The following is a 42331-nucleotide window of genomic DNA, read 5'->3' on the forward strand; positions in this document are numbered from 1 at the left end:
GATCGCCAGGGCGCCGCCGGGGCCGGCGGGACCGGCGGGGACGGAGGCGCCGGGCGGCATCGGCCGGGACGGTGCGCCGGGCGTGCTCGGGCCGCTGGGCGGCGGGGTCGCGCACCGGGTCACCGTGGTCGCGAGCGGCGCGCCGTCGGGCCCGCGCTGCGCACCCGACGCCGACGCCGACGCCGGCCCGGAAGGCTTCGCGGAGGGCTTGGCGGGGGTCGTCGTCGCGGGTCCGGGCCTGGCGGAGGTCGCGGCCGCCGCGGGCTTCCCGGGCCCGGCGGACGGCACCATCGATCCGGACGGGCCCGGCGCCACCGATCCGGACGGCGCCGGCGCACCGTCGGGCGTCCCGCAGCCAACGATCACCACGGTGCCGGGCGGAAGCGGCTTGGGCAGCGTGGACGGCGGCGCGACGGGGGCCGCCATGTCGGGGATGCCGCCGACGGGGATCGCCCGGTCGCGGTAGGCCTTCGACCAGGCCACGACGTTGTCGACGTAGGAGTTCGACTGGTTGTAGGCGAACACCGCGATGCGCTGCGCGGCCTCGTCCTGAAGCCCCGTCGCGCTGGAGCAGAGGTAGCGGGCGGCGCCGTAGGCGGCGTCGCGGACGTTGTTGACGTCGGCGTTCCCGTCGCCGGAGTTGTCGCCGCCGAACAGCGCCCAGGTGGTGGTGAGGAACTGCATCGGGCCGAGCGCGCGGGCGAAGCCGGCGCCGTCGCGGATCACGGCGTTGCCCGCGAGCGAGCCGTCGAGCACGGGACCCTGGATCGGGGTGAGGGTGTTGCCCGCGGCGTCGACGTTGCCGCCGTCCGCATGCCCCGACTCGATGCGGCCGATCGCCGCGACCAGGTTCCACTCGATCCCGCAGCCGGGCGCCTCGAGGGCCATCCGGTCGGCGGCGCCGCGGTAGGCGGCGAAGGCGGCGCCGGGGATGCCGAGCGGCCCGGGTGCGACCTTGACGGCCTCGGGGCGCGGCGGGATCGGCACGTGCCGCGCCGCAGGCGCGGCCGGGGCATCCGACGGTGCCGGCGGGCGCAGCTCGGCGAGGCCGATCGCGGCCTGGGCGACCAGCTCGGGCCCGGGAGACCGGTGGACGGCCGGGGCCTGGGACGCGGTGGTGTCGGCTCCCGCGACGCCGAGCAGCAGCGCGGCGGCGCCTGCCGCGGCGGTGGCCCCGAGGATGCGCACGGTCGTCCCTCCCGGTTACTGACGAGTCAGTTTCGTGGCGCACGTTACTGCGCCACAGCACCGTTGCGGGTGGGACTTCAGTGAATAACAGACCTGTTCTTCAGGAAAGGGCCGCGATCGCGTCGGCCAGCAGCTCCGGGGCGTCGTCCACGGAGTGCACGCGCCACGGCGACACCCAGTCCGCCGCCGCCAGCTCGGTGTAGACCGCGCCGGTGCGGGCCTGCAGGTCGCCGTCCCGCTCGTAGGCGTCGCGCTCGCGGGCGGCGTCGCTCGCCTCGCGCGACCGTGCGCGCTCGGCCGCGACGGTCACCGGCACGTCGAGGTACACCTGCAGGTCCGGCACCGGCAGCCCGAACCGGCCGAACTCGAGCTCGCGCACCCAGCCGGCCACGGCACCGTCGGCGCCCTCGCCCAGGCGGGCCGCGCTGTACGCGGCCGAGGAGGCGGCGTACCGGTCCAGCAGCACCACGTCGTGCGCGGCGAGGGCGGCCCGGATGTCGGGCGCCGCGGCCTGCCGGTCGAAGGCGAACAGCAGGCCCATGCCGTACACCGACTCGGCGACGTCGCCGTTGCCGCCGCGCAGCGCCTCGGCGGCGAGGTCCGCGAACTGCGTGCCGTAGCGGGGGAAGGCGAGCGCGGTCACCGTCCGGCCCGACGCCTGCAGCCGCGCCGTGACGGCCCGGGTGAGCGTGTTCTTGCCGGCCCCGTCGAGGCCTTCGATCGCGACGAGTCGTCCCATGGAGAGGATCGTAAGGTGTCGTAAGAGCAGGAACGCCGACAGCAGTGACAATATGGACAGCATGAAACCCCGGATCCTGGTGATCGACGACGATCCCGCCCTGGCGGAGATGCTCACCATCGTCCTGCGCAACGAGGGCTTCGACTCGACGGTGGTCGGCGACGGCACGCAGGCGCTGAGCGCGGCCCGCGAGTTCCGCCCCGACCTGGTGCTGCTCGACCTCATGCTCCCCGGCATGAACGGCATCGACGTGTGCCGCGTGCTGCGCGCCGATTCGTCGGTGCCGATCGTGATGCTCACGGCGAAGGCGGACACCGTCGACGTGGTGCTGGGCCTCGAGTCGGGCGCCGACGACTACGTGATCAAGCCCTTCAAGCCGAAGGAGCTCGTCGCGCGCGTGCGGGCCCGGCTGCGCCGCACCGACGACGAGCCCAGCGAGCTGCTCTCGATCGGCAACGTCATCATCGACGTCCCGGCGCACAAGGTGACCCGCGACGGCGCCGTTGTCTCGCTCACGCCCACCGAGTTCGACCTGCTGGTGACCATGGCCCGCAAGCCGCGCCAGGTGTTCACGCGCGACGTCCTGCTCGAGCAGGTGTGGGGCTACCGGCACCCGGCGGACACCCGGCTGGTGAACGTCCACATCCAGCGCCTGCGCGCGAAGATCGAGAAGGATCCGGAGAACCCGGAGATCGTGCTCACGCTGCGCGGCGTCGGCTACAAGGCGGGGCCGGCGTGAGCGGGCCGATCGGCTCGTGATCGACCGGGCCGGGGCGGCCCGGCAGGTGGACTGGGTGCGCGGCGCGGTGCGCACGTTCCTGGCCGACCCCACGATCGCCCTGCGCGACGGTGCGCGGTTCGCCGGCGCCGGCTTGTCGTACGCGGGCCGGGTGTGGCGCCGTTCGCTGCAGCTGCGGGTGGTCACGCAGACCCTCGTGCTCAGCCTCACCGTGCTGTTGCTGCTGGGTTTCGTGCTGACCTCCCAGATCGCGAACCAGCTGATCGACGCGAAGCTGACAGCGGGCAAGGAGGAGACCGCCCGGGTCAAGCAGAACGTGGAACTCTCGCTCAGTCGCGCGGAGACCCGCACCGAGGGCGTGGAGTCGGTGCTGCGCAGCGTCCGCGCGAGCCTGGTGAGCCAGGGCCTCGACGTGGGCCCGACGGCCGCGCGGTCGGGCAACTACGACCCCGTGCTGATCGTGCCGCACGGCGCGGGCCGCCCGCCGATCGTGATCGGCAGCGAGAGCGAGGTACCGCAGTCGCTGCAGACCTTCGTCCGCGGCGGCCAGACCGCGTTCCAGCACGCGACCGTCACCGACAGCACCGGCCGGTACGGGAAGGTGCTGGTGATCGGCACCCCCGTGCAGTCGACGATCGCGGGTCTCGAGCTGTACCTGGTGTTCCCGCTCACCCAGGAGGAGAACACCCTCAACCTGATGCAGGGCACGCTGTACACGGGCGGCGCGGTGCTGCTCATCCTGCTCGCGGCGGTCAGCCTGCTCGTCGCGCGACAGGTCGTGCTGCCCGTGCGGTCCGCGGCGCGGATCGCGGTGCGCTTCGCCGAGGGCCGGCTCAAGGAGCGGATGCCGGTGCGCGGCGAGGACGACATCGCGCGCCTCGCGATGAGCTTCAACGACATGGCCGAGTCGCTGTCCAAACAGATCGGGCAGCTCGAGGAGTTCGGCAACCTCCAGCGCCAGTTCACCTCCGACGTCTCCCACGAGCTGCGCACCCCGCTCACCACCGTGCGGATGGCGGCCGACATGATCGCCGACTCCGTCGACGACCTCGACCCCGGAATGCGCCGCACCACCGAGCTGATGCAGAAGGAGCTGGACCGCTTCGAGACCCTGCTCGCCGAGCTGCTGGAGATCTCCCGGCACGACGCCGGCGTCGCGGAGCTGCACTCCGAGCAGATCGACATCGAGGTGCCGATCGCCTCCGCGATGGCCACCGTCCGGCACCTGGCCGAGCAGTCCGAGACCGAGTTGATCCTCGACATGCCCGACGACCCCGTCATCGTCGAGGCCGACACCCGGCGGGTCGAGCGGGTGCTGCGCAACCTGCTCGCCAACGCCATCGACCACAGCGAGGGCAAGCCCGTGATCCTCACCATGCGCGCCGACGACGACGCCGTGGCGGTCACCGTCCGCGACTACGGTGTGGGCCTGCGGCCCGGCGAGGAGAAGCTGGTCTTCAACCGCTTCTGGCGCTCTGACCCCTCGCGGGTTCGGCGCTCCGGCGGCACGGGGCTGGGCCTGGCGATCAGCATCGAGGACGCCCGGCTGCATAGCGGCCGGCTCGAGGCCTGGGGCGAGCCCGGCAGCGGCTCCTGCTTCCGGCTCACCCTGCCCCGCACGCGCGGGGGCCGGGTCACCGTCAGCCCCCTGCCCCTGAAGTCGATGACGCGGCGCGGCCCGGACGGGGGCTCCGACGATGTCTAGGACACTGCGCACGCCCGCCGGGAAGGCCCTGGTGATCCTGCTGGCCGCGTTGGTCGCGCTCACCGGGTGCGCCAACATCCCCGAGTCGACGAATCCGCGCGTCGTCGGCGACCTGGGCGGCGAGACCGCGGCGCCCGACCGGGGCCTGGCGCCGCGCCGCGACTCGCAGCCCGAGGTCATCGTCCGCGACTTCCTCAAGGCGAACGCGGTGGCCGACGGGAACTACGCCGCCTCCCGCAAGTTCCTCACGCCCAACGCGAGCTGGGACGTGCCGCAGCAGGCCGTCGTGGTGAAGGACATCGACGTGCTGCCGACGGAGCGCAGCACGAACTTCATGAAGGCGACGATCCGCGCGCAGGCCACGGGCTTCCTCGGCGCCGACGGCACGTTCGAGCCGGCATCGCAGTCGATCACGCAGAACGTCCAGCTCCTCCAGGTCGACGGCCAGTGGCGGCTGCAGGGGATCAGTTCGGTGGGCAACACCCCGATGCTGTTGATCGACACCGAGCAGTTCCGCGTCGTCTACCGCCGCTACCTGCTGTACTTCCCGGATCCGACGGGGCGCACCCTGGTGCCGGACGCCCGATGGCTGGCCGGGCCGCGCTCCAAGCTCGCCTCGGACCTGCTGTTGCTCCTGGTCCGCGGCCCGCGGGCGGCCCTCAAGGACGCCGTCTACAACCCGTTCGGGGCGAACGCCGGCATCCGCGGCGCCGTGACCGACGCGCAGGGCAACCAGCGCGACCCGGGCGTCGGCTTCGCGGGCGTGCGGGTGGACCTGACGGGCCTGCCGCGCGTCGAGCCCGACGTGGCCCGGCTCGTCGCCGGGCAGATCGTGTGGAGTCTCGCCGGCGCCGACGTGCAGGGCCCGTACGTGATCACCGTCGACGGCTCCCCGCTCGACGACAAGCACCAGTCCGGCTGGAACCCCAACGACGTCGCGTCGATCAGCCCGAACGCCTCCTCGGATCTCGCGGTCGGCCTGCACGGGGTGCTCGACGGCCGGTTCGTCAAGATCACCGGCGGCCAGGGCGCGGGCGGTCAGGTCACCCCCGTCGCGGGGCCGCTCGGGGCATCGACGTCGATCCGCTCGGTCGGGCTCTCGGGCACGGGGCGGCAGGTGGCGGCGGTGCTCGACGCCGGCGGCCGGGGCGGCCCCGGGACCGCGCTCACCCTCGCGCCCTACGGTGGCGTGCCCACGCAGGTGCTCACCGCCGGCTCCATGACCCGGCCCTCGTGGACGCCCGACGACGCCGCGGTCTGGACGGTGCTCGACGGGACGCGGGTGGTCCGGGTCCGGCAGGACCAGACCACGGGGGAGGTCTCGACCACCGACATCGACGCGAGCGAGGTGGCGGCGGCCGCGCCGGGCCCGATCACCGAGCTGCGCCTCTCGCGCGACGGTGTGCGGGCGGCCCTCGTCGTGGGCGGGAAGGTGCTGGTGGGTGTCGTGCAGGCGGCGCCCAACGGGCAGACCAAGCTCGCCCGTCTCACGTCGGTGGTCACCGACCGGGAGCTGGTCGCCTCGTCGGTCGACTGGCAGACCGGCGACGTGATCTTCATCGGCCGCAACACCTCCGATTCGCCGGTGCTGTCCGTGCGGTACGACTCGGGCGAGGTCACCGCGGTGCCGAGCCGCAACCTCTCGCCGCCCGTCTACAACGTCGCGGTGTCGACGTCCGCGGTGTACGCGACGGACTCGTCGGGGGTGTGGGAGATCGGCATCGGTCCGGACAGCGACGAGCAATACTGGAGCCAGGTGGATCGCCTGGCGGGGGGCCGGGCGAACCCGGTGCTGCCCGGGTAGAGCGCACCTGGAACGGGGGAGCCGTGCGCATCGTGCGGGGCGTCGTCTGCGGGGTGGCCGGCGGCGTCGACGACCTGGTCGAGCTGGCGGTGCCCCGTACCTGCGGCGGCTGCGGGTTTCCGAGGGTGCGCTGGTGCGGCCGCTGCGAGGCGGCCCTGCACGACGTCCCGGCGCTGATCCGCACCACAGTCGATCCGGGGGTGCCCGTCTGGACGCTGGGCCGGTACGACGGTGCGCGGCGCCGCGCCGTCCTGCAGCTCAAGGAGCGCGGTCGCGGCGATCTCGCCGTCCCGCTGGGCCGCGCCCTCGCGCACGCGCTGCTGCGCCTGCGGGCCTGGGGCGAGTTGGGCGATGACCCGGTCCTGGTGCCCGCGCCCACGACGGCGTGGGCCGCTCGACGCCGCGGCGGCGACGTGGTGACCGCGGTGTGCCGCGCCGGCGCCCGCACCGCGGCTCCCGTGTACGCGGTGACGGTCTCGCCGGTCCTGCGCACGGTGGGCGCCGCGGAGTCGGTGGGGCTGGGCGCTTCCGCGCGGGTCGCCAACGTGCGCGGCACCGTCCGTGTCCGGGCGCTACCCGAGGACGGCACCGTCGTGCTGGTGGACGACGTGGTGACCACGGGGGCCACCCTGGCGGAGTCCGTCGCCGCCCTGGCTCGACGGGGCGTGCCCGTCGCCGCCGCGATCACCCTCGCCGCGGCGTGACGCGTCGGTGAACTCGCGGTGACCAAATCCTGGCGGGATCCGGAAAGCCGGGCTATCTTCGGGGGTACCTTTCCCGGTTCGAGAAAGAGGAGGTGATGGCACACCTTCCCAGGCGTCGGGCAGTCCGCCCGCCGTTCGAATCTGAGCCTGCTCCCACGCGCGCTGACCGAAGTGACGGACTGGTGATCCGTACGAGCGCAAGGGATTCGGGCCTGCATGAAAGGTTCCACATGACCCTTCTGTCCCCGCGCGACACGAATCGCGCCCACGCGACCCCCAACGTCGAGGTCGACCCCTTCCGCGAACCCGGCCACGTGGCCGACGAGCGCGACAAGGAGTACCTCACTCCCAACGCCCCCGTGGCCATCGACGGCCGCAACGTGGAGGTGCCCGAGCACTTCCGCGTCTACCTGGGAGACAAGCTGGCGCGGCTCGAGAAGTTCCGCTCCACCATCACCCTGTTCGAGGTCAGCCTCTTCCACGAACCCAATCCACGCCAGTCCAAGGCCTGCCAGCGCCTGGAGCTGACGGTCCGCGGCAAGGGCGGCGTCGCCCGTGCCGAGGCGGCCTCGGAGAACTTCTACGCCGCCTTCGAGACGGCCCTCTCCCGCCTGCAGAGTCGCCTGCGGAAGGCCTCGGACCGCAAGAAGGTGCACTACGGGAACCGCACCCCGGTCTCCGTGGCGGAGGCGACGGCACCGTCGGCCCTGCCCGACGCGCCGTCCGCGAGCGAGGCGGACGACGATCCGTACGCCGCCCTCGTCGAGGACCACCTGCCCGGCCAGGTGGTCCGGATCAAGGACCATCCGGGCACGCCGATGACGGTGGACGACGCCCTGTCGCAGATGGAACTGGTCGGCCACGACTTCTTCCTGTTCTTCGACAAGGAGGCCGAGAAGCCCTCCGTCGTGTACCGGCGGAAGGCGTTCGACTACGGCCTTCTCCGCCTGACCTGACGTTTCGCCTACCATGGATCCCGGTCGCGGACGACGCGGCCGGGATTCGTGTGTGCGCGCGCTCACTTGACTCGTTAACGGATTGAGGTTGCTCAGTGGTTCTCTCCAAGGTGCTGCGGTTCGGCGAAGGCCGGATGGTCAAGCGGCTCGACGGCCTGGCCTCCTACGTGGAGAGCCTGAACGACGAGTACGAGGCGCTCTCCGACGAGAAGCTCCAGGCCAAGACCGAGCTCTTCAAGAAGCGCCTGGAGAAGGGCGAGTCCCTCGACGAGATCCTCCCCGAGGCGTTCGCCACCGCCCGCGAGGCGGCGTGGCGCGTGCTCGGGCAGAAGCCGTACCACGTGCAGATCATGGGCGCGGGCGCCCTGCACGAAGGCGACATCGCCGAGATGAAGACCGGTGAGGGCAAGACCCTGACCTCGGTCATGGCGGCCTACGCCAATGCGCTCACCGGCAAGGGCGTGCACCTGGTCACCACCAACGACTACCTCGCCAAGCGCGACGCGGACTGGATGGGCCGCGTGCACCGCTTCCTCGGGCTCGAGGTGGACTGCATCCTCTCCGGGCAGGACCCGGACCGCCGCCGCACGGCCTACAGCGCCGACATCACGTACGGCACCAACAACGAGTTCGGCTTCGACTACCTGCGCGACAACATGGCGCACAGCGAAGACGAGCTGGTGCAGCGCGGCCACAACTACGCCATCGTCGACGAGGTGGACTCGATCCTCATCGACGAGGCCCGCACGCCGCTCATCATCTCCGGCCCCGCCGACGCCTCCTCGAAGTGGTACACCGAGTTCGCGCGCATCGTCCCGCTGATGGAGAAGGACGTCCACTACGAGGTGGACATCCGCAAGAAGACCATCGGCGTCAACGAGGCCGGCGTCGAGCTGGTCGAGGATCAACTGGGCATCGAGAACCTCTACGACGCGACCAACTCGCTGCTCGTCAGCTACCTGAACAACGCGATCAAGGCCAAGGAGCTCTACGAGCGCGACAAGGACTACATCGTCCGCTCGGGCGAGGTCCTCATCGTCGACGAGTTCACCGGCCGCGTGCTCGCGGGGCGCCGCTTCAACGAGGGCATGCACCAGGCCCTGGAGGCGAAGGAGAACGTCGAGATCCAGGCCGAGAACCAGACCCTCGCGACGATCACGCTGCAGAACTACTTCCGCCTCTACGACAAGCTCTCCGGCATGACCGGTACGGCCGAGACCGAGGCCGCCGAGCTGCACCAGATCTACAAGCTGGGCGTCATCCCGATCCCGACGAACCGGCCGATGATCCGCAAGGACCAGACGGACCTCATCTACAAGACGGAGGAGGCGAAGTTCGCCGCCATCGTCGAGGACATCGAGGAGCGCCACGAGGCCGGCCAGCCGGTCCTCATCGGCACCACCTCGGTCGAGCGGTCCGAGTACCTCTCGCGCCAGCTCGAGCGCAAGAAGATCCCGCACACCGTGCTCAACGCCAAGTTCCACGAGCAGGAGGCGGCGATCATCGCCAAGGCGGGCACGCCGGGCGCCGTCACCGTCGCCACCAACATGGCCGGCCGCGGCACCGACGTCGTGCTCGGCGGCAACCCCGACATCATCGCCGACCTGAAGCTGCGCGAGCGCGGCCTCGATCCGGTGACCACGCCGGAGGAGTACGAGGCGGCGTGGGACGAGACCATCGAGCAGGTCAAGAAGGAGTCGAAGGAGGCCGGCGACGACGTGCGCGACGCCGGCGGCCTCTACGTGCTCGGCACCGAGCGGCACGAGTCGCGGCGCATCGACAACCAGCTGCGCGGCCGCTCCGGCCGCCAGGGCGACCCGGGCGAGTCCCGCTTCTACCTCTCGCTGGGCGACGAGCTGATGCGGCGCTTCAACGGCGCGCAGATCGAGGCGTGGATGAACCGCGTCAACCTGCCCGACGACGTGCCGATCGACAACAAGTTCGTCTCCCGCGCCATCCGCAGCGCGCAGACCCAGGTCGAGCAGCAGAATTTCGAGATCCGCAAGAACGTCCTCAAGTACGACGACGTGCAGAACGAGCAGCGCAAGGTCATCTACGACGAGCGCCGCAAGATCCTGCGCGGCGAGGACCTCTTCGACCAGGTCAACCACATGACCGACGACGTGGTCTCGGCGTACGTCGACGCCGCCACGTCCACGGGCTACGTGGAGGACTGGGACCTCGACGAGCTGTGGACCGCCATGCGGACGCTGTACCCGATCGACCTCGACTGGAAGCAGGTCGTCGGCGAGGACGAGAACGGCGACCGCGACGAGATCACCAGCGGCGAGCTCAAGAACGTCCTGCTCAAGGACATCCACGCGGCGTACGACAAGCACCAGGAGTCGATCGAGAAGGCCGCGGGCGAGGGCACGATGCGCCAGGTCGAGCGGTCCGTGCTGCTGTCGGTCCTGGACCAGAAGTGGCGCGAGCACCTCTACGAGATGGACTACCTCAAGGAGGGCATCGGCCTGCGTCAGATCGCCCAGCGCGACCCCGTTGTCGAGTACCAGCGCGAGGGCTACGACATGTTCAACGGCATGCTCGAGGGCCTCAAGGAGGAGTCGGTCTCCACGCTGTTCAAGGTCCAGGTGCAGGAGCCCGAGGAGGGCGCCGCGCCCGCTGACAGCGCCGCGCCGGCGCAGGTGAGCAGCCCCGTCGCCGACGTGGACCCGGAGAAGATCACCCTCTCCGGCCCGTCCGAGCAGGGCGAGCTCACCGAGATCTCGCAGAACGCCGACGAGCCGCAGGGCTCCCGGTCGGAGCGTCGCGCCGCCAAGCGCGAGGCCGACAAGGCCGCCCAGAAGGCCGCGGCCGCGCGGGGCAAGCACCGCCGGTAAGCCACCGAACGACGAAGGAGGGCGGCACTGCCGCCCTCCTTCGTCGTCGAGTTCGTCGTCGAGCGGCTACTTGCCGCCCTTCTTCGCGTACTCGGGGACGCGGTCCTGGCCGGTGTGCTCGCCGATGACCTCCATCAGGCGGTCGGTGGCGCGGCGGATCGACTCCTGATCGTCGAGACTCGCGTCGCTCAGGTCCAGCGGCGGCAGTACGTCGACGGTGACGCGGCTCTTCCAGAAGTTCTTCCGGGTCCGGTTGTCGGTGCGGCCCAGCGCGATCGGGATGAGCGGCGTGCCGGTGGCGAGAGCCACCCGCACCGCTCCGGTCTTGCCCTTGTACAGCCGGCCGTCGGGGGATCGGGTGCCCTCCGGGTGGATGCCCCAGGCGCCGCCGTCCTCGACGATCTTCGTCGCCGCCTCGAGCGCGGGCGCCGAGACCGAGCCGCCGCGCCGGTCCACGGGGATCTGCCCCATGCCGGAGAAGAAGATCTTCTTGAACCGGCCCTTGATCCCGGGCTCGGTGAAGTAGTCCGCCTTCGCGAGGAAGCTGACGGGCCGCCGCGCGCTCTGCACCACGTAGAACGAGTCCGAGATCGCGAGGTGATTCGCGGCCAGGATCACCGGACCGGTGCGGGGAATGTTCTCCAGCCCCGTGTATTCGGGGCGTCCCCAGGCCCACAGCGCGGGGCCGATCAGGAAGTGGCGGGCCACCCGGTAACGGAACGCGGCACGCAGCGAGCTCAGCGACATGTCCCTTGTGTACCGCCCCGCCGCGCCGGGCGGTCGTGATTCGCGCAAACACAGGAGTAACCCGCGTCACGCCGCCGTGGTGAACGCGACCCACCGCCACCGTCCGGCCGCGGCCTCGACCCGGCCCGCCGCGGCGAGCACCCGCTCCCCGCGGGTGTAGGTCAGGAAGATCTCGGACCCCACCTCGGGCCCGCGCGGGCGGCGGGCGCGCTGTGCCAGCGCGCGCGGGGTGCCCACGTGCACGTCGCCCCACCCGGAGACCGTGCCGGCCGGCCCCGTCTCCGCGAGCGTCCGCAGCACGTCGACCACGGTGCCCGAGGCGATCGCAGCGAGGTGCTTCGCCGGGCGCCGCCGGTCCAGTACCTCGAAGACGGGCCGGAGCGTGGAGAGCACGAAGCGGTGCGCGTCGGGGTGCACTGCGGCCACGGGCCCGGGCAGGGCGATCGGCTCCGGCGGGGCGGGATCCGACGGTGCCGGCAGCGGCGGCGCGGCCCGCGCGGCCTTCACGCGCACGAGCGGCCGCGCGGGAGGTTCGGCGTCCGGCGCGCGCAGCACGACGAAGCCGGGTTCCGGTGTGCGCGGCGTGCGGGACCGTGCCCCGTCGGCCGCGAGAATGATCGCCCCCATACTGATTAGACGCATCAGGAAGCCGTTCGGATCCCGTGTACTCGAACCGGCGGCGAGCGGTCGATCCCGTATGCTGACGCCGAAGATCGGTCACCGGGGGAGGTGCAGTGAAGGGCAGGCTCGGCCAGTCCGACGCGGAGTTCTACGCGTTGGAGAATTCCACCACTCCCACGCACGTGGGGTCGCTCGTCATCGTGCGCCGACCCGAGGAGCGGCTGGAGTACGAGCGCTTTCTCGACACCTTCGAGGAGCGCCTCGCGGAGGTGCCCCGGTACCGGCAGAAGGTCCGCGCGGTGCCGCTCGGCATCGCCCGCCCGGTGTGGGTCGAGGACCGCGACTTCGACATCACGTACCACGTGCGGGTCTCCGCGCTGCCCCAGCCGGGCAGCGACGATCAGCTGCACGACCTGGTCGCGCGCCTCAACTCCCGGCCGCTGGACCGTGAGCGCCCGCTGTGGGAGGTCTACCTCATCGAGGGGCTGGCGGACGACCGGCTCGCGGTGTTCACGAAGACCCACCTCGCGCTCGTCGACGGCCGCGCCAACGTCGACCTGATGCAGCTGCTGCTCACCGACACCCCGCACACGCCGGAGCCGCCCGAGGACCTGTGGATGGGCCAGCACGAGCCCAGCGACGGCGAGCTCGTGATGGGCGCCGTCATCGACATGCTTTCGCGTCCCGCGCGGACCGCGTCAATGATCCAGGGCCTGGTCGGCGAGGTCGCCGAGTCGATCACCGGCCTGCAGGAGGACGCCGCCAACGTCATCGAGCGCGCCTCCAGCCTGGTGCGCGCCCGCACCGCCGTCACCCCGGTGCGCTCGCTCAACGTGCCGATCTCGCGGAGCCGCCGGTTCGCCGTCGCGCGGATGGACCTCGACGAGTTCCGCCGGCTGCGGGCGGCCTACGGCTGCACCGTCAACGACCTGCTGCTGTCGGTGATCGCGGGCGGCCTGCGCACCTGGCTGATCTCGCGCGGCGAGCCGATCAGCGCCGGCACCGAGGTGCGGGTGCTCGAGCCGATCGCCGTCGACGACGTGGGTCTCGGCGTCGGCGAACAGGTGCGCGCGTACATCGTGCGGCTCCCCGTCGCGGAGAGCAACGCGGTGGTCCGGCTGCGCCAGATCGCGCACGGCGCCGCGGCCCAGGTGGACCGGAACCGCCAGGTCGCGGCGCGGGCCCTGGCCGCCAGCGGCGGCTTCACGCCGCCCACGCTGCACGCGCTGGGCGCGCGGACCGCGATGAGCGTCTCGCCGAGGTCCTTCAACACCCTGGTCACCAACGCGCCGGGCCCGCAGGCCCCGGTGTACCTGTCCGGCATCGAGGTCCAGGAGGTGTTCCCGGTGCCGCCGCTCATCGCCAACCAGGTCGTGTCCATCGGCATCACGTCGTACAACGGCACGGTGTACATCGGGCTCAACGCCGACCGCGACGGCATGTGGGACGTGATCTCGATGACGGAGTTCCTGTACGAGGCCTTGGACGAGCTCGCCGCGTCCGCGAAGGGGGAGTAGATGACGGTCCGCGTGTACGTGCCCAGCACCTTGGCGGGGCTGCAGGTCCTGCAGCGCGACGGGGAGCTGTTCCCGTTGGGCGGCACCGTCTTCGGGGTGACGCCCGCGCTGCGCGAGGCCTACACCTCGGGCGATGACGAGGAGCTCGCCGAGGCCGCCATGCGCCAGGCGGCGCGCGCCTCGCTGCGGCTGCTCGCCGTCGATGAGCCGGAGCCGGCCGACGGTGCCGAGGCCGAGGCCGAGGGCGACGGCGCCGCGCCGGATCCCGTTCGGCGCGTGGTGATCACGGCCGACGTCCCGGCCGCGAAGGAGCGCCCCGACCTCGACGACGCCGTCCTCAAGGTGACCGAGCCCATCCGGCTGAAGAACGTTCTGGCGGTGCACGTCGACGTCTCCGAGGCGGAGGCGGCCGTGACCCGCGCCGCGCAGGTGGTCGACGCCGCGGACCTCGGCGACGAGGACGCGGAGCTCGCCGTCGGCGACGCGGAGGACCACGATCTGGCCTGGTACGCCACGCAGGAACTGCCCTTCCTGCTCGAACTGCTCTGAGCCCGCTGGCGGGCGGGGTTACGGTGGTGGCATGACGGTGCGCGGTACCCGGTTGGCGGCGGCCCTCCTCGTGGGGGCGGGCGTCGCGGCGTCCGCGCCCGTGGCGTCGGCGGCTCCGGTGCCCCTGACGGGCACGCAGTGGAACTTCGCGTCGAGCGGCTTCGCGCGGACCGCGCCGGTGAAGTACACCGGATCGCCCGCGCACTTCAGCATCGATGGCAAGCGGGCCGGCGGGAACGACGGCTGCAACGTCTTCGGCATGACCGCCGAGGTGAAGGGCGATCGGGCCACCTTCAGCGGCCTCTTCTCCACCTTGCGGATGTGCTACGTCGCCGGCGCGGGCGAGCAGTTCCGGCAGGCCTTCGACGGCCCGCGCACCGTGAAGGTCACGGGGAACCGGCTCACGATCTCCGACGGTCCGCGGGGCTACTGGAACTTCGTCGCCGCGGGCCCCGCGAAGCGGTAGCCGCGCCGCACCCGCATAGGACAACCTCACAGAAATTGTCCCAACAAGCTACGGCACCGTAGGCTCACCCCCATGAGCAACTCCTTCCGCGCTTTCCGTGATTGGCTCGAGGCCCCGGCCAAGAACGTCTCCGCCGAGCATCCCCGCACCAACCTGGTGCGCGGCGCGGTCGCGAGGCTCACCACGCCGCTGCTGCCGGACGACTACCTGCACCTGATCAACCCGCTGTGGTCGGCGCGCGAGCTGCGCGGCAAGATCGTCAAGGTCGAGCAGGAGACCGACGAGTCGGTCACGCTCACCATCGAGACCGGCTGGGGCTTCAACACCAAGTACGAGGCCGGCCAGTACGTGGGCATCGGCGTCCTCGTCGGCGGCAAGTGGACGTGGCGCTCCTACTCGCTCACCTCCGTCCCGGATATGGGCCACGGCCGCGCCCCGCGCGAGGTGTCGATCACCGTCAAGGCGATGAACGAGGGCTTCCTCTCGAACCACCTCGTCACCGGCGTGCAGGAGGGCACCATCGTGCGCCTGCAGGCACCGTCGGGCGACTTCACGCTCCCGAACCCCCTGCCGCCCAAGGTCCTGTTCCTCACCGCGGGCAGCGGCATCACGCCCGTCATGGCGATGCTCCGCACGCTGGAGCGGCGCGGCATCCCCGCGTCCACCGACATCGTGGCCGTGCACTCCTCGCCGAACGCCGACTCCGCCCTGTTCCGCGACGAGCTCGAGGCCTTCGACGCCGACCACGACAACGTCAGCGTGCAGCTGCGCTATACCCGCGACGCCGGCCGCCTGACGCCGGCGAACCTCGGCGAGGCCGTCCCGGACTGGCAGGAGCGCCAGACGTGGATCTGCGGGCCGGGCGTCTTCCTCAACGACATGGAGAAGGCATGGAAGGACCGCGGCATCGAGTCGCGCCTGCATCAGGAGCGGTTCACCGTCGAGCGCGCGGACGTCTCCGCGAGCGGCGGCGAGGTCACCTTCCTCAAGGCCGGCAAGACCACCGACGTCGACGGTGCCACCACCCTCCTCGAGGCGGGTGAGGCCGCCGGCGTGCAGATGCCCTTCGGCTGCCGCATGGGCATCTGCCAGACCTGCGTGGTGCAGCTCGCCGACGGCCAGGTCCGCGACCTGCGCAGCGGCGACCTGCACACCGAGGGCGAGCGCATTCAGACGTGCATCTCCGTCGCGGTAGGGGACTGCACGCTCGACGTGTGATCACGCGATCTTGTGTGGATCTATTGACACAAGATCGAACAAGGGGCAGTCTTGTGTCGATTGATCGACACAAGGGGGTTTGTGGTGGTGGAGGAATGGGCGGTGCGCGCCGGTGTGACCGCGGTGGGCGCGGTCGTGATGTATCTGCTGACGTGGTTGCCCCGGTCGCTCTGGCGTCCCGCTGAGCCTGACCCGACGCGCGCCGCGGATCGTTTCATGCGGCGCGCGGCGACGCTGGTCGCGGCCGCGGTTCTGGTCTGCGGCCTGATCGCCGTGATCGGCGCCGCGCTCGCGGTGCCGTCTGCGGCGGTTGTGCTGATCGCGGTCTGTGTCCTCCTCCCGGTCGCCCTGGTGGTCGCGGAGGTCTTCTCGTTCAGCTCCGGCGTCGTGCGCGGTTCCGTGCTCCGGCCCCGCCGGATCCGCGAACTGGTGCCGCTGCCGCTCCTCGTGGCGGCCTGCTTCGCGGTCCTCGCGGTGCTCGTGCTCTCGGCGATCGTCTGGTATCTCGCGGTTCAGGAGCCGGGGAGCCCTCGGGCGAACCATTGGGGCCTGGCGTGCCGGACGCCGGCCGGGGAGAACTGGCCGCAGGGCTTCTCGACGACGCCCCTTTTGCGTAGCGGTGGCTGGTCCGCGGCGATGGCGACCGCGATCCTCCCCGGCCTGTTCGGGTCGGTCGTGGTGATGGCCCATTGTCATCGTCGACCGTCGCTGGTAGCGGACCCGGCGGCCGACGCCGGCCTGCGCAGATGCATCGCCACTCGATCCGTGTCGATCACCGCGGCCATCGCAGCGTTCGCGCTCGTAGGCGTGGCGGACCTGCTCCACGGCGCGGCGTCGCGCTTCGGCCGCGGCGGGCAGCAGGCGGCCGTCGAAGGCGCGATGCGCGCGCCGCAACCGCCGCCGGGCATCGCCGGCTGCGTCGTCTCGGAACAGGTGACGCAGGCCTGGTCGATGGCGCGTGGTGTCGGCGGCGTACTGAGCGGCGTCGCGTTGGTGATCCTCGTGATGTCGATCGCCTGCTACGCCTACCCTGGCCAGGCATCCGGCCGGATCCGCGCCGCGCAGCCGGCGGTGGTCGGTTGATGGGCACGCTCTTCCTCATGCCGCTCATCGTGCTCGCGGTGCTGGTGCCGGCGATCGTCGTCGCCATGCGGGATCGCGCGCTGTCCGCCGGCGATCCGTTCTCGCGTGCGTCCGCTGCGGTCCAGTGGAGTGATCGGGCGCCGCTGCTCGCCGCGATCGTCCTCGTCGTCGTCTTCTGGCTGAGTCCCACGACGGACGGGCCGGGTCTGACGGCCGGCTCGGTTCTGGTGCTTCTGGCCGTCGACGTGATCGGCCAACGGGTTCGAGCGCGCGGAGTGCACGCCCGCACCGCGCTCGCGGGTCCGCGCCGGATCCCGGATATGGTTCCGCGGGCGTTGCTGGCGGTATCCGGGCTCGTGCTGGTTCTGGCAGTGGCCGCGTTGATCGTCGTCGCCGGATCGGTCACGCCCGGCCCGACTCCGTGCGATCGGCTCAGGGACGAGGCCTTCCCGGGGATGACGGCGCAGGCGCGGTCGGGCGACGGGAATCCGATGTCGCCCACTGTCGCGTGGGCGTGGCTGGTGGTCATCGTCGGTGCCGCCGTGCTCGTGGCGCTCGCGATCGCGGCGGCCGACCGGCGGCCGCCCGCTGCGCCGGATCCGGCCGTCGACCACGAACTGCGGATCAGGGCGATGACGCGGGCCGTGGCTGTGCTGGGATTCGCTGCGGCGAGTGCGCTGGCGAGCGCCACGGCTGCGCTCGTGCGTCTGTATCCCGCTCGATTCGAGAAGTGTTCCGCGTCCGACGGATTCCGATGGGACCCGTCGGTCTGGCCGGGCCTGGCCGCTACGGCGTCGGCCGCTGTCGTCGTCGGCGTGCTCGTCTTCTCTGCCTACCGGTTCGTGGCGCCCTCCCGGCGGTGGCGCCCGTGACCGCAGGGATCACCGTCGATCCGGACAGCCCTGTTCCCGCGTTCGAGCAGATCCGGCAGCAGGTCACAGCTCTCGTGGCCGCGGGGGAACTGCAACCCGGTGATCGGCTTCCGACGGTGCGCCAGCTGGCATCCGACCTGCGGCTCACGCCCGGCACCGTCTCGCGCGCCTATCAGGAACTGGAACGGGGTGGGTGGGTGGTCACTGGCCGCGGTGCCGGCACGCGCATCGCCGACCCCACCCCGCTCGGTCCGGATCCCGCCGGAATCGAAGCTGCGCGGCAGGCGATCGACCGGCTCTCGGCGGGGCTCCTCCGTGCGGGACTGCCGGGTGAGACGGTCCGCGAACTGCTGCTCGAGGCTGCGGACCGGCTCGGTCCCCGGTGAACGTCCGGTCGGGCGTCCGTCTCCGATTGACACCTACGCGGCCGTAACTTACGGTTGCGTAGGTTAGAGATTCGAGACCGACCACGAAGGGCGGCCGCATGGCGATCACCGACATCCCCGAGTACGCGCACCTCACGGAGGCCGACGTCGAGACGCTCGGCGCCGAGCTGGACGCGATCCGGCGCGACATCGAGGCGGTCCGCGGCGAGACGGACGTGCAGTACCTGCAGCGCACCATCGCCGCCCAGCGCGGGCTCGAGGTGGCCGGCCGGCTGATGCTGCTCGGCGCGCACAAGCGCGGCTTCTGGTGGGGTTCAGCGGTGTCGCTGGGTCTGGCGAAGATCATCGAGAACATGGAGCTCGGGCACAACATCATGCACGGGCAGTGGGATTGGATGAACGATCCCGAGGTCCACTCCACGACGTGGGAGTGGGACAACGCCGGCACGTCGCGCCTGTGGAAGCACACCCACAACTACGTGCACCACAAGTACACCAACGTCCTCGACATGGACGACGACGTGGGCTACAAGACGCTGCGCGTCACGCGGGACCAGCCGTGGACCCCGTTCAACTCGGGGAACCTGGTCTACAACACGATCCTCATGCTGCTCTTCGAGTACGGCGTGGCGATTCAGCACCTCGAGCTGGGCCGCGCGGCCACCAAGTGGAAGAAGTCCTGGTTCGACCGCGAGGGCTTCAAGGCCGACGCCTCCGACGTGGGCCGCAAGATCGGCCGCCAGGTGCTCAAGGACTACGTCGCGGCTCCGCTGGTCGGCGTGCCCTTCGGCGGCGCGCGCGGCTGGCGCAAGGCGCTCACCGCCACGATCACCGCCAACGTGATCCGCAACGTGTGGACCAACGCGGTCATCTTCTGCGGGCACTTCCCCGACGGTGCCGAGAAGTTCACCAAGCAGGACGTCGACAACGAGACCCAGGCCGAGTGGTACCTCCGCCAGATGCTGGGCAGCGCCAACCTCTCCGGCGGCCCCGTCATCGATTTCCTCTCCGGCAACCTGAGCTACCAGATCGAGCACCACCTGTTCCCCGACCTGCCGTCGAACCGGCTGTCGGAGATCGGCGTTCGTGTGCGCGCGCTGTGCGAGAAGTACGACCTGCCGTACACGATCGGCCCGCTGCACGTGCAGTACTACAAGTCATGGCGGACCATCGCCAAGCTCTCGCTCCCGGACAAGTACCTCCGCGACACCGCGGACGACGCCCCGGAGACGGCCTCGGAGGCGATGTTCGCCGGCACCGAGTTCGCCGAGCCGCGCATCGACGAGCGCACCGGCCGCCGGTTCGGGCTCAAGGCCGCCCGCGCCGCCGTCCACGCCCGACGGGGCCGTCGGCGCCCCTGACTCCTCGGCTGACGATGCGCCGTGGCTGCGCGGAGCGTGACAGTCTGTTCGGGTGACCGACGAGACGCCGTGCCTGAGCCTGCTCACCTGGAACGCGTGGTGGGCGCACCGCGGCACCGCTCGTGGGCGGCGGGTGGCGAGCGTGATCGCAGACGGCGACGCGGACGTCGTCGTCCTCACTGAGGCCGAGGCGGATGTCCTTCCGGCGGGCGGGCATCTGGTCACCTCCTCGCTCGACTGGGGCTACCGAGTGGCGCGTCCCGGCCGCCGGAAAGTGTTGTTGTGGTCGCGGAATCCGTGGTCGGACGTCGGTGATGCAGGCTCGCCGGCGCTTCCTCCGGGGCGATGGGTGGCGGCGACGACCGACTCGCCGCTGGGGCCGATCCGCATCGCCGGTGTCTGTATCCCCTGGTCCGGTGCCCACGTGAGTACGGGCCGGAAGGATCGCGCAACCTGGGAGGATCACGCTGGGTACCTGGCTGCTTTGCCGCCGGTCCTCGATCGGCAGCCTCGGCCGCTCGTGATCGCAGGTGACTTCAACCAGCGAATTCCCCGCGGACGCCAGCCGAAGGCTGTCGCCGCTTCCCTGACGGCCGCGTTCGAGGGGCTGAGGATCCCCACCGCCGGGGTCGATACGCATCTGATCGACCACGTCGCGCACTCCGCTGGACTCGCCGTCGCCGAGCTCTCGCTGATTCCGTCCAGCGATGCAGAGGGGAATCTGAGCGATCACCTGGGGGTTCGAGTCACCCTCACCGAGGACGCCGGCTGAGGCTACTGACGGAGACGTCGCCCGCCCGGCGTGGTCGGGCGCGCCGTCGAACCCGCGACTGTGTGACATGCGCCCCAGGTGGAACAAGATCGATGACTTTGTTCCATCTCGCTGCTATAGTGGAATCGTTCTGTTCTAGGCCGCTGCATGCGGTCCGACCGATTGGGGATCGCCTCGTGGCTATCACTGACATCGCGGAGTACGCGCACCTGACCGACGCCGACATCGAGGCGCTCGGTGCTGAGCTGGATGCGCTGCGCCGCGAGATCGAGGAGAGCCGCGGCGAGGAGGATGCCAAGTACATCCGCCGCGTGATCAAGAGCCAGCGCATCGCGGAGACCGCGGGCCGCGTCTTCGGCCTCGGCGCCGGCATGAAGGGCTGGAAGGGCAAGGCCGCCTGGGCCGCCTCCGCCGCGTGCCTGTCGTACGCCAAGGTCATCGAGAACAACGAGCTCGGCCACAACATCATGCACGGCCAGTGGGACTGGATGAACGATCCGGAGATCCACTCCACCAACTGGGAGTGGGACAGCGCCTCGGACGGCAAGTTCTGGCGCCACACCCACAACTACATGCACCACAAGTACACCAACGTCACCGACATGGACGACGACATCGGCTACGGCATCCTGCGCGTCACGCGCGATCAGCCGTGGGAGCCGTACATGCTCTTCAACCCGATCTACAACTTCACGCTGATGATCGGCTTCCAGTACGGCAAGGCCGTGCAGCACCTCGAGCTGATGAACGCCATGAAGGCGGCGCTCAACGGCGGCGAGCAGTACGAGAACTACGACTGGGAGGAGTTCCGCAGCCGGCTCAAGGTGGTCCTCACCAAGATCACCAAGCAGACCGCGAAGGACTACGTCCTCTTCCCCGCGATGGCCGTGCCCTTCACCGGCGCCCGCGGCTACAAGAAGGCCGCCTCGGCCAACTACGTGGCCAACACCGTGCGCGACGTGTGGGACCACATGACCATCTTCTGCGGCCACTTCCCGGACGACGCCGAGAAGTTCACCATCGAGGACATCGACAACGAGACGCTCCCCGAGTGGTACCTGCGCCAGATGCTGGGCACCGCGAACTTCGAGGGCAGCGACGCGCTGCACTTCATCACCGGTCACCTGGGCCGCCAGATCGAGCACCACCTGTACCCGGATCTGCCCTCGAACCGCTACAACTACATCAACTCGCGGCTCGTCGAGATCTGCGAGAAGTACGACCTGCCCTACAACACGGGCCCGATGTGGAAGCAGTACGCGGAGTCCTGGCGCACCATCATCAAACTCTCGCTGCCGGACCGGTTCCTCAAGGACACCGTCGACGACGCGCCCGAGACCCACTCGAACAAGCGCTTCTACGACGAGAACGGCAAGACCACCGTGGTCAAGGGCGAGATCGATGCAGACGGCAACCGTCGCGGCCTGGTCTCGCACGTCGAGGAGCTGGCGGCCGCGAAGTGACGCGGACCCCCGGACTGCGCGTAGCCTGAACACGTGGCAATCACTGATGTCGGCGAATACGCCCATCTCGACGACGCCGACATCGAGCGGCTCGCGCAGGAACTGGACGCGATCCGCGCCGAGGTCGAGTCGTCGCGCGGCGATCGGGACGCGCGGTACATCCGTGGCGTGATCCGCGCCCAGCGCGTTCTCGAGGCGGCGGGCAGGCTCACGATCCTCGGCTCCAAGAGTCGCTGGTTCTGGGCCGCCGGCGCGGGCATGCTCGGGGTCGCGAAGATCATCGAGAACATGGAGCTCGGGCACAACGTCATGCACGGGCAGTGGGATTGGATGAACGATCCCGAGATCCACTCCACCACGTGGGAGTGGGACATGGCCTGCGTGGGGTCTCACTGGAAGCACTCGCACAACTTCCTGCACCACAAGTACACCAACGTCGTGGGCAAGGACCTCGACGTGGGCTACGGCGTGCTGCGCGTGACCCGGGACGAGCAGTGGGAGGCCAAGCGCTCCGCGCAGTTCCTCAACAACCTGTTCCTCGGGCTCACCTTCGAGTGGGGCATCGCCCTGCACGACATCGAGCTGGCGGAGGCGATCGCCGGCAACAAGCCGTGGCCGCAGACCCGCAAGCAGCTCCGCGAGCTGGGGATCAAGGCCTCGCGGCAGCTGGGCAAGGACTTCCTGCTCTACCCGGCGATCAGCAAGGCCGTCGGCGGCTCCTTCGGCCGCACGCTGTCGGCGAACCTCACCGCCAACGTGGTCCGCAACATCTGGACCTACGTGGTCATCTTCTGCGGGCACTTCCCCGACGGAGCGGAGAAGTTCACCACCGAGTCGATCGTCGACGAGACGCCCGGCGAGTGGTACCTGCGGCAGATGCTGGGCAGCGCGAACATCTCCGGCGGCCCCGCCATGGATTTCATGACGGGCAACCTGAGCTACCAGATCGAGCACCACATGTTCCCGGACCTGCCGTCGAACCGGCTGTCCGAGATCGCTGTGAAGGTGCGCGCGATCTGCGAGAAGTACGACATCCCGTACACCGAGGGGCCGCTGCTGCGGCAGTACTACCTCTCGCAGCGCACCATCGCCAAGCTCTCGCTGCCGGACCGGTGGCTGCGCGCCACCGCCGACGATGCCCCCGAAACCGCCTCCGAGCTGCGCTTCGCCGCGGTCCGGGAGCGCCTCGCGCAGGCTCAGGAGAGCGCCCACGAGCGGTTCGTGCACGCGCAGGAGAACGCGCAGGAGCGCCTGGCGCACGCGCAGGAGAACGCCCACGAGCGGCTCGTCCACGCCCGCGAGGCCGCGCACGCGGCCCAGGAGGAGGTCGAGCGCGTGGGCCTGCGGTCCGCGATCGCCGAGGCCGCGCGGCACAAGGTCGAGCAGAAGCGGCTCGAGGTCGAGGCGAAGCGGGCGCGTCGCGCGCGTCGTCGCCGCTCGGGTGTGGCGTAGACTTCCTACTTTGGGCAGCCTAAGAAGGTTGCCGCGCCGTCCGTTTCGGGAGTGTTGTTGATGAAGCCCTTGCGCGTCGCGATCGTGGGTTCCGGCCCGTCGGGATTCTTCGCCGCCGGGAACCTGTTGGAGCAGGATGACGTCGAGGTGCAGGTCGACGTCTTCGACCGGCTCCCCACGCCCTTCGGCCTGGTCCGCTACGGCGTCGCGCCCGATCATCCCGCGATCAAGTCGGTCACCAAGATCTTCGACCGCACCGCGCAGCACGAGAACTTCCGCTACTTCGGCAACGTCGAGGTGGCCACCGACATCCAGGCCGCCGAGCTGGCGCAGTGGTACGACGCCGTGATCTACGCGATCGGCGCGTCGGGCGGCCGCCGCCTCGAGGTCGACGGTGCCTGGCTGCCCGGCAACCACCCGTCGAGCGACTTCGTGGGCTGGTACAACGGCCACCCCGACCGCCGCGACCTCGACGTCGACCTGGGCGTCGAGCGGGCCGTCGTGATCGGCAACGGGAACGTCGCGCTCGACGCGGCGCGCATCCTCGTCACCGATACGGACAAGCTCTCCGGCACCGACATGGCCGAGCACGCCCTCGAGGCGCTGCACGGCTCCTCGGTGCGCGAGGTCGTCGTCCTGGGCCGGCGCGGCGCCGAGCAGGCCGCGTTCACCCCCTCCGAGGTCGCCGAGCTGGGCAAGCTGCCCGGCGTCGACGTCATCGTCGACCCCGCCGACGTTCCCGCCGAGGACAAGGAGCGCGACAAGGCCCGCCCGCCGGTCGAGCGCAACAACCTCAAGCAGCTGCGGAAGCTGGCCGCCCAGGAGCCGACCGGCGCGGACCGGCGGATCGTGCTGAAGTTCCTGCGCTCCGTGGTCGGCATCGGCGGCGAGGGGCGCGTGCGCACCGTCTCCGTGGCCACCAACGAACTCGTCGCGGGCGACGACGGCTGCGTCGAAGCGCAGCCCACCGGCGCCGTCGCCGAGCACGAAGCCGGCCTGGTCATCCACGCCGTCGGCTACCACGGCACGCCCATCCCCGGCATCCCGTTCGACACGGAGCGGGGCGTCTTCCGCAACGCCGACAGCCGGATCGTCGGCTACGACGGTGCGCCCCTGCCGGGCCACTACGTGGTCGGCTGGATCAAGCGCGGACCGTCGGGCGTGATCCCCACCAACCGCGACTGCGCGCGCGACACCGTCTCGGTGCTGCTCGCCGACGTCGCGGCGGGCAAGCTCGAGCGCAGCGAGTTCGACGGCGCCCAGGTCGAGAAGTTCATCGTCGACCGCGCGCCGAACCTCGTGGAGTACGACGGCTGGATGGCCATCGACGCGCACGAGACCGCCCTCGCCGAGGAGGACGCGCGCCCCCGGGTGAAGCTGACCAGCGTCGACGCCATGATCGACGCGGCGCAGGCCGCCGCGGAGTGATCGCCCGCGCGGACTTCGCCGACCCGGCGCTCGCCGCGTTCCTCGCCGCGCACCACGCGGACATGGCGCCGACCGCGCCGCCGGAGAGCCAGCACGCGCTCGGCCTCGACGAGCTGCGGGCGCCCCACGTCCGGTTGTGGACCTGCCACGACGACGGCGCACTCGTGGGGACGGTCGCGCTGGCCGCACTCGAGCCCGGGCACGAGGAACTCAAGTCGATGCGCACCGCGCCGCACGTGCGCGGGCGGGGGATCGGGCGCCGGCTCCTGGCCTTCGCCCTCGACGACGCCCGGTCCCGCGGCGTGCGGCGGATCTCGCTGGAGACGGGCAGCCAGGACTTCTTCGCCCCCGCGCGGACCCTGTACGCGGCGCACGGCTTCGTCCCCTGCGGACCGTTCGGCGGCTACGTCGACGACCCGAACAGCGCCTACCTCACCCGAGTGCTGGGAGTACCGTCGGAATCGTGCGAGGCACGGCGGTGTTGAAGCGATTGGCGGGAGCACTGGTCTCCCGGCGGAAGGAGCTGCGCATGACTGACAACGGCACCATCACCACGGTCCCCGGCCGCGAGACCGCGGTCCTGGCGGGCGGATGTTTCTGGGGCATGCAGGATCTGATCCGCAAGCAGCCCGGCATCGAGAGCACCCGCGTGGGCTACACGGGCGGCGCGAACGAGCACGCGACCTACCGCAACCACCCGGGCCACGCGGAGGCCGTCGAGATCGTCTTCGACCCCGCGAAGACCAGCTACCGGGACGTGCTCGAGTTCTTCTTCCAGATCCACGACCCGTCCACCGTCGACCGGCAGGGCAACGACGTGGGCTCGAGCTACCGCTCGGCGATCTTCCCGCTCAGCGACGAGCAGGAGCGCGTCGCCCGCGACACCATCGCCGACGTCGACGCCTCCGGCCTGTGGCCGGGCAAGGCCGTGACCACGATCGAGGCGGTGGGCCCGTTCTGGCAGGCCGAGCCGGAGCACCAGGACTACCTGGAGAAGTACCCGGACGGCTACACCTGCCACTTCCCGCGCCCGGGCTGGAAGCTGCCCAAGCGCGCCTCCGCGTAGCGGGTCGACGGCTCGGCGAGCGAGGCAGGGAAGGCCGAGAGGTCGGGGAGTGCCTGTGTACGGCGCGCGAAGCGCTGTGCGTTCCGCCGGTACGCGGGGTCGGCCAGGATCTTCGTGGTGGCCGAAGCGATCTCCTCGGCCGACGCCGTTGCCGGATCGAGCGCGATACCGGCACCGAGGCGCTCGACCTGTGCCGAGTTGCCGGGGTGATCCCCGAACAGGGGGAGCAGCACCGCCGGTACGCCTGCCTGCAGCGATTCGCGAACCCCGTTGAAACCGCCGTGCGAGATGAAGACGTCGCACGTCGAGAGGATCGTCTGCTGATCGACGAAGTCGGTGACGACCACGTTGGCGGGCGGATTCGGGACCGGATGCGATCCGACCGCCACCACGGCGCGCACGTCGAGTGCGCCCAGTGCCTGCACGATGCGGTCCAGGAGCACGCCGCCGATGCCGATCCGCGGCGCGACCGAGCCGAGGCTCGCCAGCACCAGCGGTCCGTCGGCGGGTAGATCCGCGATCGCGGCGTCGAGCGGCGCGTGTGTGCGGGGTCCGGGCCGGAAGCAGTGCACGTGCTCGACGGGCCGCCCGGGCGGGTAGAAGTCGAGTGGGGTCTGTGCGATCCGTGGCGCGCTCGGCGGCTCGGCGACCTCGGGCAGGTCGTGCGCGCGGCGGACCTCGTTGAGGACCGCGAGCAGCTCCGGCGCGCGTTCGTCGAGCATCGGCGCCACGTCGAGGACGGCCTCGCGGCAGCCGAGCTTCTCCGCGACGAGGTGACCGCCGAACTCGGTGTTGTCGCGCAGGATCAGGTCGGGCACGGTGTCGCCGAGCGCGTCGAGGAGCGCCGTCGCCGCGCGGTGCGCGAGGACGCCGATGAAGGCGCGTGCCGAGAGGAGGACCGAGGACGTCGGCAGCGACCCGCCGATCGGTGGCAGCGACGCGGGCGGGGCGTAGCCGGTCACGGTGAAGTCGTCGGCGCGCAGCGCCGGGTCGGTCACGATCTCGCGGAGCTCGGGCACGCCGCGGAGCGGGAGCGCCTCGAATCCGTACTCCGTCACCAGATCCACGCCGGCGTCGGGGACGGCGATCGTCACCCTGTGGCCGGAATCCCGGAGTGCCGACGCCGCGGGCAGGACGAACGGGACCAGGTGCGAGTAACCGGCTACACCGGTGATCAAGATGTTCACGTAACTAACGATATAGGAGTCGGGCCCCGCCGCGCTCAGGCCCAGTCGGGGGTGGCGGTCAGGTCGGCCAGCAGGCCGCGGACCGCCATCGCCCGACGGTGCGCCGTCCCCTCCAGCCGGTCCAGCGCGCACTCGGGGTCGGCGGGCGGCCCCTGGTGGGTGCAGCCGCGCGGGCAGTCCTCCACGGCTTCGGCGAGGTCGGGGAACGCGGCGACCACGTCGTCGATGGAGATGTGCGCGAGGCCGAAGCTGCGGATGCCGGGGGTGTCGACGACCCAGCCGCCGTCGGGCAGCCACAGTGCGACCGACTGGGTGGACGTGTGCCGCCCCTTGCCGACCCCCGAGACCACGCCGACCGCCCGATTGGCATCGGGGACGAGGCGGTTGACCAGCGTCGACTTGCCGACGCCGCTGTGCCCGATGAGCGCGGTGACGCGGCCGGTGAGGAGGTCGTGCGCGGCGTCCAGCGGATCGTCGCGGCCGGCGGCGATCACCGTGAGGTCGAGGTCGGCGAAGGCGGCGGTGAACTCCTCCGCGTCGGCGAGGTCGCCCTTGGTCAGGCACAGGACCGGGGTGAGGCCGCCCGCGTAGGCGGCGATGAGGGTGCGCTCGACGAAGCCGGTCCGCGGCGGCGGGTCGGCCAGGGCCGTGACGATGAGGAGCTGGTGCGCGTTCGCGACCACGATCCGCTCGTAGGGGTCGGTGTCGTCGGCCGTGCGGCGCAGCACCGTCGACCGCTCGTCGACCCGGACGATGCGTGCGAGCGTGTCCTTGCGGCCCGTCAGGTCGCCGACGACGCCCACGGAGTCGCCCACCACGATGGGGGAGCGGCCCAGTTCGCGGGCCCGCATGGCGACGATGATCCGTTCGGGGTCGCCGCCGAGGGCGCAGCCCCACCGCCCGCGGTCGACGGAGACCACCATCGCCGTCTCGGCGTCGCTGTGGTCGGGCCGGTTCTTGGTGCGCGGCCGACTGCTCTTGCCCGGGCGCACCCGGACATCGGTCTCGTCGTACTCGCGCTTACCCAAGGCTCACGATTCGCCGCCGAGCAGCGTGTGCCAGAGGGCCGGGAAGTCGGGCATCGTCTTGGACGTGGCCGCGATGTCCTCCACCTGCACACCCTCGGTGACCAGGCCGAGGATCGCGCCCGCGGTCGACATCCGGTGGTCGGCGTAGCTGTGCCAGACGCCGCCGTGCAGCGTCGCGGGCTCGATGTGCAGGCCGTCCTCGGTCTCGGTGCAGCGCCCGCCGAGGTTCGTGATCTCGGTGGTCAGGGCCGCCAGGCGATCGGTCTCGTGGCCGCGCAGGTGCGCGATGCCGCGCAGGTGCGACGGCGAGTCCGCCAGGGCGGCCAGCGCCGCAACCGTGGGCGTGAGCTCGCCGATGTCGCGCAGGTCCCAGTCGACGCCGTGCAGCGCACCGGTGCCGCGGGCCGTCAGCGCACCGTCGGCGTGCGTGACCTCGGCGCCCATCGCGGCGAGGATATCGGCGAACTGGACGCCCGGCTGGGTGGACTGCGGGTTCCAGTGCGGGACGGTCACGGCGCCGCCGGTGACCGCGGCCGCCGCGAGGAAGACGGTGGCGTTCGAGAGGTCCGGTTCGACGGTCCAGTCGTGCCCGCGGAGCCCGCCCGGCGCGACGCGCCAGGTGTTCGGCTCGGAGGTGTCCACGTCGGCGCCGGCGGCGCGCAGCATGTCGACGGTCATCTCGATGTGCGGCATCGACGGCACGGGCTTCCCGTCGTGGTGCACGACGACGCCCTCGGCGAAGCTCGGGCCGCTCAGCAGCAGGCCGGAGACGAACTGCGAGCTCGCGGAGGCGTCGATGGTGACGGCACCGCCGCGGATCGGGCCGTCGCCGTGCACGGTGAAGGGCAGCCCGTCCCCGTCGATGCGGGCGCCGAGCCCGCGCAGCGCGTCGAGGACGGTGCCCAGGGGCCGGGTCCGGGCCTGCGGGTCACCGTCGAATTCGACGGTGCCGCGCGCCCCGGCGGCGAGCGGCGGGAGGAAGCGCATGACGGTGCCGGCGAGGCCGCAGTCGACCGTGCCGCCGTGCAATTCACCGCCGGTGACCGCAACTGTGGTGTCGGTAACGAAGTCGACGCGCGCGCCGAGCGCGGTCAGCGCCCCCGCCATGAGGTCGGTGTCGCGGCTGCGGAGGGTGTTCGTCAGCGTCGACCGCGACGGGGCCTGCGCGGCAAGGACGTACGCGCGATTGGTGATCGATTTCGAGCCGGGGAGGGCGACGGTGCCCGTCACCGGACCTGCGGCGAAGGGCGCGGGCCAAAGCTCCAACTGCTCCACGCGCACATCCTTGCACATGAGGGTGGCCTCACCGCGTGCTACCTTGCTGGGCGGAACAGGTCAGGTCATCACCGCCGGGAGATCTCGATGAAGCGCACTCGTACGTTCGTGGGCAGGACCGTCGTGTCCGTCGCCGCCGTCGCCACCCTTGCGGGTGTCCTCGCACCGGCCGCGTCGGCCGATCCCAAGCCCGGCGATCCGAAGCCGGCCGCCGCGCCGACCAACAAGGCGGGCGAGCTGATCATCGGCTCCGGCAACCTCCCCGACGGCATGAGCTTCGGCGGTGCGGTGCTGTCCGGTGCCGCCGCCGGCTGGAACGGCGCGTGGGCGTCGCTGAACCGTGCGGCCGTCACGCCGGCCGAGTGCAAGGTGCTGTACGCGGGCCTGCCCATCCCCAAGGGCACCGACACCGCGCAGACCAACGGCTCCACCCGCGGCGTGAACTGGTCGATGGTGGTCTCGAAGTTCGCCATGGACGTCGCCCCGCTGCGCGCCGCGCTGCCCAAGTGCGGCACCTTCAAGGCCGTCCGCGACGGCGCCACCACCGAGGTCAGCGTGCGCTCGATCGCGGTCACCGGCGCGCCCGACGGCCTGGGCCTGGAGTTCACCACCAAGACCAAGCGCGGCAACCAGGTCGAGTACCTGCAGTCGCGGCAGTACACCGCTGTCGTCAACGGCGTCACCATGTCGCTGCGCGGCGGCCGCCAGTCCCGCGAGCCCGCGCCCTTCGTCGGCGCCGACGACCAGCTGGCCGTCGACCTGCTGGGCGTGCAGGTCGCCATCCTGAAGAACCCGCCGAAGCCCGCGGTCGCCGCCCCGGCGCCCGCCGCGAGCGGTTCCGCCAAGCCGGCCGCCCCGGCCGCGTCCGCGAAGCCGGGCGCACCGTCGGCGAAGCCCGCCGCCCCGGCCGCGAAGCCGGCTGCTGCGTCGTCTTCGGCGGCGAAGCCTGCGCGCTGATCCCTGAACTAAGGTTCAGGTAGTCTCGACGGGGTGGAGACCACCCGGGAGTTCAGCGTCGGCCAACTGTCCGCGCGCAGCGGCGTCGCGGTGTCCGCGCTGCACTTCTACGAGCGTGAGGGCCTGATCTCCGCGCGGCGTACCTCCGGCAACCAACGGAGGTACCCGCGGGAGATGCTGCGCCGCGTCGCGTTCATCCGGATCAGCCACCGCGTGGGCATCCCCCTCGCCACGATCCGCGACGCCCTCGCCGAGCTGCCCGACGGCCGCACGCCGACGAAGGCGGACTGGGAGCGGCTGTCGCGGCATTGGCACGACGACCTCTCGCACCGGATCGACGAGCTCACCCGGTTGCGCGACAACCTCACCGACTGCATCGGCTGCGGCTGCCTGTCGATGGCCTCCTGCGCCCTCGCGAACCCCCACGACGCCCTCGCCACCACCGGCGCCGGCCCGCGCCGCGTCTTCGACGAGTTCCAGGCCTGACGCGGCCCGAACCTGTCGGTGCACCGTCGTACCCTGGGGGCATGTGCGGACGCTACGCGGTGACCACCGATCCGGCGCTGTTGGCGGCGGAGATCGACGCGGAGGACGAGACGGAAGGCACGGAGCTCGACGTGCCGGGCTTCAACGTCGCGCCCACGACGAACATCGTCACCGTCGTCTCCCGGCATTCGCGGGAGGCTCCGGACGATCCCGCCACGCGGCGGCTGCGGGCCATGCGGTGGGGGCTGCTCCCGCACTGGCAGAAGACGTTGAGCGGCCCGCCGCTGTTCAACGCGCGGGCGGAGTCCGTCGACGAGAAGCCGGCCTTCCGCACCGCGATCAAGTCCAAGCGCTGCCTGATCCCGATGGACGGCTGGTACGAGTGGCAGCTGCTCGAGGATCCGGAGCTGGTGAAGAAGCCGCGCAAGCAGCCCACGTACCTCACCCCGGTCGACGGGACGCGCATGTACGTCGCCGGGCTGTGGTCCGTGTGGCGGCCCGCCGGCGCGGGGCTGGACGTGCCGCCCACGCTGTCGGCGACGGTGCTGACCACCGACGCGGTCGGCCCGCTGCGCGCCGTGCACGACCGGATGCCGCTGGTCCTCACCCCCGACGCCTTCGACGAGTGGCTGTACCCCGACGGCCCGGTCGACCCGGCGCTGCTCCGCCCGCCCGCCCTCGAGGTGGCCGAGCGGATCGAGATCCGCCCGGTGTCCGCCCTGGTCAACGCGGTCGCCAATACCGGCCCCGAGCTGATCGAGCGCGTCGAGCCGGGCAGTGAACCGGGCCAGCTGAGCCTGCTGTAGCGGCCGCGTCAGGTCAGCTGCTGGGTGAGCGGGCCGGTGCCGAACAGCATCACGTTCTCGACCAGGGCCTCTTCGAGCACCGGTCCCTCGACGGCGTCGCCGAGGTACACGATCTGACTGGTCCCGACGATCCGGGTCTCGCCGTCCACGACGGCGCCGCTCTCGACGGTGAAGAAGTCCGCGCCGCCGCGCTGTACGTGATCGGTGATCCGCGCGCCGATGTCGATGCGTTCGCCGATGAGGGGATGCCCTTCGTAGCGGTAGGACTGCCCGGCGTGCAGGATCCGGGACATGTTCGGGCTGCTGATCGATGCGGCGACGAGTGCGGCCACCGCGTGGAGCATCGGTGCGGCGAGCAGTGTGGCGGGAACCGGGGTGTCCCTGGGCGGCACGCCGAGGCTCTCCCACGGCGTGTGCCAGCACCGCGTCGCGCGCCCGAACGCTCGCACGCCTTCGGTGGTGACCTCGAAGGCGCTGGGGTACCACACATCCCATCGATCATGAGAGTGTGCTCCATTGTTTCTATCAGTCACCCACTGTTTGTAGCGGAAACTGCGACGCAGGTTCAACGCGAACCGCGCGCCGCGGGGTGATCCGTGTCCAAGGACACAGGGCGCTCGCTGCCGTCGACGCCGATGGCGTCCCGCCTCGAATCCTCGCGGCGGCTCAGAGCAATCGCACGATGAGGCCGGTCACGGACGCGAAGAACGCGCCGAGTCCGTACGCATGGAAGAGTGCCCCGCGGCCGACCGGGCCGGCATCGAACCGGGCTGCCCAATGCTCCGTCCTGACCCATCCGACCAGCGTGATCAGGGAGTACGCGAGGATGCTCAGCGGCAGCAGAGCGGACATCTGCTGGACGGTGGTGGCGACGCCCGCGAGCACGCCCGCGGCGAAGCCGGCCCATCCGCTCCAGCCGGGAAAGCGGGCGCGGACGAGGCTGAGGAAGGGGGCCGCGATCGCCGTCACCGCGAAGACGGCCACCGCGCTCGTCGTAGGGGAGAAGAAGCCGCCGCCGGAACTCACATTTGCCTCCTCGTATGCACAGTGTGTACTCGACTGATTATACGGATCACTAACGGCAATTGCGGTGACGAAGGTCCCGCAGGGCGGCGCGACGGGCGGTCCTCGGTCCGGCCGAAGGACCGCCCCGTCGACCTACTTGATGGTGCGGATCAGCTTCTTGTTGAGGAACTCCTCGATGCCCAGCGGGCCCATCTCGCGGCCGAAGCCGGAGCGCTTGACGCCGCCGAAGGGAAGCTCGGCGCCCTCGGCGAGCACGCCGTTGACGAAGACCATGCCGGCCTGGATGCCGTCGGCGATGCGGGCCGCCTGCTCCGGGTCGGTGGTGAAGACGTAGGAGCCGAGGCCGAACGGGGTGTCGTTCGCGAGCGCCAGCGCCTCGCCCTCGCCCGCCACGCGGTAGACGGTGGCGACGGGCCCGAACAGCTCCTGCCGGAACGCCGGGTTGTCCTCGGTGACGTTCGTGAGCACGGCGGGCGGGAAGAAGGCGCCGTCGCGGCGCCCCTCGATGGCGAGGTTCGCCCCGGCCTCCACGGCCTGATTGACCTGCTGCTCCAGCCCGATCGCCGCTCGCTCGGAGGACAGCGGCGCGATCCCGTCGCCCGCGGCGAGCAGCTTGCCGGTGAACTTCGCGAGGAAGTCGTCGTAGAGGTCCGCGTGCACGATGAACCGCTTCGCCGCGTTGCAGGACTGGCCGGTGTTGTCGAGGCGGCCGGCGACGGCGGCGTCGACGGTCGCGTCCAGGTCGTCCGTCGAGAGCACGATGAACGGGTCCGAGCCGCCCAGCTCCAGCACGCACTTCTTGAGGTTGCGGCCGGCGACCTCCGCGACCGCGGCGCCGGCGCGCTCCGAGCCGGTCAGCGAGACCGCGGCGACCCGCGGGTCGGCGATGATGTCGGCCGCCTGCTCGTTGCTGACGCGGATGTTGACGTACGCGCCCGAGGGCAGGCCCGCCTCGTCGAAGATCAGCTGCATCGCCTCGGCCGATTCGGGGCACTGCGGCGCGTGCTTGAGCAGGATCGTGTTGCCCGCGGCCAGGTTCGGGCCGGCGAATCGCGCCACCTGGTAGTAGGGGAAGTTCCACGGCATGATCCCGAACAGCACGCCGATGGGGGAGCGGCGGATCACCGCGGTGCCGTCACCCTCGAGAAGATCCAGCGGCTGGTCGGCGAGGAACTTCTCCGCGTTGTCGGCGTAGTAGGTGTAGATCGCGGCGGAGAAGTCGACCTCGCCGAGCGCGTCCTCGAGCGGCTTGCCCATCTCCCGCTGGATGATCCCGGCGAGCATCTCGCGGCGCTCGGTGTGCAGCTCCGCGACGCGGCGCACCAGGGCGGCCCGCTCGGAGACCGTCGACTGCTGCGGCCACGTCCGCGCGGCGCGCGACGCCGCGTCGATCGCCGCCTCGACCTCGGCGGGCTCCGCGGTGGGGTACGTCTGCAGCACCTCGCCGGTGGCGGGGTCGGTCACGGCGTACTGGATGTCGGGCATCGTCGGATCTCCTTGTGGGGGACGGGAACGGTTCGCCTCCCACGATAGGCACCTTCGACGGCGCCCGCGCCCGGACCGCGACTACTGCCAGGCGAAGAGCTGAACCTGGTAGCCGTCGGGGTCGAGGACGCCCGCGTAGCGCTGCCCCCACGGCGCGTCGAACGGGTCCATGGCGCTCGGGCTGCCCGCGGCGACGAGCTCGGCGTGCACCTCGTCGACCACGGCCGGGGAGGCGCACTTCACGCACAGCGTCGCATTCTGTCCCGGCTGCTTGACCCAGTCGGGCTCCATCGAGCGGACCACCGCGACGGAGTCCCACATCAGCCGCATCCCGCCGGGCAGCTCCGCCTCCACGTGCGGCTGGTCCTCGGCGCCGTCGGGGATGTCGAGCCCGAGCCTCCGGTAGAAGGCGAGGGATGCGGGTAGGTCCTCGGTAACCATCCCGATGGCGTCGAAACGCAGTCGCTCTGTCATGCCGCCACGATATGTCGCGCCGCGGCCCGCGTCTTGAACGTTTCGGACATACTCGAACGGTGTACAGCGAGTGGCCGTCGTCGGTCCCCGGGGCGATCCGGTGGACCTCGGTGGGCGGCGCCGGGCCGGCGCTGATCCTGCCGGACGGGTGCATGGACGTCATCGTCGTCGACGGTGCGCCGATCGTTGCGGGCCCGGACGCCGTCGCCGCCCGCACGACCGGGTTCGACGGTGCGCGGCTCGACGGCCTGCGCTTCCCCTCCGGGATGCTGCCGCAGCTGTTGGGGATCGCCGCCGACGAGCTCACCGGGCGGCGCGTCGACCTCGCGGACATCCTGTCGCCCAGGCGGATTCCGCGCACCGTCGACCCGGAGGCGATCGCGGCCGCGCTCCTCGACGGGGTCGAGTTGGACCGGCGGATCGGCGCGGTCGCGGTCCGGCTGCGGGCGGGCCGCACCGTCGGGGATGTCGCGGCGGAGACGGGGCTCGGCGAGCGGTCTCTGCACCGCCTGGCCCGGCGGTCCTTCGGCTACGGCCCCAAGACCCTCGCGCGGATCCAGCGCTTCCAGCGGGCCGTCGGGCCGATCCGCGCGGGCCGCGCGCTGGCCGAGGTGGCGGCCGCGTCGGGCTACGCCGACCAGGCCCACCTGACCCGGGAGGTCCGCGCGCTCACGGGCTGCACGCCGCGGGCGTTGGTGGCTCCTGACCGTGTGCACCGTTGACCACCTCACGAGTAGTCGACGGTGCACATATGCCGGCCCATAGCCGCTGTCGGCCGCGGAGCGTCTACCAGTTGATGCCGGGGATCCGATTGAGCGTCTTGCGCGCGATTCGGCGCAGGCCCTGATCGCCGGAGATGCCGAACAGGGGGCTCACGGCGGCGGTGGAGATGTCCTTCGACAGGTCCTTGGTCGCCGCGCCGGCCGCGGCGAGCCGGCCCCGCGGCGTGTCCACCTCGGCCACATCGACTTCGACGACCTTGGCCGCCCCCTCCGTGTCGCCCTCGGGCTCCGGGAAGAGGAGGTAGCCCTGGTGCTGTGCGGCGGCGGCGATGCGCGGGGAGAGGAACTGGCCGAACTGGGCCAGCGTGCCGAGCGGGGTGTCGATGCGGCGGGGCCGCTCGACGATGGCGCGCACCACGATCTGGCCGGCCTTCTCCACCGACAGCGCCATCGCGTTGTCGTAGGCGTCGGTCGGCTCGATCATGCGCGTGCGGGTGAGCGGCATGTGGATGTTGGTGAAGGTCACGTGGTCCGACATCGTCTCGGCCGCCGTGATGTCGCTGAACGCCTCCAGCGCGGATTTCGAGGCGATGTACGCCGCGAACCGCGGGCCGCGCACCTGCACGCCGATGGAGGAGACGTTGACCACGTGCCCCGATTTGCGGGCGACCATGTGCGGCAACAGCTCCAGGATCAGGTAGACGGCGCCGAAGTAGTTGACCGCCATTGTGCGCTGGTAGTCGTGCGCGCGGTCCACGGAATCGACGGTGGCCCGCCGGATGGACCGGCCGGCGCTGTTGACGAGCACGTCCACGTGGCCGTGCTCGGCGAGGATCTGGGCGACGGTGGTGCGCACGGCCTCCGGATCGGTGACGTCGCACTGGTACGCCCGGACGATGCCCTTGGGTACGCCGGGCATCCCGGGCTCGGCCTCGATCCGCAGCACCGCGTCGGCGAGGTCCTCGGGCTTGCGCGCGACGATGAAGACGTTGGCGCCCTTGAGGACCGCCTGCTTCGCCGCCTCGCGGCCGATGCCGGAGGAGCCGCCGGTGAGCAGGATGTGCTTGCCCACGAGCGGGCCGCGCGGGTCGTCACGGCGGTTGCGCGACGGGTCCAGGTGCTCCGCCCAGTAGCGGAACAGCCGCGGCCCGTAGGACTTCAGGCGCGGCAGGGCCACACCGTACCGGCTCAGCGCGCGGTGCGTCGCCTCCGAGTCGAAGCGGGTGTTGTAGAACGGGTGGTCCAGGATCATCGGCGGCAGCCCCAACTGGCGCGCGATCGTGTCGCGGAGCGCCCGCACCTCGCCCCGGCGGCCGATCCGCGCCGCGAACTCGCCCAGCGGCGCGCTGGGGACCGGCAGCGTCTTCGGGCCGGAGAAGGCGGGGGCGATCGCGTCGTAGATCGTGGCCATGCTCTGGCCCTTGGGGTCCGCCAGGTGGTAGACGGTGCCGGGCGCCGGCGGCGCGGTGACCAGCGCGGCGATGCCCGCGGCGACGAAGTCCACGGGCACGATGTTCGTGTACCCGAGGTTGGCGAAGGGCACGTGCAGGTGGTGCGGGATGGTGCCGATGAGCCGCAGGAACGGGAAGAAGTAGTACGGCCCGTCGATCTTGTCGATCGCGCCCGTCATCGAATCGCCCACCACGATGGACGGCCGATAGATCTGCCACGGCACCGCCGACTCGCGGACCAGGCGCTCGGCCTCGTACTTGGTGCGGTGGTACGGAGTGGGGAAGAACTGCGCGACGTCGAAGTCGGCCTCCGAGAACCACCCCTCGTGGTTGCCGGCGACGGCCAGCGAGGAGACGTGGTGCATCGTGGCGCCGAGCCGGCCTGCCAGCTCCAGGACGTTCCGTGTGCCCCCGACGTTGGTCAGCTCCTGCAGCTCCTCGGGGGCCTCCATGTCGTAGACGGCCGCGAGGTGGATCACGTGGTCGACGTGCTCGGGCAGGTCGCCCGGCGTGATGCCCAGGCCCGGCTCCACGACGTCGCCCGCGACCGGCACCACCTGGGGGGCGAGCTCGTGGCCCAGGTCGGCGATGAGCCGCTCGAACCGGGGGAGGGAGGCGTCGCGCACCAGCAGATAGATGGTGGCGTCCCGGTCCGCGGCGGCGAGCCGCGCCACGACGGCACGGCCGATGAAGCCCGTCCCGCCCGTGACGAAGTAGCTGGCCATACCACGAACCTACTTTCCGCTGCGTCCGCCGCCAAACCCGGGCGGGCCGCTAGTCACCCCTGATTATCACGGCGCGGCGAGCGGCGCCACCGTCGCCGCCGTCGCGGCGACCAGGTCCGACGGTGCCAACTCGACCTCCAGGCCCCGTCGGCCCGCGGAGCAGAAGACGGTCTCGAAGCCGAGCGCGGACTCGTCGATCGCGGTCGGCAGGCGCTTGCGCTGCCCCAGCGGGGAGACGCCGCCGAGCACGTAGCCCGTCACGCGCCGCACGTCCGCGGGGTCGGCCATCGCCGGGCGGTGCAGCCCGAGCGCCGCGCCCGCGGCCTTGAGGCTGAGCTTGCCCGACGTGGGCACGATCGCCACGGCGAGCTGCTTCCCGTCGCCGATGACCAGCGTCTTGAACACCCGCGCCGGGTCGTGCCCCAGCGCCTCCGCGGCCTCGCCGCCGAAGGACTCCGCCCGCGGGTCGTGCGCGTACTCGTGGATCCGGAACTCGATCCCCGCGGCTTGCAGCGCCGCGATCGCCGGCGTCGCCGCGGCGTTCTTCTTCCCCATGCGTTCAGTCAAGCAGGTTCCCCTCGGGTTCAGCGCGATGCGCGGATCAGCGGCGCGACCCGATTTCGCTCGAGCAGCACCCAATACCGACTCGGGTATGCGAGAACCGCATGACCCGATTCCCCTGCGGGGCTTCTACCTGGTGTTTCGAGGGTATGCGTCGCCCGCATACCCTCGCGGGAAGGTCACCCGCCCCGCCGGTCCGGCGACGGCCCGGATCGCGGCGCCCTCGCGACACGGCCCGCGGCCCTCAGCGCGACCTGGGAACAAGCCGACGCATCGCGCTGTTGCAGAGGTCGTGAGTACAGGTAGCGGCGCAGCGGTCCTCGAGCGACCGGTAGCCTTCGACGGTATGACGGACGGGGACATCACGCACGTAGCGGATCTGGACTCGGCCCCCGACGAGGTGACCGAGACGCCGGAGCAGCTCACGGCACGGTTCGAGGCCGAGGCGCTGCCGCTGCTCGACCAGCTGTACGGCGCCGCGCTGCGGATGACCCGCAACCCCGCCGACGCGGAGGACCTGGTCCAGGAGACCTACGTGAAGGCGTACAGCGCCTTCCGCAGCTTCAAGAAGGGCACCAACCTCAAGGCCTGGCTGTACCGGATCCTCACCAACACCTACATCAACGGCTACCGCAAGAAGCAGCGGCAGCCCGCGCAGTACCCCACCGACGAGATCACCGACTGGCAGCTCGCGGCCACGGCGGAGCACAGCTCCACCGGCCTGCGCTCCGCGGAGATCGAGGCACTGGACGCACTGCCGGACGACGAGATCAAGCAGGCTCTCGCGAAGCTCCCCGAGGAGTTCCGCATGGCGGTGTACTACGCCGACGTGGAGGGATTCCCCTACAAGGAGATCGCCGAGATCATGGGTACCCCCATCGGCACGGTCATGTCGCGGCTGCATCGCGGCCGGCGGCAGCTCCGCGCCGAGCTCGAGGGCGTCGCGCGCGAGCGCGGCTTCCTCCGGGGGCAGGATTCCGACGGTGCCGAGGGCGCCGCCGCTCAGGAGGTCGAGAAGTGACGTACTCGTCGGACGGCAACCCGGACCTGGAGCTCGACTGCTCCGCCGTGATGGCGGACATCTGGCTGCTCCTGGACAACGAGTGCGACTCGGCTGCCAAGGAGCGCCTCAAGGCCCACATCGACGGCTGTTCGCAGTGCCTGTCGCATTACGGCATCGAGCAGCAGATCAAGTCGCTGGTGAACCGCAAGTGCGGCGGCGATCGTGCGCCCGAGGGGCTGCGGGAGCGGCTGACGATCAGCATCCGGCACACCGAGGTGCGCTTCCGCCCCGAGTAGCCGGTGCGGTGCAGTGCGAACATGACGAGGGCCCGTCGACGTGATGTCGACGGGCCCTCGTGCGCAAGTCACGTGAAACCTGAAGGTCAGGAGTTCGGGCGCTTGCCGTGGTTCGCGGCGTTCTTCTTCCGCGCGCGCTTCTTACGTCCACGCTTTCCCATGGCGGTCTCCTTCCTGTCCTGAAGCTTCTTCGCAGTACCGGCTATTGTTTCACGACGGCACCGACGACGACAAAAAGGCGGTCCCATGGCCTCCCTCGCCGACCTCCTGGCGATCCACACGGACCTCCCGGGGCGCGCCGCTCGGCACCTCCAGCGGATCGCCGGCGAGTGGCAGCTGCTCGCCGACCTCTCGTTCGCCGACCTGCGTCTCTGGGTCCGCAACGACCCCGAGGGCGACACCACCGATCCCGCGTACATCTGCATCGCGCAGTGCCGGCCCAACACCACGCCCACCGTGTACGACTCCGACGGCGTCGGCGTCGTCGTGCCGCCCTGGGAGGCGCCCACCCTGCACGCCGCGTTCGAGGGCGCCGACGTGGTCAAGGGCGTCACCCCGGCCTGGACCGGGCCCGCACGCGTGCGCCGCGAGGCCGTCCCGGTGCCGTCGAACGGCGAGGTGATCGCCGTGCTGACCCGCGACTTCAACGTCACGCACCCGCGCACGCCGAGCCCGCTCGAGGTGGCCTACAAGGAGTGCGCGGACGATCTGTGCACGATGGTCGCCGAGGGCGCCTTCCCCGAGCCGGAGGACCTGCCCACGGGCGAGGCCGAGCCCCGCGCGGGCGACGGCTTCATCCGCCTCGACGCCCAGGGGCGCGTGGTGTTCGCCAGCCCGAACGCGCAGTCGGCGTACCGCCGGATGGGTGCTCCCACCGACCTCGAGGGCAGCATCCTGTCCGAGGTGACCGCCGAGCTGGTGGGCGACACCTTCGAGTCCGAGGACCTCACGATCGCGCTCGACGGTGCGCTCGAGCGCGGCGAGGGCTCCCGGATCGAGCTCACCAAGGGCGGCGTCACCGTCGTGCTCCGCGTGCTCGGCCTGCATCCGGGCGGGCGTCCCGGGGGTGCAGCGGTGCTGCTGCGCGACGTCACCGAGCTCAAGCGCCGCGACCGCGCCCTCATCTCCAAGGACGCGACGATCCGCGAGATCCATCACCGGGTGAAGAACAACCTGCAGTCGGTCTCCGCGCTGCTGCGGCTGCAGGCCCGGCGCACGCGCAACGACGAGGCCAAGCGCGCGCTCAACGAGTCGGTCCGCCGGGTCGCGTCGATCGCGCTGGTCCACGAGACCCTGTCGATGAGCGTCGACGAGCACGTCGACATCGACGAGGTGATCGACCGGCTGATCCCGATCATGGCCGACGTGGCCCCGGCGGGCGGTTCAGCGGCGGTCACCGTCGTCCGACGGGGCGACGTGGGCCTGCTCGACGCGGACCGGGCGATGCCGCTGGTCATGGTCGTCACCGAACTGATCCAGAACGCGGTTGAGCACGCCTACGAGCCGGGGGAGTCGGGCACCATCGAACTGCTGGCGCACCGGTCCACCCGGATGCTCGAGGTCACCGTCCGGGACGACGGCGCAGGCCTGCCCCCCGGGTTCAGCCTCGAGGGCTCGGACCGCCTGGGGCTGCAGATCGTGCAGACGCTCGTGAAGTCGGAGCTGGCCGGCGAGCTGAGCCTGACCTCGCGCGACGGTGGCACCGACGCGGTGGTGCGGGTTCCGCTGCAGCCCGTCTAGGCCCGCGCACGACGAAGGCCCGGTGGAGGATCCACCGGGCCTTCGACGAAAGCGGAACGTGTTACACAGCGGTGCGCGTGCGGGTGCGCGCGTTGCGGCGCTTCAGCGCGCGACGCTCGTCCTCGCTCATGCCGCCCCACACGCCGGCGTCCTGACCCGACTCGAGGGCCCAGGACAGGCACTCGGCGGTCACGGGGCAGCGGTTGCAGACCAGCTTGGCGTCCGCGATCTGCGCGATGGCCGGACCACTGTTGCCCACGGGGAAGAACAGCTCGGGATCCTCGTCGCGACAGATGGCCTTGTGGCGCCAATCCATGTCAGTACACTCCTTCAGGCGCGCTCGCGCGCCACTCATCGCAGGCGCCGATCCGGCACCGAATTTCCAGGCTGTTAACGCGGAGGGAACCGAACTGTTTCCGCGCTGTTACGTCATGAATATTTCCACGTTCCCAGCAGGAGTCAATAGATTCCGACTCAGAGGTGGGGGATCTCACAGCGGGGGCGGTGAGAACCCTCTTCCGAGGGGTGTACTACACTGCTGCCGGTTCAGCGGCGTGCCCGCAAATATATCCGCACACGCTGCAGGTTTGCAATAGGTTTCTGCGCGGTCGTGACGAATCGCTCACTTCGCCCATCCGATCGGGTCACGCCGAGTCGGCGGGAATCGGCCCGGCGGAGGGGCCCCAGCGGGCGGCGGGGATCAGCGCACGCGAGGCAGCGGCGGCAGGTCGGCCAGCACGCGGATCCGCTCCGGCGAGTACCAGAACCGCACCTCCGTGCGGTCGCCGAGGTGGTCGCCGTCGACCTGCGCGGGCACCGGGACCGCGCTGCTCACGCGCAGCTCGGGCAGGTCGTCGTGCCGGACGAGGTGGCGCACCGTCGGGCCCTTGGTGCGGCGGGCCGAGAGCATCTGCCGCACCAGCATGAGGTTCGGGATCGTGCGCATGGAGCGCGACGCGAACACGCCCAGCCCGGTGCCGTAATCCGTCCCCGGGTTGGTGAACACCGCGCGATTGTTGAGGAAGGTCCACGGGCTTGCGTTCGAGACGAAGGCGAAGTGCACCCCGTCGATGTCCTGCCACGTTCCCGGCTCCTCGCCGGGCAGGTGGACGGTGAGCTGCGGCTCGCGCCGCGCGGCGGAGAAGAAGGTGCGGACGGCGGTGCGCACGTACCGCGACGGGGTGGCGGCCTTGCCCTTGTCGCGCAGCGCCTCCATGTTGGCGATCACCTCGGCGTCCACGCCGACGCCGGCGTTGAAGAGGAAGTAGCGCTCGTCGGCGCAGCCGAGGCCGATGGTGCGGAAACTGCGGCGCGCCAACAGGTCCGTGAGGTGCACGGTGGCCTGCAGCGGGTCGCGGGGGACCGCGAGTGAGCGCGCGAAGACGTTCGCGCTGCCGCCGGGGATCACGGCGACGGCGGGCAGGGTGTCGGGG

43 protein-coding genes are annotated in these 42331 nt (G+C 71.1%); 27 read left to right on the top strand and 16 right to left on the bottom strand.

Annotation, left to right across the window (positions count from 1 at the left end; translation table 11 throughout):
• Together LB823_RS17495 and LB823_RS17500 are read right to left on the bottom strand one after the other, a co-directional pair.
• A partial coding sequence (locus tag LB823_RS17495; RefSeq protein ID WP_224649367.1) for a lytic transglycosylase domain-containing protein occupies positions 1–1188 on the bottom strand: 1188 nt, incomplete at its 3' end.
• 100 nt (positions 1189–1288) lie between these two features.
• Positions 1289–1927 carry a dTMP kinase gene (locus LB823_RS17500; RefSeq protein ID WP_224649369.1) on the bottom strand — a complete coding sequence of 213 codons (639 nt, stop codon included), beginning with the start codon at positions 1925–1927 and terminating at the stop codon, positions 1289–1291.
• A 52-nt stretch (positions 1928–1979) separates the two neighbouring features.
• Here LB823_RS17500 and mtrA point away from each other — a divergent pair, with 52 nt between their 5' ends.
• The 6 genes from mtrA (at position 1980) to secA (ending at position 10675) form a co-directional block, all read left to right on the top strand.
• Positions 1980–2666: an MtrAB system response regulator MtrA gene (gene mtrA, locus LB823_RS17505; RefSeq protein WP_224649371.1), complete on the top strand. Its 687-nt coding sequence runs from the start codon at positions 1980–1982 to the stop codon at positions 2664–2666.
• A 94-nt stretch (positions 2667–2760) separates the two neighbouring features.
• Entirely contained in the window at positions 2761–4371 is a 1611-nt protein-coding gene (mtrB, locus tag LB823_RS17510; protein WP_224649473.1) for an MtrAB system histidine kinase MtrB, read from the top strand.
• The gene (gene lpqB, locus LB823_RS17515) at positions 4364–6175 is read left to right on the top strand and encodes an MtrAB system accessory lipoprotein LpqB (protein WP_224649374.1); all 1812 of its coding nucleotides are present in this window, start codon (positions 4364–4366) and stop codon (positions 6173–6175) included. The genes mtrB and lpqB overlap by 8 nt, the downstream gene beginning before the upstream one ends.
• A 23-nt stretch (positions 6176–6198) precedes the next feature.
• Complete coding sequence (locus tag LB823_RS17520) at positions 6199–6879, top strand: ComF family protein (protein ID WP_224649385.1); 681 nt, start codon at positions 6199–6201, stop codon at positions 6877–6879.
• 230 nt (positions 6880–7109) lie between these two features.
• On the top strand, positions 7110–7835 hold the full coding sequence (gene hpf / locus LB823_RS17525) for a ribosome hibernation-promoting factor, HPF/YfiA family (RefSeq protein ID WP_224649388.1): 726 nt from the start codon (positions 7110–7112) through the stop codon (positions 7833–7835).
• 95 nt (positions 7836–7930) lie between these two features.
• Positions 7931–10675 (top strand): preprotein translocase subunit SecA, encoded by a 2745-nt coding sequence (gene secA, locus LB823_RS17530; RefSeq protein WP_224649391.1) that lies wholly within the window; start codon positions 7931–7933, stop codon positions 10673–10675.
• A 66-nt stretch (positions 10676–10741) separates the two neighbouring features.
• Here secA and LB823_RS17535 read toward each other — a convergent pair whose 3' ends face one another.
• Together LB823_RS17535 and LB823_RS17540 are read right to left on the bottom strand one after the other, a co-directional pair.
• On the bottom strand, positions 10742–11422 hold the full coding sequence (locus tag LB823_RS17535) for a 1-acyl-sn-glycerol-3-phosphate acyltransferase (RefSeq protein ID WP_224649393.1): 681 nt from the start codon (positions 11420–11422) through the stop codon (positions 10742–10744).
• 66 nt (positions 11423–11488) lie between these two features.
• Positions 11489–12064, bottom strand: a complete 576-nt coding sequence (locus LB823_RS17540; protein ID WP_224649396.1) for an Rv3235 family protein — start codon at positions 12062–12064, stop codon at positions 11489–11491.
• A gap of 92 nt (positions 12065–12156) precedes the next feature.
• Between LB823_RS17540 and LB823_RS17545 the strand changes: the two genes are divergently transcribed.
• The 14 genes from LB823_RS17545 to msrA all read left to right on the top strand — a co-directional run bounded on the left by LB823_RS17545 (position 12157) and on the right by msrA (position 25676).
• Positions 12157–13560, top strand: a complete 1404-nt coding sequence (locus tag LB823_RS17545) for a wax ester/triacylglycerol synthase family O-acyltransferase (RefSeq protein ID WP_224649398.1) — start codon at positions 12157–12159, stop codon at positions 13558–13560.
• Entirely contained in the window at positions 13561–14109 is a 549-nt protein-coding gene (locus LB823_RS17550) for a hypothetical protein (RefSeq protein WP_224649400.1), read from the top strand.
• A 31-nt stretch (positions 14110–14140) separates the two neighbouring features.
• Positions 14141–14575 carry an META domain-containing protein gene (locus LB823_RS17555; RefSeq protein ID WP_224649402.1) on the top strand — a complete coding sequence of 145 codons (435 nt, stop codon included), beginning with the start codon at positions 14141–14143 and terminating at the stop codon, positions 14573–14575.
• Between the two features lie 72 nt (positions 14576–14647).
• A complete protein-coding gene (locus tag LB823_RS17560) occupies positions 14648–15793 on the top strand; it encodes a ferredoxin reductase (protein ID WP_224649405.1) in 1146 nt (381 codons plus the stop codon).
• An 84-nt stretch (positions 15794–15877) separates the two neighbouring features.
• Positions 15878–16876, top strand: coding sequence for a hypothetical protein (locus LB823_RS17565; RefSeq protein ID WP_224649407.1), 999 nt, complete (start codon positions 15878–15880; stop codon positions 16874–16876).
• Positions 16876–17748 (top strand): hypothetical protein, encoded by an 873-nt coding sequence (locus LB823_RS17570; RefSeq protein ID WP_224649409.1) that lies wholly within the window; start codon positions 16876–16878, stop codon positions 17746–17748. Before LB823_RS17565 ends, LB823_RS17570 begins: the two co-directional genes overlap by 1 nt.
• Positions 17745–18134, top strand: a complete 390-nt coding sequence (locus LB823_RS17575; RefSeq protein WP_224649411.1) for a GntR family transcriptional regulator — start codon at positions 17745–17747, stop codon at positions 18132–18134. Before LB823_RS17570 ends, LB823_RS17575 begins: the two co-directional genes overlap by 4 nt.
• Positions 18135–18232: 98 nt before the next feature.
• Positions 18233–19495, top strand: coding sequence for an acyl-CoA desaturase (locus tag LB823_RS17580; RefSeq protein ID WP_224649414.1), 1263 nt, complete (start codon positions 18233–18235; stop codon positions 19493–19495).
• 52 nt (positions 19496–19547) lie between these two features.
• Entirely contained in the window at positions 19548–20267 is a 720-nt protein-coding gene (locus tag LB823_RS17585; protein ID WP_224649416.1) for an endonuclease/exonuclease/phosphatase family protein, read from the top strand.
• A gap of 176 nt (positions 20268–20443) precedes the next feature.
• Positions 20444–21730, top strand: a complete 1287-nt coding sequence (locus tag LB823_RS17590; RefSeq protein WP_224649418.1) for a fatty acid desaturase — start codon at positions 20444–20446, stop codon at positions 21728–21730.
• 33 nt (positions 21731–21763) lie between these two features.
• Complete coding sequence (locus LB823_RS17595; protein ID WP_224649431.1) at positions 21764–23182, top strand: fatty acid desaturase; 1419 nt, start codon at positions 21764–21766, stop codon at positions 23180–23182.
• A 60-nt stretch (positions 23183–23242) separates the two neighbouring features.
• Positions 23243–24610, top strand: a complete 1368-nt coding sequence (locus tag LB823_RS17600) for an FAD-dependent oxidoreductase (RefSeq protein ID WP_224649433.1) — start codon at positions 23243–23245, stop codon at positions 24608–24610.
• Positions 24607–25095 carry a GNAT family N-acetyltransferase gene (locus LB823_RS17605; protein ID WP_374201347.1) on the top strand — a complete coding sequence of 163 codons (489 nt, stop codon included), beginning with the start codon at positions 24607–24609 and terminating at the stop codon, positions 25093–25095. The genes LB823_RS17600 and LB823_RS17605 overlap by 4 nt, the downstream gene beginning before the upstream one ends.
• Before the next feature lie 44 nt (positions 25096–25139).
• Positions 25140–25676: a peptide-methionine (S)-S-oxide reductase MsrA gene (gene msrA / locus LB823_RS17610; RefSeq protein WP_224649435.1), complete on the top strand. Its 537-nt coding sequence runs from the start codon at positions 25140–25142 to the stop codon at positions 25674–25676.
• On the opposite strand, the gene LB823_RS17615 is transcribed toward msrA, so the two are convergent.
• The 3 genes from LB823_RS17615 to aroA are packed head-to-tail and all read right to left on the bottom strand — an operon-like array spanning position 25619 to position 29184.
• Positions 25619–26863, bottom strand: coding sequence for a glycosyltransferase (locus tag LB823_RS17615; RefSeq protein ID WP_224649437.1), 1245 nt, complete (start codon positions 26861–26863; stop codon positions 25619–25621). The genes msrA and LB823_RS17615 overlap by 58 nt on opposite strands.
• 35 nt (positions 26864–26898) lie before the next feature.
• Complete coding sequence (gene rsgA, locus LB823_RS17620) at positions 26899–27891, bottom strand: ribosome small subunit-dependent GTPase A (RefSeq protein ID WP_224649439.1); 993 nt, start codon at positions 27889–27891, stop codon at positions 26899–26901.
• 3 nt (positions 27892–27894) lie between these two features.
• The gene (gene aroA, locus LB823_RS17625; RefSeq protein ID WP_224649442.1) at positions 27895–29184 is read right to left on the bottom strand and encodes a 3-phosphoshikimate 1-carboxyvinyltransferase; all 1290 of its coding nucleotides are present in this window, start codon (positions 29182–29184) and stop codon (positions 27895–27897) included.
• 69 nt (positions 29185–29253) lie between these two features.
• Here aroA and LB823_RS17630 point away from each other — a divergent pair, with 69 nt between their 5' ends.
• Genes LB823_RS17630 through LB823_RS17640 form a run of 3 tightly spaced genes read left to right on the top strand, consistent with a single transcriptional unit; the run spans position 29254 to position 31415 of the window.
• The gene (locus LB823_RS17630) at positions 29254–30123 is read left to right on the top strand and encodes a hypothetical protein (protein WP_224649444.1); all 870 of its coding nucleotides are present in this window, start codon (positions 29254–29256) and stop codon (positions 30121–30123) included.
• 33 nt (positions 30124–30156) lie between these two features.
• The gene (gene soxR / locus LB823_RS17635) at positions 30157–30609 is read left to right on the top strand and encodes a redox-sensitive transcriptional activator SoxR (protein WP_224649446.1); all 453 of its coding nucleotides are present in this window, start codon (positions 30157–30159) and stop codon (positions 30607–30609) included.
• Between the two features lie 41 nt (positions 30610–30650).
• The gene (locus LB823_RS17640) at positions 30651–31415 is read left to right on the top strand and encodes an SOS response-associated peptidase (RefSeq protein WP_224649448.1); all 765 of its coding nucleotides are present in this window, start codon (positions 30651–30653) and stop codon (positions 31413–31415) included.
• An 8-nt stretch (positions 31416–31423) separates the two neighbouring features.
• Here the strand turns inward: LB823_RS17640 and LB823_RS17645 are convergent, their stop codons facing one another.
• The 4 genes from LB823_RS17645 to LB823_RS17660 form a co-directional block, all read right to left on the bottom strand.
• Positions 31424–31903: a MaoC family dehydratase N-terminal domain-containing protein gene (locus LB823_RS17645; RefSeq protein ID WP_224649450.1), complete on the bottom strand. Its 480-nt coding sequence runs from the start codon at positions 31901–31903 to the stop codon at positions 31424–31426.
• 178 nt (positions 31904–32081) lie between these two features.
• Positions 32082–32441 carry a hypothetical protein gene (locus LB823_RS17650; RefSeq protein ID WP_224649452.1) on the bottom strand — a complete coding sequence of 120 codons (360 nt, stop codon included), beginning with the start codon at positions 32439–32441 and terminating at the stop codon, positions 32082–32084.
• Positions 32442–32573: 132 nt separating this feature from the next.
• Complete coding sequence (locus LB823_RS17655; protein ID WP_224649454.1) at positions 32574–33926, bottom strand: NAD-dependent succinate-semialdehyde dehydrogenase; 1353 nt, start codon at positions 33924–33926, stop codon at positions 32574–32576.
• A gap of 81 nt (positions 33927–34007) precedes the next feature.
• A complete protein-coding gene (locus tag LB823_RS17660) occupies positions 34008–34400 on the bottom strand; it encodes a VOC family protein (RefSeq protein ID WP_224649456.1) in 393 nt (130 codons plus the stop codon).
• A 59-nt stretch (positions 34401–34459) separates the two neighbouring features.
• Between LB823_RS17660 and LB823_RS17665 the strand changes: the two genes are divergently transcribed.
• Complete coding sequence (locus tag LB823_RS17665; RefSeq protein WP_224649459.1) at positions 34460–35122, top strand: helix-turn-helix transcriptional regulator; 663 nt, start codon at positions 34460–34462, stop codon at positions 35120–35122.
• A gap of 64 nt (positions 35123–35186) precedes the next feature.
• Here LB823_RS17665 and LB823_RS17670 read toward each other — a convergent pair whose 3' ends face one another.
• A complete protein-coding gene (locus LB823_RS17670) occupies positions 35187–37298 on the bottom strand; it encodes an SDR family oxidoreductase (protein WP_224649461.1) in 2112 nt (703 codons plus the stop codon).
• A gap of 66 nt (positions 37299–37364) precedes the next feature.
• The gene (gene ybaK, locus LB823_RS17675; RefSeq protein ID WP_224649464.1) at positions 37365–37853 is read right to left on the bottom strand and encodes a Cys-tRNA(Pro) deacylase; all 489 of its coding nucleotides are present in this window, start codon (positions 37851–37853) and stop codon (positions 37365–37367) included.
• 352 nt (positions 37854–38205) lie between these two features.
• Between ybaK and LB823_RS17680 the strand changes: the two genes are divergently transcribed.
• On the top strand, positions 38206–38880 hold the full coding sequence (locus LB823_RS17680; RefSeq protein ID WP_224649466.1) for a sigma-70 family RNA polymerase sigma factor: 675 nt from the start codon (positions 38206–38208) through the stop codon (positions 38878–38880).
• Complete coding sequence (gene rsrA, locus LB823_RS17685; protein WP_259142387.1) at positions 38877–39158, top strand: mycothiol system anti-sigma-R factor; 282 nt, start codon at positions 38877–38879, stop codon at positions 39156–39158. The genes LB823_RS17680 and rsrA overlap by 4 nt, the downstream gene beginning before the upstream one ends.
• Positions 39159–39244: 86 nt before the next feature.
• Here rsrA and LB823_RS24180 read toward each other — a convergent pair whose 3' ends face one another.
• The gene (locus tag LB823_RS24180) at positions 39245–39319 is read right to left on the bottom strand and encodes a 50S ribosomal protein bL37 (protein ID WP_370452957.1); all 75 of its coding nucleotides are present in this window, start codon (positions 39317–39319) and stop codon (positions 39245–39247) included.
• 85 nt (positions 39320–39404) lie between these two features.
• On the opposite strand from LB823_RS24180, the gene LB823_RS17690 reads away from it, so the two are divergent.
• The gene (locus tag LB823_RS17690) at positions 39405–40898 is read left to right on the top strand and encodes a sensor histidine kinase (RefSeq protein WP_224649468.1); all 1494 of its coding nucleotides are present in this window, start codon (positions 39405–39407) and stop codon (positions 40896–40898) included.
• Positions 40899–40959: 61 nt separating this feature from the next.
• Here the strand turns inward: LB823_RS17690 and LB823_RS17695 are convergent, their stop codons facing one another.
• Together LB823_RS17695 and LB823_RS17700 are read right to left on the bottom strand one after the other, a co-directional pair.
• Positions 40960–41214, bottom strand: a complete 255-nt coding sequence (locus LB823_RS17695) for a WhiB family transcriptional regulator (protein WP_013125780.1) — start codon at positions 41212–41214, stop codon at positions 40960–40962.
• Between the two features lie 384 nt (positions 41215–41598).
• A partial coding sequence (locus LB823_RS17700; protein ID WP_224649471.1) for a diacylglycerol kinase family protein occupies positions 41599–42331 on the bottom strand: 733 nt, incomplete at its 5' end.

This window comes from Tsukamurella sp. M9C, assembly GCF_020169415.1.
In the GTDB taxonomy this organism is placed as follows: Bacteria; Actinomycetota; Actinomycetes; order Mycobacteriales; family Mycobacteriaceae; genus Tsukamurella.

Excerpts from the sequence above, each read along its gene's own strand:
- LB823_RS17500 (WP_224649369.1), bottom strand. The coding sequence starts at position 1,927 with ATGGGACGACTCGTCGCGATCGAAGGCCTCGACGGGGCCGGCAAGAAC.
- mtrA (WP_224649371.1), top strand. The coding sequence starts at position 1,980 with ATGGACAGCATGAAACCCCGGATCCTGGTGATCGACGACGATCCCGCC.
- lpqB (WP_224649374.1), top strand. The coding sequence starts at position 4,364 with ATGTCTAGGACACTGCGCACGCCCGCCGGGAAGGCCCTGGTGATCCTG.
- hpf (WP_224649388.1), top strand. The coding sequence starts at position 7,110 with ATGACCCTTCTGTCCCCGCGCGACACGAATCGCGCCCACGCGACCCCC.
- LB823_RS17535 (WP_224649393.1), bottom strand. The coding sequence starts at position 11,422 with ATGTCGCTGAGCTCGCTGCGTGCCGCGTTCCGTTACCGGGTGGCCCGC.
- LB823_RS17540 (WP_224649396.1), bottom strand. The coding sequence starts at position 12,064 with ATGCGTCTAATCAGTATGGGGGCGATCATTCTCGCGGCCGACGGGGCA.
- LB823_RS17550 (WP_224649400.1), top strand. The coding sequence starts at position 13,561 with ATGACGGTCCGCGTGTACGTGCCCAGCACCTTGGCGGGGCTGCAGGTC.
- LB823_RS17555 (WP_224649402.1), top strand. The coding sequence starts at position 14,141 with ATGACGGTGCGCGGTACCCGGTTGGCGGCGGCCCTCCTCGTGGGGGCG.
- LB823_RS17560 (WP_224649405.1), top strand. The coding sequence starts at position 14,648 with ATGAGCAACTCCTTCCGCGCTTTCCGTGATTGGCTCGAGGCCCCGGCC.
- LB823_RS17570 (WP_224649409.1), top strand. The coding sequence starts at position 16,876 with ATGGGCACGCTCTTCCTCATGCCGCTCATCGTGCTCGCGGTGCTGGTG.
- LB823_RS17580 (WP_224649414.1), top strand. The coding sequence starts at position 18,233 with ATGGCGATCACCGACATCCCCGAGTACGCGCACCTCACGGAGGCCGAC.
- LB823_RS17600 (WP_224649433.1), top strand. The coding sequence starts at position 23,243 with ATGAAGCCCTTGCGCGTCGCGATCGTGGGTTCCGGCCCGTCGGGATTC.
- msrA (WP_224649435.1), top strand. The coding sequence starts at position 25,140 with ATGACTGACAACGGCACCATCACCACGGTCCCCGGCCGCGAGACCGCG.
- aroA (WP_224649442.1), bottom strand. The coding sequence starts at position 29,184 with ATGTGCAAGGATGTGCGCGTGGAGCAGTTGGAGCTTTGGCCCGCGCCC.
- LB823_RS17630 (WP_224649444.1), top strand. The coding sequence starts at position 29,254 with ATGAAGCGCACTCGTACGTTCGTGGGCAGGACCGTCGTGTCCGTCGCC.
- LB823_RS17640 (WP_224649448.1), top strand. The coding sequence starts at position 30,651 with ATGTGCGGACGCTACGCGGTGACCACCGATCCGGCGCTGTTGGCGGCG.
- LB823_RS17655 (WP_224649454.1), bottom strand. The coding sequence starts at position 33,926 with ATGCCCGACATCCAGTACGCCGTGACCGACCCCGCCACCGGCGAGGTG.
- LB823_RS17660 (WP_224649456.1), bottom strand. The coding sequence starts at position 34,400 with ATGACAGAGCGACTGCGTTTCGACGCCATCGGGATGGTTACCGAGGAC.
- LB823_RS17670 (WP_224649461.1), bottom strand. The coding sequence starts at position 37,298 with ATGGCCAGCTACTTCGTCACGGGCGGGACGGGCTTCATCGGCCGTGCC.
- ybaK (WP_224649464.1), bottom strand. The coding sequence starts at position 37,853 with ATGGGGAAGAAGAACGCCGCGGCGACGCCGGCGATCGCGGCGCTGCAA.
- LB823_RS17680 (WP_224649466.1), top strand. The coding sequence starts at position 38,206 with ATGACGGACGGGGACATCACGCACGTAGCGGATCTGGACTCGGCCCCC.
- LB823_RS17690 (WP_224649468.1), top strand. The coding sequence starts at position 39,405 with ATGGCCTCCCTCGCCGACCTCCTGGCGATCCACACGGACCTCCCGGGG.
- LB823_RS17695 (WP_013125780.1), bottom strand. The coding sequence starts at position 41,214 with ATGGATTGGCGCCACAAGGCCATCTGTCGCGACGAGGATCCCGAGCTG.